Raw genomic sequence first — 57,671 nt, forward strand, 5'->3', positions numbered from 1 at the left:
TGGTAGGTACTTCTATTTTACAATGAAAACGGTGGTCTTTCTTTGTTTTATACTTCTATTTACTATACTAGGCACCACCCGATTTTTAGATTAAACCTATAAATAAAGTGGAAAAATTGAAAAAACTCACTTCTGTTCCACATAGCGTAAAGATGCTCTTGTATATAGAATTAATTACATCTTATTATAGATAACAAGAATAAAAATTAAAAAATTAACAATATTCAATATATATATTCTGTCATTAGTCAAAAGAAGGAGGGACCCCACCCGTGCATGATTTCCACACACATTTTATCCCAAACGAAGTATTGAACTGGCTTGAAGAGAATAAAAATGCAGTAAACGCAGAATGGATCAATAAAGATCCGAATAAAGAGGATTTCCTTTTTATCAATGGTAAATGGGGATTCGAGTTAAAGCAACCGTTTATCAATTATGACCTCTATATGGAGGAGCAGGAAAGCATCGGTGTGTCACATTCCATGATTTCTCCGATTCCGCAGCTATTTTTATATGATTTTCCAGTAGAAATCACAACGGAGATGTCTCGAGTGTATAATCACTCACTTGCTCAATTATCAAAGCAGACCCCGGATAAAATTTCTGCCGTAGGAACGGTTCCACTTGCACATCCGAATAAAGCGGCTGAGGTTTTACAGGAAGCGATGAATAACGGATTAAAAGGAGCCATTATTGGGCCTGGAATTGGTCAGCATATGCTATCGGATGATTTCTTTAAGCCATTTTTTGAGGAAGCGAATCGATTGAAGGCAATTCTTTTTATTCACCCATTATTGTGTGAGGACCCACGCCTTAAGAGAAGAATGATGCCGAACCTTGTGGGAGTTCCTTGGGAAACAACGGTTTGTGCCACGGATATTTTGTTAAGCGGAATGATTGATCAATATCCAAATGTAAAAATCTTATTTGCACACGGCGGAGGCTTCCTGCCTTATCAAATTGGCCGATTAGATAAAGGGTATGAGCAATGGAAGTTGGTATCCTCCAATCTACAAGCGCCGCCATCCGAATACCTGAAGCGCTTCTGGTATGACACGGTACTTTGGAATGAGGACAGCCTTGACAACCTGGTGAAAGCAGTTGGGGAGGACCGGGTCGTTGGCGGATCCGATTATCCATTTGATTTATGTGTCTGGCCGCCAAGGGAAATAAGTGAAAAAGGCGCTCAATCTTTACTTGAGTATGCCGTTAAATAGAAATGGAAATTAGCTGGATGGTGCCTGGCACCTCTAAAGGGAGGAAATAATAATGACAATCGAATTAAGCATGGTCGTACCGCACGTACCAAGTATTTGCCATGAGGAAAACGCTCCGGAGTTTCAGCATGGGATTGTGGATGGACTAAAACAGGTTGCAAAGCAAATTGCTGACATCAATCCGGATGTGGTTGTGTTAGTTTCATGCCACTGGCCGACTACCTTTGAGCACTATGTGGATTGTAATCCGGTTCATAAAGGAAGCCTGACTGCACAGGAAGCTGCCAATCTGATAAGCGATGTTCCATACAATTACAAGGGGGATGAAGAATTAGCCGACCAGCTCGTGCAGGCTGGTAGAGATGCCGGTATTCCTGTTGAGGGTGTGCATGATTTATCCTTTGAATGGGATTATGGTACCCTTGTACCTTTACGCTATTTAGTTCCAAATGGGGATATTCCTGTTATTAATCTATCGGTTACATTATGTGCCAGCCTTGAAGAAACCTATCAATGGGGTCAGGTAATTGCGAAGGTTTTAAAGGAGTCTGATAAAAAGGCTGTATTCGTATCGAGCGGCGCATTGGCTCATAATCTAGTTCGCGGCAGACACAATATGCCTACACTATCAGAGCATGCTCTTAATCATGAGTTTGTTAATTTAGTAATGAAAAAGGATTACGAAGCAGCGTACAAGATGCTTCCTCAATTTTCAAGTATGGCAAAGGTAGAATCAGGCGGCCGTCACTTGGCTATGCTATTTGCTTTCATCGACGAAGATTCAACGCCAGTGTATTATGCTGATGCGCAATCTTCTGGAAGCTGGAATCCGCTTATTACCTTTGAGCCGGCAAAGCTTGCGCAATCGAAGAATCATACAGAAGAAGAATATGTAAAGGAATAACGATTTATAAACCTGCGGAGATTTCATTTTTCAGTGCCTGTATTCCCTATCTCAAACAAGCACCCTCTAACGAATTACTCTCCGCAGTTACTTTTTATAATAGAAAAACAGCTGGTTGAGAGGTGGACTGCCGCTCAACCAGCTGTTTTTTATTTACAGGTATGAGTAATCATAGACGGAGAATATCCGGTTAAGATATACAGTGGCAGCTTAATAGGTAGATATAAACGGAGATTTTCCGATTATCCCCTTTAAATAAGGCAAAAAACAAAGATTTGGACCAAATAGCCGGAAAACCCTCCTTTATTTTTAAGAAAATAGGGGTATTTCCAAATCTAGCCGGAATTTTTCCGCTTATTTTTTCAAAATCAACATTCAGCTAAAGCGGGGCACACATTAACTAAAACAAAGCGGAGCCAATTTATTGAGCCCCGCCCTTCAATTTCTTCGACAAGCATTCAGCTGCCTTCACCACTAATTTGCTTAACGTCGGAGCATTATTGGCGTTAATTCTTGAGCTGGGTCCGGCAATGCTGACAGCAAACTCCACCTTCCCCGAAGGTGATTTGACTGGTGCCGCAATAGCTGAGACGCCTACGTTCATTTCATCCCTATTATACGTATAGCCCTGCTTTTTGATCAAAGCTAGACGCTCTTTAAATTTCATTGGATCCGTAATCGTAGCAGACTTTGGAGAGTATAATGGAAGCCCCTGTGTAATCACACGATCAATCTCTGCCTCAGACTGATAGGCGAGGATGACTTGTCCGGTACTTGTGCAGTGGGCCGGATGTTTTTTACCAACATGTGTACGTACATTTACATAGTTCGAGCATTCGAACATCTGCAGGTAGATGGATTTGTTGCCCTCTAGGATGGAAAGATGAACAGTTTCCCCGGTATCCTGGACTAATTTTTCCAGAATAGGAGGGGAGATGTCGCAGATGTCAAAGGATGTAATGACATAGTGCCCCAATTCCAATATGGATGAAGCTAAACGAAAGGTTTTCGTAAGCGGGTCCCTTACAATAAAGCCTTCATGCATTAACGTATTGGTGAGCCGATATACAGTACTGACCCCAACATTCAGTTCATCAGCTAAATCCGTTAAAATCCATTCCGGTTCATCCATTGTAAATAAATTTAATAGTTTGAGAGCATTTACCATAGAAGAAACAGAGCTCTTTTCATTGCTGACCATAAAACAGTCCCCTTCATATTAAAATGATTCCATGTAACCAAGCTTTGCAGAAATTTTCCTGCCGGTTTTGATCAGTTCCTGAACGCAATGTGGAATTGCATCGTCTCCAATTCGCTGTCCCGGAGCCGAGACGCTGACGGAAGCAATGACCTTTCCCGTATAATTCTTGATCGGCGCTGCTATAGAGACAACATCCTCGTACATTTCATTTTTACATACACAATATTCATCCCGTCTGATTTGTTCTAGCTGCTCTAACAAAACGGTAGGGTCCGTCACACTATTAGGCCCTCTTTTTGGCAGCCCTTCTTGAATAACCTTGTCTACGGTTTTCCTAGGCTGGAACGCCAATAGGAGTTTTCCGGGAGCTGAGCATGTCGGTGGACGATGGTGTCCAACATGCGAAAGCAAGCGAATCGTCTGTTTGGATTCTACCTTTAAAATATAAATGAGATGGGTGCCATCAAGCGTGGATACATGGGCATTTTCATTGACTTTATTGACTAAGCATTTTAACGGCTCGAATGCCTCCCTGTGGATTTCCAGCTGAGACATGATGACACCGGTTAATCCTAGGATTGATAACCCTACGGTATACTTTCTGCCGATTTTTCTCAGATAGCCCTCGCTTATTAGGTCATTGATTAAGCGGCTAACGGTGCTTTTCGGAAGCTCTAGTTCTCTTGAAATCTCCGTTATCCCCAATATGGGTTTTTCCTTAGAAAATAGCTTTAAAATTTGCAGTCCATTTTGAACAGATTGCAGAATCGATTTGTTATCGATAGACGTTGTCATGGTATCTACCTCGGAAAAATATTTTAAAATGTTCCGCATAGAAGTAAAAAAATCTACTATTTGGAATATTACTATTATACATTATAAACAATGTAAGCACTACCAGAATAAGTTAAAACCGTAAGAATAGTAGAAAGGAGATTGTTTTTTTAATAAAAGAAAAACGTTTTTAAAAAAAGTTCAAAAAATTTTCATTTTTCCACATAGAGGAATTCTGAAATTGCATACGGAACGTAAAGGTATTATTATAAAAATACAAAAATTATGAAAATATAGAAATATATAGGTTTTCTAAACAAATTGGAGGGGAAAAAATGCGTACTATTGTTGCACCAGATGTTGTCTCTGCAAGTAAATTTAACCGTTTTCATTTATTAGTATTTCTTTGGTGTTTTTATGCAATAGCTTTTGATGGGTTTGATATTGCGATGTATGGGGTTGGACTTCCGTGGATGATGGAGGAGTTGCATTTAACTCCGGTGCAAGCAGGAGCAGTTGGAAGTTATTCCTTATTCGGGATGATGTTAGGTGCGTTAATTTTAGCACCAGTTGCGGACAGATATGGACGTAAAAATGTTTTAGTCATTTGTATGCTATTATTCAGTATTTTTACCTTAGGAGCGGGGCTTGCACCTAATCTTACATGGTTTACCGTTATGCGTTTTATTGCAGCACTTGGAATGGGTGCATTAATGCCTAATGTTATCTCTTTAATGACAGAGTATACTCCTTTAAAAAGTCGTGCCATGATCGTAGCGGCTATGTATTGCGGATATTCAATCGGTGGAATTCTTGCTTCCTTGATCGGGATGTATATCGTTCCTGTAGTAGATGATTGGAGAGTGCTTTATTATATCGGGGCATTACCATTACTTACAACTCCATTCTTTATCAAGCAATTCCCAGAATCCATTTCCTATTATATGGCTAGAAAAAATAAAGCGAAAATTGCTGAAATTCTTAATAAGGTTCATCCAGAAGGAAATTATAGTGAAAAGGATGAGTTTCAATTTGCACCAATTGAAAAAAGTGCGAAGAAGTCACCTGTGGCCAAGCTATTTACAGAAAACCGTGCATTTAGCACGATTAGTATTTGGGTCGCTGTATTCTGTACCTTGATGATGGCTTACGGCTTAAATACATGGCTTCCAAAAATGATGCAGGAATTTGGATTTAGTATTACGTCAAGCTTATCTTTTAACTTAGTATTGTGTGTTGGTCAGATTCTTGGTTCCTTACTCGGTGGTTATTATGCTGGTAAAATAGGTCACCGTAAGGTTTTGGTTACGATGTTCTTTATTGGTGCCGTTACATTTATTGCGTTAAGCATGACAAGTAATGTTGTGGGTCTTTACATTCTAATTTGCTTAGGCGGCGCATGTACCGTTGGTGCGATGAACTTAGCAAACCCATATATCACTGAATATTACCCGCGTGACATTCGTGCAACAGGTATGGGTTATTCACAAGCGGCAGGCCGTATTGGTTCCATTCTTGCTCCAACGTTAATTGCCATGATTCTAGCAACAGGTATTTCACCAAATGCAGCATTTGCAATGTTTGCTGTACCAAGTATCATTGCCGCAATCGGATATATTCTAGTGCGAGAGAAATATGCTTCATTTGACAAAATGGCTCAGGATCCTCTCGACCAAGGAACAGCTCAAGTAAGAAATGTTTAGAAAAGGTTTAATATAATAGAAGACAGATAGATATGGTCAAGGGGACAGGCAACCCGACCTAGAAAATAAATAAGGAGAGTTCTGCAGAAATTTAACTTTCTTGCCGAACTCTCCTCTATTGTTTCCGGGACTAGATTCTGTCCCCGCGTTCCATCCTCTGAAACATATGAACCGACTTCATGTTTCATACGATTAGCTTCATTGCTTCCATAAACAACGCCTGGATGAACTTTTTCATGTTAATGCGGCTCTGGTTGCTTGCTTTATCGCTTTTGTCCTCTAACTCAAGCATTTTCTTCCGGACTTCTAAGAAGTCAAAAAAAGTGGAAGAATATGCTTCAAATTTTGGATTCGCATAATCCGTCAATCCTAATGAAGCAATATGAATAAGGGCCTGGTAAAGAGCACGGCGTACGCGCTGTTCAGAGGCCTTTATCTCTTTTTGGATTTCTACTTCCATCGCTTTTATGCCAAGCTTTTCAGCAGCGATACCTGCAAAGGTTTCCTTTAAAGACGGAAACTTGAAGGCAGAACCGAGTCTTTGCTTTTCATTTTGGAGGAATTCTAAAATCCTCAACAAATCCTCGCTTCCACTTTCTCCAATCATGCCCAAATCGGAAATTAAAGAACGCCCAGCTTCCATAATATCTTTTGTTTGGGAAGAGGACACAAATGGAGATTGCGGACGGCTTGTAAATATGTTCAATGATTTTTGAATGCCTCGAATGGATTGTTCCAACAGCATCCGCTCGTTTACCTTTTTTAATATGCCTGCAATCTCAAGGCGATTCAATGGTTTCGTAATGTAGTATTCCACCCCTAAACTATAGGCTTCGCCAATGAGATCCTTCGCTTCCACTTGCGAAATCATTACAAACCTTCCTTTAAAGCGATCGACAAGAGCCCGAACTGTTTCTATTCCATCCCTTATGGGCATAAGCAAATCAATTAAAACAACGTCTGCGTCTTTTATAGCCAACAGGCCATTATCAACTAACGATCCGTCCTCTGCTTCTCCCACCACGATTCCTAAATCTTCGTCTTCAATCATTTCTGTCAGCATTGCTCGAATAGCGGGATCATCATCTATAATGAAATAATTCATTTCGCTAACCCTTTCTCTATCAACGCATTTATCGGTAATTCGATTATAAATACGGTTTCTCTATCTTTATCCATATGTCTGATATGTCCTCCCCATTTTTCAACCGTTTGTTTCACGTACGATAAACCGATACCCGTCGAAGGATTTCCCGCCGCATCAAATTTTGTTGTAAAGCCTTCTTTAAAAATGACTTCCTTCAGCTTCGGGGCAATGCCGGGACCATTATCACTGACGCAAAACTCCACGAATTGTTCTTTCCGCTTCACCTGCAGAGATACGTAACCCTTTTCTTTAATGGCTTCCACGGCATTGGTTAACAAATTATTAATTAATGATAATACCATATATACATGGTAAGGAGGATGGTCTCCATCCACATGCAAAGAAAACGAAACATCTTTATGAAGGGACTCCGCATATCGTCTGTTAGATACGAACATGATGTTGCCGAGTTGTTCGATATTCATATAATCCTGCAGGCGTTCAGAAGACATAAGCTCCGACAGTCCCGCATAAATCCGTTGATTATCTTTTTTGATCTCATGCACAAGACCAGCAATCTGTAGGGCTGTTTGCGCATCGAGGCTGCTGTTTCCTGATTTTAATCGACGGTAAAAATCATAACTTATGCGCGTGATTTCTTCCGCATTTTGCATCGTTTTCTTTAACTGAACCGATTCTTCATACAAATTTGAAATAAAAAGCAGCATTTGTTCGTTCTGCCTGCGCTGCTCTACTTCAGCTAATTTTGTTTCTCTCAGCTTGAAAATAGTAAAAAAGCTGAGAACGAAGAAGCTTCGAATAAAGGCGATGACAATGAGCTGTTCAATGGAAAGCAAGGAGATGTCCTGATTTTCCAGTAAAAAACGGATGACCATTTCCGATATGCTTGCACAAAGCTCTGTCACTCCTCCCAAAAGCCCGATCATAAATGGCTGATCGTGCCGTTCGTTCAATTTTGTCCAATTAAATATGAATGCGTACACGACGTAATAAAAAAAGGCGGGAAAATGAAGATATATTGCTTCCTCAACAGATATGTCCCGTACCCCAACAGCTAACAAAAAACGAAAAGCAAACACACTCATCCCCGTTAAAATACCTGCAATATTCGGATGGATCCTTCTCTCCCACAGCAAAAACAAGAAAAAGACAGGCGTCCCTAAACTGACTCTGAATGTATCTCCAAATGGATAAAACTTTAATTCACCTGCAAGAGGCACCGCAATCATTATCAATAGTAAAATCCATATCTGCTTTTTCAATATGGTTCCTCCCCAGTCACACTATATAAAAACATAACACATTGTACTGAAATAGCTGAAAAGAAGAAAGAATTTTTTTAGATTTTTTAAAATAAGTAGTGGCACATCCATATTTAATAGTATGATACGAAATTCTATAAAAAGTTTTTTGTATGTTTCAGTATGTTTCAGTTGGTTTTAGTAGGGCAGATTGTAAACTACGAATATTCAGAACAATAAAAATTGTAAGGGGGAGTTTAAATGAAGAAGTTTGGATTAGCTACTCAAATTTTTGTTGCACTTGTACTAGGTATCGTTGTCGGCACTTTATTCCATGGTAATGAAACAGCCATGGCCATTATGGCCCCAATGGGTGATATTTTTATTCATTTAATTAAAATGATCGTCATCCCAATAGTTGTTGCAGCATTAATTGTCTCAATAGCAGGAGTTGGCGATATAAAAAAACTGGGGAAATTGGGTGGCAAGACCATTCTTTATTTTGAAATTGTTACCACATTTGCCATTGCCATTGGTTTACTTGCGGCAAACCTGTTCCATCCGGGTTCTGGTTTAGATACTAGTAATCTTGAGAAAAGTGATATTTCAAAATATGAAGAAACAACGAATGCGGCTGAAAGCCAGGGCTTTGCAGAAACGATTGTTCATATTGTTCCGAAAAACATATTTGAATCGATGGCCCAGGGTGACTTACTGCCGATTATTTTCTTCTCTGTATTATTCGGTCTAGGAGTTGCGGCAATAAGAGAAAAAGGAAAACCTGTCCTAAGCTTTTTTGAAGGTGTATTAGAAGCAATGTTTTGGGTGACAAACCAAGTGATGAAATTGGCTCCGTTTGGTGTATTTGCGCTGATTGGTGTAACCGTTGCCAAATTTGGTATCACAACATTAATTCCTTTGGGGAAATTAGTGATCGCTGTTTATGTAACAATGGTATTTTTTATAATCGTTATCCTTGGAATTATTGCGAAAATGTCTGGGACAAGCATATTTGTTCTCATAAAAGTATTAAAGGACGAACTAATATTAGCATTTACAACGGCAAGTTCAGAGGCTGTATTACCAAGGCTTATGGAAAAAATGGAGAAGTTTGGTTGTCCGAAATCCATTACATCTTTTGTTATTCCAACTGGCTATACGTTTAATTTAGATGGTTCATCGATTTATCAAGCACTCGCTTCACTTTTTGTAGCACAAATATATGGTATTGATCTATCCATTACACAACAGATTACATTATTACTAGTACTCATGCTAACGTCAAAAGGAATGGCAGGCGTTCCAGGTGCGTCATTTGTTGTCATTTTAACAACACTTGGTTCTATGGGGCTGCCGCTGGAAGGGGTTGCATTTATTGCCGGTATCGACCGCATTTTAGATATGGCACGAACAGTGGTTAATGTCTTGGGGAATTCATTGGCAGCGATTGTCATGTCAAAGTGGGAAGGTGAATTTGACCAAGAAAAGGCGAAGCATTACGTCCATTCCATTAAGCAATCGGACGTAGCATAAACTAGTTGGAAATTTAGGAGGAAACACTATGTCAGTAGTTACTATAAATCAAAACGTACGCATTGAAAAAGATTTCTTAGGCTCAAAAGAAGTACCAGGGGATGCATATTATGGTATCCAAACATTACGTGCGGTCGAAAACTTTCCTATTACAGGCTATCGTGTCCATGAAGACTTAATTAAAGCCTTAGCTATTGTGAAGAAAGCTGCGGCTTTGGCAAATATGGATACGAAACGTTTGTACGGTGGACTTGGTAAAGCGATCGTCCAGGCAGCAGACGAGGTAATCGGAGGCAAATGGCATAATCATTTTATCGTTGATCCAATCCAGGGCGGTGCAGGTACATCAATGAATATGAACATAAACGAGATCCTTGCTAACCGTGCTCTCGAGTTGATTGGAATAGAAAAGGGAGATTACGGTCAATTAAGTCCGAATACCCATGTGAACATGTCTCAATCCACAAACGATGTGTTCCCTACTGCGATTCACATCGCCGCCCTTAATTTACTGGAAAGATTGTTAAACACCATGCAATATATGCTTGATGTTTTTAAGAAAAAGGCCAAACAATTCGATCATGTGATTAAAATGGGACGGACACATCTTCAAGATGCTGTGCCGATTCGTCTTGGCCAGGAGTTTGAAGCATACAGCCGTGTATTGGAGCGTGATATTAAGCGTATCCAACAATCACGCCAGCATTTATATGAAGTAAATATGGGGGCAACAGCGGTTGGAACAGGATTAAATGCAGACCCTCATTACATTGAAAAGGTAGTCCAGCACTTGGCAGTTATTAGCGGTCTTCCACTTGTTGCTGCCGAGCACCTTGTCGATGCTACTCAAAATACCGATGCCTACACAGAAGTATCTGCAGCGTTAAAAGTATGTATGATGAACATGTCTAAAATAGCTAATGATCTACGGTTAATGGCTTCTGGTCCTCGTGCTGGACTTAGCGAAATCACATTACCTGCCCGCCAGCCAGGTTCATCCATCATGCCAGGAAAGGTAAATCCGGTCATGGCTGAGATGATTAACCAGGTAGCGTTTCAAGTAATCGGCAATGATCATACCATCTGCTTAGCTTCCGAAGCCGGCCAGTTGGAACTAAATGTAATGGAGCCCGTACTCGTCTTTAACTTGTTGCAGTCCATCAGTATAATGAACAATTCGTTCCAGGCTTTTACTGATTACTGCCTAGCAGGTATTGAAGCTAACGAAGAACGTTTAAAAGAATATGTGGAAAAAAGCGTAGGTATCATTACGGCTGTTAACCCGCATATTGGATATGAAGTAGCGGCACGGATCGCGTCGGAAGCTATTTTAAGAGGTAAATCAGTTCGTGAGCTATGCTTGCAATATGATGTATTAACAGATGAAGAACTTGATCTTATTTTAAATCCTTATGAAATGACAAATCCCGGTATTTCAGGGGCAGCTCTATTTGACTGATATTATAGTAGTTTTTAAGTTATTTTAGTGAAATTTGGAGGTATTCTATTATGGCTAACAAAAACATCATTCGGACTTTAATGGTGGACATTCCATCGGTTCCAGGGAGTCTTGGAAAATTGGCAACAGCAATTGGCCTATCGGGAGGAGATATAGGTGAGGTTGAAACCATACAGGTAGGTCCTAATTATACAACGCGTAATATCACGGTCCAAGTTGAACATGAAGAACAGCTATCGGAGTTGTTGGAGGCTATCCACAGGTTAGAAGGAGGTTTCCGAATCCATACGGTCTCAGACGAAGTCCTTCGTTCGCATGAAGGGGGAAAGATTCATATGAAAAGCAAAATGCCTATTGAATCTCTAGCAGACCTGAGACGAGTATATACACCAGGAGTAGCAGACGTTTGTCGTGTAATAGAGGAAGAACCAGAAAAGGCAGGAATCTATACAAGCATTGGTAATACAGTGGCTATTGTCACTGACGGGACAGCGATACTCGGTCTTGGAGACATTGGCCCTGTTGCTGGAATGCCGGTAATGGAGGGGAAATCAGCGCTCTTCGATCAATTAGCCGGTATTAATGGGGTTCCTATTCTTTTAAATACGAAAGATCCAGATCAAATCGTACAAACCGTAAAAAATATTTCCTTAGGATTTAGCGGAATTCTTTTGGAGGACATCGCTTCCCCACATTGCTTTGAAGTAGAAGAACGCTTGAAGAAGGAGTTAGACATTCCTGTTATGCACGACGATCAGCATGGAACAGCTGTTGTAACCTTGGCTGCAGTCATTTCTGCCTGCAAAAGTGCTGGGGTAGACCTAAGAAAAGCACGAGTGGGGCAAATTGGCCTTGGGGCGGCAGGACTGGCTATCTGTCGGATGATGATGACCTATGGAGTAAAGAATGTTATTGGAACGGACAAGTCCCTAGAAGCAAAAGCGCGTTTGGAGAATTATGGTGGTGATTCTGTAGACAGTATCGAAAAACTTATGGAATGTAGTGACATTGTTATTGCCACAACCGGTGTCCCAGGACTTATTAAAAAGGAATGGGTACGCCAAGGCCAAGTCGTTTTGGCTCTATCAAATCCAAAGCCAGAGATTGAACCGGAAGATGCCCAGCAGGCAGGGGCTGTTTACGCAGCAGATGGACGCTCTGTAAATAATGTCTTGGGATTTCCAGGGATATTCCGAGGGGTGTTGAATGCAGGATCTAACGAGATTACTCATTCAATGCTAGTCGCTGCAGCCGAGGCTATCGCAGCATGTACGAAAACGGGAGATTTGGTACCTCATCCACTTGATCCAAACGTTCATAAGATGGTGGCCAAAGCTGTTGAAAGTGCGAGTTACCTTTCGGATAGGGAAGTTAAGCAACAAAGGATATGTGTACAGAGAAAAATCCATAAAAAAATACCTGTATTCCAATAAAGAGATCTATTCACCATATCTTAGCTGTCTTATTTGGGGCGCTCACCGTAGAAAGGATCCACGGGGACGGGTCCCATGGTTCTGTTTTAAATTTAGATAGATAAAGAACAAACGTATTAATTAAAATCAAAAAGGAAAGCTTTGTTGAGATATTTATTCTCATAGAGTTTTCCTTTTTTTCTGTTAGCCAAGGACCCCGTCCCCGCGGCCTTTCAGTCCATCCAGAATATACAATAGACCATCTAACGCGCACAAAAATATTTGATAATTTGAAAAATATTATTGACTGAAAATAATTTCTATACGTATAATTAGGGACATAACCGAAATAGGACCTTATTTATTATGAATTATCGAAAGATTTAAAACAAAGGGGAGGTAAAAAGTAGTGGATAAATTATATCAACTTTTAGAGCAGGAATATGGGGAAATGGTTGACATCAGACGCCATCTTCATCAGCATCCTGAATTATCATTTGAGGAAGTGGAAACGCCTAAATATATTGCTGCGTTCCACGAGAAATTAGGACATGAAGTTCGAACAGGTGTGGGGGGCCGAGGGGTTGTTGCAACTCTTAGGGGAGGAAAGCCGGGTCCAACCGTTGCATTACGGGCCGATTTTGATGCATTGCCTATTCAAGAGGAAAATGATGTACCGTATAAGTCAAAAGTCGACGGCGTAATGCATGCCTGTGGTCACGATGGACATACCGCATCATTGCTTGGACTTGCAAAGGTACTGAACCAAATGCAAGAGGACCTGCAGGGAAACGTCGTGTTCATTCATCAGCATGCTGAAGAGCTGCCGCCTGGTGGGGCGATTGCCATGATCGAAGACGGATGTCTGGATGGAGTCGATGTGATTTTTGGAACACATCTATGGGCAACTTGTCCGCTAGGTGAAATTGGTTATCGGACGGGACCATTTATGGCAGCGCCTGACCGGTTTGATATTAAAATCCAGGGCTACGGCGGTCATGGTTCTCAACCAGAATTGACAAAGGACAGTATTGTCATCGCCGGCCAGTTAATCGGAAATCTGCAGCAAATTGTCAGCCGAAAGGTAAGCCCGCTTGATACAGCTGTCGTTTCGGTTTGTTCCATTGAAGCGAAGAATCCGTATAACATTATTGCCGATACTGTCTCGATGACAGGAACCGTTCGGACGTTTACAGAGGATGTTCGTACGTTTGTCGAAAAGGAAATTGACCGTGTAACAAAGGGGACATGCCTTGTTTCAGATGCGGACTATACGTATACCTATACAAGAGGATACCCTCCAACTGTTAATCATAAGGAAGAAACAGAGCTTTTAGCAGAAGTGGCTGGATTGGCTCCTGCTGTTGAATCGGTGAAGGAATATGCACCGCAAATGGGTGGAGAGGATTTTGCCTATTATTTACAGCATGTAAAAGGAACCTTCTTTTTCACTGGTGCCGAGAAGGCAGGCCGGGAGAGCTCTTATCCACATCATCATCCTAAATTTGATATTGATGAAAAAGCTCTATTAATCGCCGCGCAGGTGCTTGGTACTGCGACACTAGAATATATGAAGAAACATAGTTAAATAGAAGATTTCTATTATAAAAGGGGGCCAAAGGGATGGCTGAGAAACAATATTCATTATGGAAAGACTGGCGTTTACACCTCATTGTATTAGTTGTTGTAATCGCGACAGAATTAATTGGCTCCAAATCTATTTCTATTGGTGTCGGGGTTGTTACCTTTTTGCCAATGCTGTACGCCATTGTCATTGGATTAGGGTTGTACTTCACGCCTGTTGTAAAAGAAAAGCAATCGAAAAATGCAGAATCTCTCATTTTTTTAGCGGTAAGTCTATTAATGGCGAAGTTTGGTGTTACGATTGGTCCGTCGATTCAAACGTTAATCGAAGTGGGGCCGGCATTAGTACTCCAAGAAATCGGAAATCTTGGTACGATCTTTCTCGCACTGCCTGTAGCCATCGCTTTAGGTTTAAAACGTGAAAGTATCGGAATGACTCACTCTGTTGCTCGTGAACCGAACGTTGCCTTAATTATGGATAAGTTTGGTCTTAACTCTCCCGAAGGACGGGGCGTTATGTCGATTTACATTTTTGGTACCGTTTTTGGAGCGATCTTCATGGGATTGATTGCGGGGGTTTTAGCTAGTGTGACACCGCTCCACCCCCTATCATTTGCCATGGCCTCTGGAATAGGAAGTGGAAGTATGATGGCTTCAGCAAGTGGTTCCTTAATCGCCGGCTTTCCTGAGTTGGAAGCAGATATTCTTGCCTTAGCGGGCGCAAGTAATCTGATTTCGTCAGGGATCGGGCTGTATGTCAGTATCATTGTGGCTCTCCCATTAACAGAGAAACTTTATTCGATACTCATTAAGTTACGGGGAAGTAAAACAACATCCAATGTTCAGGCAGATGTGGAGGGTTAATCATGTTAAAAAATATACAAGAATGGATCATGGTCCTATTGATTGTCGGGGCTATTACTCTTATCGGTAACTGGGTCGGCTACAATGTGATGCCTGTTGAGGCAATTCCTGGTATAATTGTTCTGATTTTAATCTCATTAGCCGGTCTCATTCTCGGAAAAATCATTCCGTTTCAAATTCCTGCTGTTGCTTACATTTCTTTTATCGCCATTATTGTATCGATTCCTGGTTTCCCGGGATCAGAGTATGTAGTCAAGTGGACGACAAGCGTGAACATGCTTGCCATTTGTACTCCGATTCTAGCTTATGCGGGGATTGCCATCGGTCGTTCCTGGGCAGATTTTAGAAAATTAGGCTGGAGAAGTATTATCGTCGGCATGTGCGTGTTGATGGGAACGTATCTAGGTTCTGCGGTGATAGCTGAATTCGTCCTTCGTTGGCAAGGCATTATTTAAGAGAGTACTAGTATTGTAGGTGATTAATTGAGTATACGATTAGGACTTATTGGTGTTGAGGATAATCTGGAATGGATCCAATCAGTGGTAAAGGAGTATTCAGATTTTGAATGCATCCCCTTTCTTCATTTTTATGAAAAAGATGTCATTGATATCCTAGAAGCTCATTCTCATGACATGGACATGTGGTTATTTTCTGGGATTTTCCCCTATTCAGTTGCTGAAAAATGGGGAGGAGTCTCAAAACCTATGTTTTATGTTCCCTATACGGGTACCAGCTTATATAAATCGTTATATCGTATTTTGTACCACCATCATCTTGATATCAATCAACTAAGCTTTGATGCTTTAAAAAAATCTGAGTTAAAACAAATTTTTGCAGAATTAGATATTGATTTTCCCTCCTCCAATTTATATGAAGAGCCAAAATCGATAGAAGAAGTGGTTAAGTATCACGAACGGTTATGGAAAAAGGGTGAAACGCAAGCGGCCGTGACCTGTACATGGCAGGTGCAAAAGGAGCTCGAAAAAATGGGTGTTCCTGTGTATCGTGTAACGCACACAAAATCAGCCATTAAAGCCGTATTAGATAAAGCGTTAAAAACACAGGAAATGCTACGATTTAAAGATAGACAAATTGCTGTCCAAATCCTTGAGATGGATTTATTTTCATCGATGACGATTTCATCCTTTTCGTCTGATGAAATATACGATATGGAAATTAAAAATACGCAAAAACTGTTGAAATATGCGAAAAGAATACAAGGTTCGTTGAAAACCGTAAGCCCTGGATGCTATGTAATATTTACCACACACGGTGAACTAAGTGATATTACAGATAATTTTAGTGTGATACCAAATATAGCTGAAATTCAGGATATCACGAAAGGCAATATCACCTGTGGAATCGGTATTGGTCAGTCTGCCTACGATGCAGAAATGATGGCAAGAAACGCACTTTTACAGGCTAGAAAATTTGGAAAAGAGAACTGGATGGTCGCCTTTGATGACAAAACGTTTAAAGGCCCATTAGGAAAAAGTGAGAGCTTGACTTATTCTTATAACGATAAAGACATGCAAACTATAAGTGAAAAGACTTCCTTAAGCATTGCAACCATCAGTAAAATCGATTCCATTCTAACGAAAATGAATCGTTACGAAATTACCTGTCAAGAACTCGCGACACAGCTGCAAATCCTGCCAAGAAGCGCAAGGAGAATCGTCTCACAGCTTGAGAAAAGCGGGTATGCAGAAGAAATAGGCGAAGAAACCCCAAATCCCCGAGGCAGACCCCGAAAAGTCTATCGGGTATTGCTGAAAGGCCAGGGGGACGGGTCCCTTGGTTCTGAAATGAATAATTGAGGCCATAGTAAAAGACCAATCTGATGGAAGGATTGGTCTTTTACTATACAACGCCACGGTCATCAGATGAGGTCCCTGATTCCCTTTAGCCGAATGAACACAGCTTCATGGTCATTAGATGAGGTCCCTGATTCCCTTTAGCCGAATGAAAACAGCTTCACGGTCATCAGATGAGGTCCCTGATTCCCTTTAGCCGAATGAAAACAGCTTCACGGTCATCAGATGAGGTCCTTGATTCCCTTTAGCCGAATGAACACAGCTTCACGGTCATCAGATGAGGTCCCTGATTCCCTTTAGCCGAATGAACACAGCGCCACGGTCATCAGATGAGGTCCTTGATTCCCTTTAGCCGAATGAAAACAGCTTCACGGTCATCAGATGAGGTCCCTGATTCCCTTTAGCCGAATGAACACAGCTTCACGGTCATCAGATGGGAGCCTTGATTCCCTTTAGTCGATTGAAAACAGCGCCACGGTCATCAGATGGGAGCCTTGATTCCCTTTTGCCATTTGAATATAGCTTCACGGTCACCAAATGGGAGCCTTAGTTCCCTTTTGCCGTTTGATAGGCTACCTATAAAGCATTTTCAGCAGCCTATCACCCTTATCACAATTGATTTTGGACAGCACCAACGGATTTCGTACGAAGAAACTTTTTCAGCAATTCCGCCCCGTCGTCCCCGTGGCTCTTGCATAGTTCGGAAATACCAGGGAAAAATATTCATATTTATACATTTGTAATCGGTTTTTTACATTCTTTTATCCTTCTGATAGCAGCTGCTTAATATTCCGCTGATATTTTATAAATGAGTCTATAAAATAGAGTTGGGAGATGGAGAAATGATAGGGAAGAAATGGTTGCCGGCACTTAGTGCACTGGTCATTGCAGCTGGGATTACTACAGGTGGAGGAGCTGCATTTGCGAAGGAAAAGCATAAGGATATCTTAAATGTTTCGCATCGCGGTGCATCTGGACATGCTCCGGAGCATACGTTAGTTTCGTATGATATGGGCGAAAAAATGCATGGTGATTATATTGAAGTTGATTTACAAATGACAAAGGATGGTCAGTTGATCGCGATGCATGATGAGACGGTTGACCGGACGACGGATGGAACGGGTTATGTAAAAGACATGACTCTTGCAGACATCAAAGCATTAGACGCAGGCAGCTGGTTTAACGAAAAAAATCCAGCGTATGCAAATGAAGAATATGTTGGATTACAAGTACCTACTTTAGAAGAAGTGTTCCAAAAGTTTGGCAAAAACAATAGCTACTATATTGAAACGAAATCTCCTACTATTTATCCGGGAATGGAAAAGGAATTATTGCGCTTGGTGAACAAGTACAATATCAATAAGGACAAGCTCCTTGTCCAATCTTTTAGTGCTGACAGCTTAAAAATCATGCACGGGCTTGATCCATCTGTTAAACTTGTTCAATTAATGTCGTATGGATCTAATGCAACCATTACCGACGAACAAATAGCACAAATCAAAGCGTATGCAATGGGTATCGGGCCAAACCATACCTATCTAAATGAAGCGTATATCCAAAAGGTCGTAAACAATGGTCTTGAAATCCACCCATACACGGTGAACGATAAGGAACGAATGAGCCAATTGATTGAATGGGGTGTCACAGGAATGTTTACGAACTTCCCAGACCTGCTTCATGAGGTGAAAAAGGGAAAATAATTAGATTCGATAAAACAGTTGGTGCCTGCTTTTATGTCGAGGCATCAACTGTTTTTTTAGATGCGAAAAATTCTTTTGGCAATGGTGCCAAATGTGCTGCTATTAAGTATAGACAAGGGTCGCCGCTCCCCAGTTTCATTAAGCAAGGTTTGAGCCGCGGGACCGACCCTATGGCTCTCCTCAAGATCGTGAGTGAATGCGTTAAAGTAATTAATCCCTATCCAGATGGTAGATGAGCTGGACAACGCCGGAGGAGAAGGATCTGGTGTCCACTAACTTCAAATTTACTCTCTCTTGTATATCCGTAAACAGCGGTTTTCCTTCTCCTAAGATAACAGGGTGAACAGATAATCTAAATTCATCAACAAGTCCTAATTGAATAAAGGTGGTTATCAGGTTGGCCCCGCCGTATAACCAGATATCCTTACCAGGCATGTTCTTTAATTTATTGACCTCTTCTAGTAGCTGATCATTTATAAAAATCGCTTGATTGTCAGATCCATTTTGCGTCCTGGAAAATACATATTTTTGTTTACTTAGTACGGCTTCCCATAATTCTTTGTCAGTTTCAGAAGCATCTTTTTCTGGAGCATATTGCCCCCATAACTCATAGCTCTTTCTTCCATAAAAAATGGTATCAATTTGATTTAAGAACTGAATAAATTCCATGTCCGGATCCATTATGCACCAATCAATTTCTCCATTTTTCCCTTCAATAAAGCCATCTAACGTAACGGCTAAATCTAAAATGATTTTTCTTTGCTTTGCTTCGATAGGCATAGCTTTCCCTCCTTGTGGTTATGTATATCTTTTGCTTCAACTTTTTATATAGTAACAGCATTTGTATGATTACTATTATTATCCAGATTGATGTGTTATGTCTTGTTTAAAAGTAATTTGCTGTATTTTGCCTTCACTGATCGTCTGAAAATTGGTCTTATAGGTATCAAGTATTTGATCATGGTTGAAAAGAGGAAGCACGAGAACCGTCCCCCTGCTTCCTGGTTAGAAGGAGGAAGCGCGAGAACCGTCCCCCTGCTTCCTGGTTAGAAGGAGGAAGCGCGAGAACCGTCCCCCTGCTTTCTTGGTTAGCAAAAGGAAGCAGGAGAATGAACTGCACCCCTGGTTAGAAGAGAAGCAAGGGAACTAATAAAAGTGAAGCGTGAGAATCTATGTTCATTTATTTGCATTATATTGCGTTACATTTGGGTAATACTAATCATTACTTGTAAGTAAAAAAAGTAGTATGGAGTGGGAATTAAATGGAAAACAATCAACAGTTAGATCTAACTTCAGTAGAAATGGGTGCCTTGTGGAGTGCGTATTTTTCAGAAACGATTACAAAGTGTATGTTCCAGCACTTTTTGGAAAATGTCGAGGATCCTGAAATTGAATCTCTTCTCATGCATGGATTGAACATCTGTAATAAGCGCATTCCCAAATTGGAAGAGTTGTTTTTAAAGGAAAACTTCCCCATTCCTCAAGGATTTACAGATAAGGATGTAAACCCAAAAGCTCCCCGTCTTTTTTCTGATGCTTTCTATCTGTATTACATCTGGTTTATGAGTAGTATGGAGCTACAGGCTCACTCGTTATCACTGTCATTATGTGCTAGATCTGATGTGAATGATTATTACCGTGAAGTATTAAATGGCTCTGCAGATACCGATACAAAAACACGGGAAATAGCTCTACAAAAAGGATTATTCGTTCGTGCACCCCATATTCCGACTCCCGCAAAAATAGACTTTGTAACGAAAAAGAGTTTTTTAACAGGATGGTTTGGTGAGAGAAGACCAATCAATGCACTTGAAATCACTCATTTATTTAAAAATATTATGAATAATACATTAGGGGCTACATTAATGACAGGGTTCAGTCAAGTGGCTAAATCCAAGGACATAGGTCATCTTTTTATCAGGGGAAGGGATATTGCTGCTAAACATTCAACTATCTTTACCTCTGTTTTAAAAGAGGAGGGCCTGTCATCCTTTGAATCTGCGGACATCTATGCAACCGATTCAATAAATCCTCCGTTTTCTCAGAAATTAATGCTCTTTCACGTTACTTCTTTAAATGCGTTAGGCATGGCTAATTACGGATTAGCTATTTCGGCTAGTTCAAGAAAGGATATTGCGACTCATTACACTCGATTAATGGGAGAAATCGCTCTTTTTACAGAAGATGCAGCAAACCTTCTAATTGAAAACGGCTGGATGGAACAACCGCCACAAGCCGCAGATCGACTTTAGGAAGCATGAGATTCTCGTGCTTCTTTTTTTGCAAAAAAAGTGAGGGGGATATCCTTTTTCCACCTGTAGATTAGGTTATTTAGCCACTTTAAATGGAATATCAAAAAAGGTGATCAAGAAAATGATGATAAATATGGATATGATATAAGCTCGGACTGGTTTCACCTGATGAAGGGCAATGACGGAGAACATGACCAAATCAAATAAAAAGGAATAGCCAAATTTCCAACCGTTTTGATAGGAGATTCTATCAAATTTATCCAAAACCCATTCAGCAAAAATATAGATGCCAGACCAAATAAATATGTAGATCAGTCGTTTGACCCACGTTTTTGGAAAATGGGAAAGAAAGAGAAAAATACTAATCGGCATCGTAATTAAAGCATACGTAATGACAACCATCTGATGTCCGTAAAGAAAGTCAGGGTGGAATTTCCATAAGGTGTTTTCTTGTACCATATATTCATACAGCAAACCGCCGGTAGCTATAAAAAACATGCTTGCATGATAGTCTCTCCACTTACTCCAGTCTCCCCACTTTAGTGAAGCCAAAATAGTCAGAACAGTAATCGCAGTGTGCATTCATCACAATCCTTTCGAGCGTTTTAGAACAGAATCCTCTTTTGAAAAAATGATATTAGGGCATTAATCAGCTAAATAGTGAAGGTGAATGAACCTTAGTTAGTCAAATAATGGACCTTCGCCTCCATAACAAAAGGTGATTGCCTCATTCACAATCCCCCGTATAAGCAGACCCATCCTAAATTGCCTATAGTTCCTATTATTTTTCCCTATAGCGGGCAAACTATTCCTTTTTAGCCATGGTCCATCACGGCCGGACCAAGGGGGCGGATTCCTTGGTCTCGACCTGAATTTCAATAAAAAACAATCATAAAATGATAAAAGTTTATTGTAAATCGATAAAACGCATGCTAAAATCAAATCGTTACTAAAAAAGAGAGGTGCTTTTTATGAAACGTGGTTCAACATTATTCCTAAAGACAGCTGTTATCATTATTGGCATTCCTGTTCTTGTGTTGTGCCTATATTTTCTGCCGCAAATTGCGAAAGAAGCCATAGAACATGTTGAAAAGGGAGCAGTGGTATTACCATATGTAGTATTTGGGCTTTTATTTATCATGTATGTATCGGCGATTCCGTTTTACTATGCATTGTATCAAGCCTTGAAGCTTTTAAGCTATATTGACAAGAACCAAGCTTTCTCGGATTTATCAGTAAAAGCGTTAAAGAAAATTAGAAACTGTGCCATCACAATCAGCGGCCTGTATGTAGTGGGGCTGCCATTGGTCTTTGTGATAGCGGAGTGGGATGATGCGCCGGGTCTCGTATTAATCGGAATGGTCGTTGTTGGTGCTTCACTGGTGATTGCCGTCTTTGCTGCAGTTCTTCAAAGGCTTTTAAAGGAAGCGATAGATATAAAATCAGAAAATGATTTAACGGTCTGAGGTGAGCACAATGGCAATAATAATAAATATTGATGTGATGTTAGCGAAACGAAAAATGAGCGTCACAGAACTTTCTGAGAAGGTTGGAATCACAATGGCTAATCTTTCTATCTTGAAAAATGGAAAGGCAAAAGCAATTCGATTATCCACTTTAGAAGCCATTTGCAAGGCTTTAGACTGTCAACCTGGGGATATTTTAGAATACCAAAGTGACGACGAAACGTAATAATGAACAAAGAGGATGTTATAGAAATTATTTTTTATAAAAACAGGTTCGCCATTTGGAGGGATAAACATGGCCATGAAACTTCCTTTTTTTAATCCTAAAAAAACGAATGAACACCTCCAGTACATGGAGGAGCATACACCAGACCATATCGCCATTATTATGGACGGTAACGGACGCTGGGCCCAAAAGCGTGGCTTGCCAAGAGTTGCCGGCCACAAAGAAGGGGTGTCTGCTGTCGTAAAAATCACCAAAGCAGCAGTCAAATGTAAGGTAAAGGTTCTGACGCTATATACATTTTCCACGGAAAACTGGAAACGTCCAAAGTCCGAGGTAGACCTTATATTGAGGCTTCCCAAGGAGTTTCTGCAAATTTATCTGCCTGAACTGATATCCAATAACGTACGGATTGAGGCAATCGGTGATATGGAAAATCTTCCTGCCCATACACGGGAAGCGGTGCAGTATGCAATTGAACGAACTAAGAACAATGACGGTCTTCAGTTAAATTTTGCGCTCAACTATGGTGGCAGACACGAGATTTTAAAGGCCATGAAAGAGATGTTTACGGATCTAACTGATGGCAAAATGTCACTGGATGAACTAGATGAACAGCATTTTTCTAACTATTTGTATACTGCGGGCATCACAGAGCCTGACCTGCTCATTCGCACCGGCGGAGAAAAACGGTTGAGTAATTTCCTGCTTTGGCAGATGGCTTACACAGAGTTCTGGTTTACTGATGTGCTGTGGCCGGATTTTTCCGAGAAGGAATTCCTGCGTGCCTTGGAAGAATACCGGCAGCGAAAAAGAAGGTATGGCGGGTTATGAAACGGCAGAATGCTTCTGCCGTTTCCATTCTTATGGTGGTTTAAAAAAGCGATTTGAGTTTTTCTTTTACCTTGTGATTTTCAATAAGGTATTGGACCCCATATAATAAAAATGCTTTAGAAAAGAAATAAAGGAAAAACTGAAAGTTGCTGAATCTAACCAACGTATAGTACCTAAATTTTGTTGCTAAATATGTGAATGGATAGGCAAATAAAGCATTTATCACTCCGTTTAGTAAAATAAACCTTATAAATTTTCCATATGTCCACTTTAATATCCACATGGAGATAGCCAAGAATGGGCCGATTTGGAAGGGAACTTCCCCGAAAAGGAATGATTTAGGTTTATTATAGAAAACCCACCATCTTTGTTTTTTCCCAATCCATGCATGAACTATTTCAACGAGTAAAATGAAGATGGAGGCGGGAAGAAATCTTTTTATGTTTTTTGAGCCTAATAACGGCAGCGTTACCCATGAGAGTATGACTATAGCAGCATTAAACAATGTTTGAATCTTTATGTTCATAGCTTCATCATTCATTCCTTTCTCAGAAGCCCCTAATTCCCCTTTGATTGTTAGACTGTCCGATATTTCACAAGATATGTAGAATTTTATGTGAAGAAAGAGGCCGTCAGTCAAGCAACCGCCAAATCCTAAGTTACTTCCTATTTTTTGTGTTCCCCAGGTAAAATTAACCGTCATCATCCTCTTTTTAGAAGCAAGAGAACCGTCCCCGTGCTTCTTGTATTTGTTGATCGTTTGGAACATAATGAATGCAATTAGTTGAAGGAGTTTTTGAGCATGGATATTCAGCATCTTAAGTATTTTGTGGAAGTAGCTAGGCAAAAGAATTTTACAAGGGCATCTCAGGTTTTGCTTGTCTCGCAGCCGTCGATTAGTAAAATGATCAAAAGCCTGGAGGATGAATTAAAGGTCACATTATTAGATCGTTCGGAGAGAAAAATTGAACTCACTGATGCAGGGGCTATCGTTTATGATCAGGCGGTAAAAATACTGCAGGCATTCGAGGATGTGTATTCCTCTGTTAACGAGCTGACACAAGTAAAAAAAGGAACCGTAAAGTTGGGATTAATGCCAACAACTGGTGTCTTGCTTTTTCCTAATGTGCTTGCGGGGTTTAAGAAGGAATATCCACAAATTGATATCCAGATGGTTGAATACAATGCCAAGCAATTAAAGTATAAGGTAGAAGAAGGGGATATCGATTTAGGTATTACGGTTCTGCCGGTGAACACTGAGCTTTTTGAAACCATCCCTTTATTATCTGAAGAGCTAGTGGTCCTCGTTGACAGTGAGCATTGGCTGGTTAAAAGTGAGTCAGTGAGTTTGGCTGATTTAAAAAATGAATCCTTTATCCTCTTAACGGAGGATTTTGCGCTACATGATGTGGTTACACAAGCCTGTATGCAGTCTGGATTTGAACCGATTGTTGCATATAAAAGCTCACTGTGGGATTTAATCGGTGAAATGGTCGCAACAAAGCTAGGCATTTCGATCATTCCTCGGTCGATGGTGAGGTTTATCAATCAGGACGTTCATGCCATTTCCTTGTCCAATCCACATATCGAGTGGGAAATCGTGCTCGTGTATAAGAAGAATAAATATCTTTCTTTTGCAGCAAGGGAGTTCATGGAGTATATCCAGATGCATATTCTGTAACTTCATTCAGCAAATGTTTTTTGTACCGAAGCTTGCGGCAGGTACAGAAATCCTCCACTTTTAAAGTTAAGGTATGAATGTAAGTAAGCTCTCTAATTTATTGGGGGTTCAAACCCTTGCTGAATGAAGTTAAGCCTCCGGCGAGCCTTGCGATTTTTTACGGTAATTTATCGAGCGAGCTCGATAAAAATCCGGGCGTAAATTCGACGAGCGAATTTGATCTTTGTATAACTTTATCGCATAGTTTCTATAGTTTATATATATTTTACGAATCATAATCCCCTTAGTAGAATGATAAATAATTATTCAATATTTTTCGGAATGTTCATGAAACGATTGCTAATGGGGGCTATGATGATGGAAATAAAAGTAGAATTAACAGCAAATAAAAAAGAAAAACCGGCAAGTGATAAGCTAGGGTTTGGACAGTTTTTTACAGACCATATGTTTATTCTCGATTATATAGAAGACAAGGGCTGGCATGATCCGCGCATTATTCCGTATCAACCGATTTCCTTAGATCCAGCGGCAAAGGTTTTTCATTACGGTCAAACGGTATTTGAAGGATTGAAGGCGTATGTAACAGTCGATAATCGGGTGCTGTTGTTCCGTCCAGAAAGCAACTTCAAGCGATTAAATGTATCGAATGATCGGCTATGCATTCCTGCCATTAACGAGGAGCATGCGTTAGAAGCGCTAAAACAGTTGATTACAGTGGATCGTGAATGGATTCCAAGTGAACCTGGAACATCCTTATATATCCGTCCCTTTATCATCGCAACAGATCCATGTTTAGGTGTGGCTTCCTCGAAAAGCTACCAATTTATCATCATTATGTCTCCGGTAGGCTCGTACTACAAAGAAGGCATTAAACCAGTGAAAATTTTAGTAGAGCAGCATTATGTACGTGCGGTTGCAGGAGGAACGGGCGGTGCGAAAACAGGTGGTAACTACGCTGGCAGCCTAAAAGGACAGGAAATAGCGAGCAGGGATGGCTATTCTCAAACGTTATGGTTAGACGGGATTGAGAGACGTTACGTGGAAGAGGTAGGAAGTATGAATATCTTCTTCAAAATCAACGGAAGAGTTATAACACCTGAGTTAAACGGAAGCATTCTTCCGGGCATCACGCGTGATTCAATGATTCAAGTGTTACAATCAAAAAATATCCCAGTTGAAGAGCGCCGCATTTCCATTGATGAGATCCTGGAGGCCTATCATAATGGAACATTAGAAGAGGCATTTGGTACAGGCACAGCAGCTGTCATCTCGCCAATTGGTGAACTAAAATGGAAGGACGAAAAAATCGTCTTGAATAACGGTGAAATCGGAGAAGTCACACAAATGCTTTACGATACCTTAACAGGCATCCAAAACGGCTCACTAGAAGATTCGTTTGGCTGGACGATTAAACTATAAGAACCGGGGGATGGGTTCCGTGGTTCAATAAAATGTAGCGGGATAAAACGATACATTGAGATAAATTAAAAGGGAAAGCTTTGCAGAGAATCTACACTTCTGCAGAGCTTTCCTTTTTTATTTTCTGTGTGGACAGGATCTGCCCTCATGGTTCGTTAAGCTTTTTTTAAGGATAATATTTTAACATGAATCTAAAGAAATCTTAAAGTCACGAGATTTTCCCATTGGATATATGACGCTGAATTTGAATTCATTGGAGGGGTTTTTATGAAAAATGTTAGGATGGAAAGTAGAAAAGGGTTTGTTTTTAAAACGGTAAGAGGGTACATTGGAAAGATATCACCGAGGAAAACTGAAATAGGTACGCTTCACAGTATTACGGAGTTTAAAGACATAACTAAAGCTGAAATATTCGAAGAAGTAAAAGGGCCGAGAATAGAAAATGCTAAGGCAGAATTTCAGAGATATATAGACAAGGCTAACAATGTTTTAGCAAGTTTAGGGGAGGAGACATTAGAGCTGGAATTAGTCTCTTTGGAATCGTTAGGATGGTCCACTATTACTCCTCGAAAAACCTTGTTTTCCAAAGATGCTCCACGAATCAAATTGTAAGGTTGTCTACATTCACCAAAATCATGTAAGCCTACGAAGACACAAAGGGGCCGACGTGCCAACGACCCCAGATCATACAAGTGAAATTCGAACCGAGGGCCCCGTCCCCGTGGCTCACAATAATTGATTATTCGCTTGGAGGAAGAATTGGGCTTGTTGGTAGTTGTAGGTAACGATGGAGAAATCGAAGGGCTGACCGTTGGTTAAATGGAAAATACTTTCAACACAAAATTTTGGATCTCCCTTTTCCAAGCCTAGATACTCCGCTTCTTCTTCGTTCAGTTTATCTACATGCAGAAATAAGTCTGAAAAACCAATTTTTAAACCTAATCCCTCACTGATGTAATGAAAGATGGATTCTGAAACAATTTCCTTATTTAAATAAGGAATAATAGTTTTATTATAGTAAGACTCTTCGAAGCATAAAGTTTGTTCGTTTATATAACGAACTCTTTTTACATAATAGATATCATCATCAAGTCCAATATTTAAATTTTCAGCCGCCTTTTGTGTCGGCTTTTTTACAGCTAATTCAATTACTTTTGAAGTTGCTTGAAAATCCTCAAGATCCTTTTTAAACCCTTGATTAGAAAGAAGACTAATATATCCTTTTCTTTTATGTCTTCGAACAAAAATTCCGCTGCCTCTGACTTGAAAGACAACTCCTTTTCGTTCCAATAGATCTAAAGCTTTTGTAATCGTACTTTTGCTTACCTCAAATTGAGCCATTAATGATTCTAAAACTGGCAGTTTATTTCCCTGTTGTAGCTCATTTTCTTCTATATATTTTTCAAGCTCTGCTGCAATTTGCTGGTATTTTAACATATCGGAATCTCCACTTAGTCTATTTACTTTACTCAATATTAGAATTATAGCATAAACCACATAAAAATATTATATCAATACACTATTATTATTATGGTATTGAAAAATTATACCGGTACAATTATAATGTGAATGTAAAATCATTTTAGAAGATCTCACAATGGTTGAGCAGCTTGCTAATGATAGTTCGGAAGCCAATGCAAGCAGGTATTTAATTCAATTAGGGAGTTTTACAAATAGAATTCGAGGTTGAATTTTACCTGAAAAAACTCCTTTGATCATAACGAGTATTAAGCGGAATAAAACACAGAGAATAGTAAAGAAATATTAATGCTAAGGGGGAGACGAAAATGGCAAAATTACCAAAGGATTTTTTATGGGGTGGAGCTTTAGCTGCGCACCAATTTGAAGGTGGATGGAATCAAGGTGGAAAAGGACCAAGCGTGGTTGATGTTATGACCGCAGGTGCACACGGTGTGCCAAGAAAAATCACTGATAAGATTGAGCCGGATGAGTTTTATCCAAACCATGAAGCCATTGATTTTTATCATAAATATAAGGAAGATATCGCATTATTTGCTGAAATGGGATTGAAATGTTTAAGAACGTCAATCGGTTGGACTAGAATTTTTCCAAAAGGTGACGAAACGGAGCCGAATGAAGAAGGTTTACAATTCTATGATGATGTATTTGATGAATTGCTAAAGCATGGAATTGAACCGGTTATTACGTTATCACACTTTGAAATGCCGCTGCATTTGGCAAGAGAATATGGTGGATTTAGAAACAGAGAGGTAGTTGGCTTATTTGTAAAGTTTGCTGAGGTTTGCTTCAATCGCTATAAAGATAAAGTGAAATACTGGATGACTTTTAATGAAATCAATAACCAAATGGATGTGTGGAATCCTATATTCTTATGGACAAACTCTGGCGTTCTTGTAAAAGAAGGCGAAAATGCCAAAGAGGTGATGTATCAAACCGCACACCATGAATTACTTGCAAGTGCATTGGCGGTGGCTAAAGGAAAAGAAATCAATCCAGAGTTCCAAATTGGGGCCATGGTTTCACATGTGCCGATCTATCCTTATTCATGTAATCCGGAAGATGTGATGCTGGCAGAAAAAGAAATGAGGCAGCGTTACTTCTTCCCTGATGTACAGGTTCGCGGCTACTACCCAAGCTACACGCTAAAGGAATTCGAAAGAGAAGGGTACAATATTAAGTTCGAAGACGGCGATGATGAAATATTACAAAATGGTACGGTTGATTACCTTGGATTTAGCTATTATATGTCCACAGCAGTAAAAAGCGATGTGGAAAAAGATAATCGAGGGGATATCTTAACTGGCGGGCTGCCTAATGGGGTAGAAAATCCATATATTAAAGCAAGTGATTGGGGCTGGACGATTGATCCAACAGGCCTTCGCTATACATTAAATCGTTTTTATGATCGGTACCAAATCCCATTATTTATCGTAGAAAATGGATTCGGTGCCGTTGATAGGTTAGAAGAGGATGGTTCTATCCATGACCCGGAAAGAATCCAATATTTAAAATCACATATCGAAGCTTTAGAAAAAGCGGTGAACTACGATGGTGTCGATTTATTAGGCTATACGCCATGGGGGATTATTGATATTGTATCCTTCACTACAGGTGAAATGAAAAAACGCTATGGCATGATTTACGTTGATCGTGATAATGAAGGAAATGGATCCATGAAGCGCTATAAGAAGGATTCATTCGATTGGTATAAAAAAGTGATTGAAACGAATGGGGAAATGCTTTAAAAAGCGATGCGGTTAATGTGACTAGCTGAACTGCCCTAATAGGCTACCGAAGTAAGATTATTTACCCCTTTTCGGTAGCCTATCACCCTTATAGGCTACCGAAGTAAGATTATTTATCCCTTTTCAGTAGCCTATCACCTTTATAGGCTACCGAAGTAAGATTATTTACCCCTTTTCGGTAGCCTATCACCCTAATAGGCTACCGAAGTAAGATTATTTATCCCTTTTCAGTAGCCTATCACCCTTATAGGCTACCGGAGTAAGATCATTTTTCTATTTTCAGTAGCCTATCACCTTTATAGGCTACCGAAGCAAGGACATTTATCTATTTTCAGTAGCCTATCACCTTTATAGGCTACTGAAATAAGATTATTTATCCCTTTTCGGTAGTATATCATCCTTATAAGCTACCATAGTAAGTGTAATAACCTGTTTTCATTAGTATATCTCTCTTATCACAATTGTTTTCGGATAGTGCCAACGGATTTCGTACAATACCTGCCTAACATTGCTAACAAAGAACCGTCCCCGTGCATTACTTTGTGCTTAAATCAATATATTCCTGTTTTAATTGGTTGATAATTTCTGCTACAGTTTCTTCTTTTTTAATGGCGCCTACTCCATGTCCTGCTGACCAAATATCCTTCCATGCTTTTAGACCGTTAGTATTGGCTTTTGATAAGTTAAAAGATTCTTTTGTTGGTAATCGTGTTGGGTCAATCCCAACTCTTCGAAGGCTTGGAATGAGATAATTCGCATGGACGCCGCTGAAGACATCTGTCGAAATAATATCCTCAGCGTTCGATTCGATAAGGATTTTTCGATAGTCACGGCTGGCTAGGCTTTCTTTTGCTGCAAGGAATCTGGTACCCATATAGGTTAAGTCGGCACCTAGGATTTTTGCCGCTAACATATCTCTGCCTGATGAAATTCCCCCGGCAAGTATCGTGACCCCATTCCAGAACTCTTTTACCGCATGAATGAATGCGAATGGATTATAGGTTCCCGCATGTCCTCCAGCACCGTTGCAAACAAGAATTAATCCATCTGCTCCTCTTTCGGCGGCCTTTCTTGCATGAACAAGATTCACCACATCGGTGAATACAAGACCTCCGTATTCATGCACATGTTTGACGGCGTGGCTCGGGTTGCCTAGTGAAGTGATGACAATGGGCGGCTGGTATTTTTTTATCAAGTCTAGCTCTGTTTCTAATCTGGCATTTGTTCGGTGAACGATTAAGTTCACAGCCCAAGGAGCGATTTTTTTCGTTGGTTCCTGGGTCTTTGCTGCAGCCAGCCCATTTGTGATTCGCTCCATCCAGTACTCCAAATCCCCAATGGTACGGGCGTTTGCTAAAGGAAATGAACCGATCACTCCTGCTTTACAGCCTTCAATCACCATTTCAATACTTGAGACTAAAAACATCGGTGAAATGATGACCGGAAGCTCAAGCTGAGAGGTAATAGATAAAGGTAGTGCGTTTGACATGAAACCCTCACCCTTCTTGAAATACACGGATTAAAACATTCCATTATTATTTTTTTGCGTGCGATGAACGGAAATCTACAGTCAATTTGATTTTATGTTCGGAAAATCCTGTTTACTCCCATTGCTAAAAAAAGAGCAGTATTTACGTAAAAACGTTAAATACTGCTCTTTTTGAATTAATTTATATCTGAAAAAAGACCAAGGGACCCGTCCCTGTGGCTCACTTGAAATATATGTAATCCTGTGGTATTCTTATATAGATATGCATCAATTAAATATTTTTAAATATATTATCCCTATTTTAATTATATAACAAAATTGATGCAGGAGTCAACCCTTTTATAAAAATTTCTTTATAAGGAGTGTTTGCCTATGAACCCGGAGCTTCAGCGGGAGCAAGAACGAGTAGATCGAGTGATGGGGACCATTGTGGGGGAAATGAACCGATTGGAAGAGGAAGCGGCCAAACTTAAAGGAGAGGTGGTTCATATCCGCAGGCACTTCTGGGATGAAGTGAAGGTGAATTTGGATTCCTTTGATGACTACCTTGAGACCATTATTGGCTTGCGTCAGGAGGCACAGGCTCTGTCCGTAAGTCAAAGCACCCATAGACATGCATCCAAGCGGTTATCCACGCTGCGCCGAATGCAGGAGGTACCCTATTTTGGCCGCATTGATTTTATTGAAGAAGGGAACACGGCACAGGAAAAAATCTATATTGGAATCTCCTCGCTTACTGATAAAAGTGGTGAGGATTTCCTGATTTACGACTGGAGGGCTCCTGTCTCGAGTGTCTACTATGATTATCAGCCAGGTCCGGCGAAGTATGTAACACCAGGAGGCACCATCCATGGCCAATTGGAGAAAAAGTGGCAATATCTTATCCGCGGCGGCGTTCTTCAATCAATGTTCGATACAAGTCTCACCATTGGAGACGAGATACTGCAGCAGGTTCTGGGCAAAGGGACCGACAAGAAGATGCATAATATTGTTGCGACCATTCAACAGGAGCAAAACCGGATTATCCGTCATGACCATGGCAGGCTGCTCATTGTTCATGGTGCAGCAGGAAGCGGCAAGACATCGGCTGCCCTGCAGCGAATTGCTTATTTACTCTACAAATATCGAGATCGCTTGAATGCTGATCAAATTATTCTTTTTTCGCCTAATAGCATGTTCAGCCATTACGTGTCCAATGTGCTGCCGGAGCTTGGGGAAGAAAATATGCAGCAGGTCACCTTTCAGGAATACTTGGATCTTCGTCTGAGCAAGGAGTATCAGGTTGAAAATCCCTTTGAACAATTGGAGTATGTTTTAACGGCGGAAAATACTTCTTCTTACAGGTCAAGACTTGCGGGTATCCGTTTTAAAGCATCTGCCCGCTTTTTTGAGGCAATCGAGTCCTATAGACAGTCACTGGAAATATCAGGCATGTTATTTAAGGACTTCATCTTCAGAGGGAAAGCAATCATTACGGCACAACAAATAGCAGAAAGATTCTACAGCCATGACACTTCACTCCGTTTTCATAATAGACTTGAAAAATTAAAGGATTGGCTTATAAAAGAAATAAAGGAGTTTCAAAAGGTCGAAAGGAAAAAGCCGTGGGTACAGGAGGAAATTGAACTGCTTAGCAACGATGATTACCATAAGGCCCATCGCTACTTAGCTGAAAAACGGGGCTTTAAAAGAGAGGCGATAGCCGACTATGATATGGAGCCGGGAGCACTTGCCCGCTTGATCGTTCACCAAAAATTGAAGCCGCTGCGAAAACAAGTCCGAGAGATGGGTTTCATAGACTTGAAGGGGCTGTACAAGGGGCTTTTTGCTGATTCTGTAAAGATCAAGGCTTGGATGAAAGGGAAAACGTCAGATTCGCTATCGGCCATTTGTCAGACGACACTGGAAATGCTTGACGGAGATAAGCTATTTTACGAGGATGCTACACCGTTTTTACTTTTAAAAGAGCTGATTCAAGGCTTTCAAACGAACAGCGCGATCAAACATATCGTTGTGGATGAGGCACAGGATTATTCCCCCTTTCAATTTGAGTTCTTGAAACGCTTGTTTCCTGCGGCAAGGATGACTGTGCTCGGGGATTTTAATCAGGCAATATTTGCCCATGCCAGTGAAAATGCTGATTTCAACACACTTACCAGCCTTTATGGACCGGATGAAACGGAATTGATCAATATTACAAGAAGCTATCGATCAACCAAACCAATCATTGAATTTACACGAAGTCTTGTTCCGAATGGAGATAGCATTGTTCCTTTTGAACGTGACGGTGAGAAGCCTGTACTGAAGCAAGTAGCCGATTACGAGGAGCTGCACAGTTGCATTATTTCTAAAGTGGCAGAATGGAAAGGTCAGGGGCTTAATAGTATTGCGATTATATGTAAATCTGCTGAGGAAAGTCTACGTGCCTACGAATCCCTGTCCGGCATCGATGGACTGAAACTCTTAAAAAGCAGCTCGATTGAATATGAGCAGGGTGTTGTAGTTGTACCGTCGTACATGTCCAAAGGAATCGAATTTGATGCCGTCGTCATTTATGATGCATCAAAGCATGTATATGGAGATCAGAGCCTACTTAGGGTATTCTACACAGCCTGCACCAGAGCCATGCACTATCTGCAGCTATACAGCGTAGGTGAACCGAGTCCGTTTGTACAAAAGAGCCTTGGGGACGGGTCCTGTGGTTCAGTATTAGATGCATGAAAATAGATTGATAAAAAACGACAAGGAAAGCTCTGCTGAGATTCATATTCTACAGAGCTTTCCTTTCATCTTTTCTGCCGTGCCAAGGGACCGGTCCCCGTGGTCCACTTCCCACGGCCTCGCTTTAATGCAGAACGGTTTTGAATGAAGCAGCTTGTAGATCAAAGTGGTTTTCATTTTGAACATCAGGAAGGTCATCATTCTGTTTTATATAGCCTGGCTTTTGGATATGACCTTTTACCAAATCGAGATACATTAACCCTTTGGCGACATCTTGCTCAGTTAGACTCAAGATGTGACGGTTGCCATCGATTAGGGAGAATAGTTCAATTCGATCGGGTATAATCCCAAACGCTTTTTTTGAAAAAACGGCCAATAAATACTTATATAGGGTTACAATTCTTTCGTCGATATCAAGTAAATATTTCTTAACTATAAACCTATTATTAAACCATTCTCCTATATCAAACGTTAAAGATAGGTTTATATTGAGTTCTTTCACGTTAACTTGGAGTCTCTCGAATAGAAACAGTGGTGGTTCATCTTGTTGTTTGGATGTTAAAAATAAAAGCAAATGATCTGTTATTTTAGCAAGAGTAACATAGTACTGAACTTTACTCTCAAATAAACCGGGGTGAATGTATTCTCGATATTGATCTATTAGTTTTAACAAATTAAGTACATTTTGTTCTTTTAAGGGCAAACGATAATAGTCAAGGATGATTTTTTGAACAGAGAATTCAACCATCTGTCTCCAAGTACCCTCACCACTACTTTTTTTTCTTAAAATATATTGATGATAAAATTGATTAGGGCATCTTATGAAGGATTCTAAATGGTTATCGGTAAGGGTTTTGATTGAGATCAGATGGTTCTTCCTTTTCATTGAGGGTCCTCCTGTTAATTTAGATTTTTGATCCAGTTTCTTGTTGATTCAAATGTGCAACAAAGTCAATTCCAAGCTGTTTGCAACGCTCAAGGTCTTCCGGTGAAGGGCTTGTATCAACCTTCAATCCATTAAGAACGACTTTAGCTCCACGTTTTTGTAGTTTTGCTATTAATATATCTACTGCACCGGCGAAATCTTCATATACAGTATCACCGCTACCAAATACAACAGCTTTTTTTCCCGTTAGATCAATCTGATCCATTTCCTCATAAAAATCTAAAAACTCATCCGGTAAATCTCCTTCACCCCATGTATAGGAACCGAGCAAAATCCCGTCGTATTTCTCAAGTTCTGATGCAGATGGATTATCAAAGATATCATTTATTTCTAAATCATTTCCGGATTCTTGTATTCCCTCAGCAATAGCATTGGCCATTTCCTCAGTATTACCAGTCATTGAAGCATAAACCATAATCATTTTAGACATAATATTTCTCCTTTAATAACAATATTGTTTGTTAGGTTTGGAAACGGTGAGACATTGGAGTATTGATGCGATTGATAATCATTATCACTAATAATGATAATCGTTATCAATTATAATTGCAATAATAAATTCTGAAAATTCGGTTTTGTAATTATGATGCCACTAAAATGGTTAAGTTCTACAGAATGGGATAAAGTTTATTCTATATGCGTCAGAAAGCAAAAAAATGTTTAGTATATTCAATCATTAAACTACTCCTACTGATACTATCGCAGTGGGTGAACACGAAATATTCAAGGTGGATGATACAAAAAAAGGTCCATGGTCCACTGTTAAAATATCACTCTATTTTTATGTAAAGAAGAAATCGGTTTAATACCGATCTCTTCTTGGTCTTCGTTCGGGTGAGTCTAATAATGATGGCTGATTTTCAATGGCAAGGTTCTTATTTGACTTTCTTCTTCTCTTATCCCTTTTTATTAGCTTATCAAGCACTCCAACTGCCCTTAAAAGCTGTGATTCAGTTAGTTCCCCTTTAGCATATAAACTGCATAACATTCCATAGGCAATCGCTTTTGTATTAATATCGATATTTACAACAAGATCAACATCTGAGTTTCCACTGTGTCCAACCAGTGTATTTAGTTTATTTTCAATTGGTTTATCCAATTCTTTCCCTCTCCTTTTTTTAAAAGAGGGATACTAAATACTAGTATCCCTGGAACAAGTATTCTAATGAAACATCCTCTTAATAATCTTTCTTTCGCTTATTTTCTTTTTCTTTCTTTTTCTCTTTCTCTTCTTCCTGTTCTTGCTCTTGATCGGATTCAGACTTTGCACGTACTTTAGCTGTTGAATCGCTATCAACATTAATTTCTAAGTTAATGCTTGAGTTTCCACTTTTAGTTACACGAGAATTAGCAATGTTAGTGTTTTTATCTTTTAAATTAACATCTGTTTCATTTTCTGTTTCATTATCGATTCTTGTTTTAAACTCATTCTCAACGTCAGTGTTAACATCAGTCCATGAGCGTTTTTCATTGCCGAAAATATCTGGGTTTTTCCATACTTTACTCATTCATGAATTCCCCCCTTCCAATTTAATAATACAATTTATTCTTTTGCCGAATTTTTGTGAGGACAAGCGCACCTTTCAATGCATGTAAAAGATCGGTTTTCCAAAAATAAAATAGGGACTATGGGGGCCTGTCCCTGTGTTCCACTTTAATAGAAAGCGGAATTAATTGACAACGATAATCATTATCAACTAAACTTTTAATTAATACGAAGAGGAATAGAGGATGATATGATGTTTGTTCAGATGAGAAAAATGATTGTGGCAGAAGGAAATTCAGAAAAGGTAGTCGAACGTTTTGACGGAAAAGGGTTAATTGAGCAGCAGGAGGGTTTTATTGACGCGACCGTCATGGTAAAGAAGGTTCGTCGCGGTGATGAAGAGGTCGTTGTTATGATTAGATGGGAATCAGAAGAATATTGGAAGCAATGGGAAAAAAGTGAAGCACATATTGCGGGCCATAAAGCAAAACTTGGTAAACCAAAACCTGACTATATCATCAACTCAGAAGGTGGACTGTACGAGGTAAAAACAGTCAAAACGGCAGAAAAGTAACAAAAAGGTCCATGGGTACGGGTCCCGCGGCTCAGTTATAAAATTAGGATGAAAAGCTAAGAATTATTAAAAATGAATAAGGGGAGTTCTGTAGAAATTTAACTTTCAGACAGAACTCTCCTTTATTTTATTCCGAGGTGCCGTGGGACCTGTCCCGAGGTTCCACTTTATTCTTTAAACCGCTCGGGTGATATTGATCCTGCTTGTTTCTTAGGTTTTAGGTTATATGACCAGGATACTCGAGACTCATATTTTTGGGTGTGTTCCTTTTTCATTAGGTTCTGTAATCGATCTTTGTTCTTCTCAAGGGAATGCTCTAGGGAAAGCAGGCGATTGGTAGGGAATGACAGCCCCGATAGTATAATAGTTACAGTAGGATCAGATTCTGAGTTATAGGTCCCTTCGAATAATTGAAGAGGTTCGCCAATCCTTTCAAAGACAGATGGTACATTAATTAATCTTGACATATTCTCTGAACCTTCATAGATTAGCCCAGCACGAATAGGACTTGCTGACTCAATAGGACAAAATACAGAGTTCTCCAACGATTGGTGAATTTTGCTGCAAGTGTCAGACGCAGTCTTGGCGTCTGCGATTGGAGCTGAGGAGATGATGGTTACTCCTCTTGTATTGAGAATTCTCATAAGATCTGTCTCATCGAAGTTACCGTATACGGAACTCTTTTGTGTTACTTCAAGTACATAGTGTATGGCTTCTACGACCTGATAATTTGCTGAAACGTAGATTTGCTGTTTGCTTGATTGCGGGTTCATCTTTCGTATCTGATCGTTGTCTACCAGAAACACAGAGGAGATTCGTTCTATTTTGGAAAGCTCTTCGATACACTCAGCCGCATTGATTCGGTTCCCCGCTAGCACGTTTTGCTCTGGTACAATGGCAATCGCTCCAATGTTTATGCCTGGCAGTTGATCTAATAGAAGCTTAATTAACAGCGGGCTCATACCAGATCCAGTACCCCCGTCAGTTGAAAAAGCCACAAGTAATAGCTTAATGTTCCTAAAGGACTGCTTTACAAAGTTAATCAAATCTTGACTATTATCATTAACCGCTTTTATTCCGATTGATCGATCCTGTCCGGCGCCATCATAGCCAGGGACAAAATATTTCTTTTCCACCGCTGTGTTAGCTAATCCATCACGTTGGTTTGTGTTGATAAGGGCAGTTTGAAAGCCCATGTTTGATGCAATATCAGCTATGTTACCACCTGCTTGACCAACGCCTAAGATTCCTATTGATTTCATTCAATCGCCTCCCTATATGATAATACTCGCGTTTTATGAATTTAGAATGAAAAAGATTAAGGGGAATATTGGATTTTGGCTATCGATCCATAGTAAATGAACTTTAATAGACCAATAACTTTTTCAAACTACAATGGAAAAAAGAGATTCCTCAAGATATCGGGAAGGGCTATTTTTGATAATGACCTAAAGATGATTGGAACATTAACTTCTTCCGAAGCAAGGAATCGATTATGGATTAAAAATAAATTAGGCATGGAAACGTTAACCTCGGAGGTTCCAGAGGAAGGTGGAAATATTACCTTTGCTGGAAGAAAACTGAACAGCAAGGTAAAACCGATTTTAGATGGCGATAAAATCAAATTTGTCATTTCGCTTACTGGGAAAGGTGACATCAAGGAAAACAACACGAACTTAGATCTTAGAAATCAAAAGTATCTTAAGGAGGTTGAGCAAGCACTTAACAAAGATGTACAAAAAAACGTAACCAAGACAATTTCAAAAGTACAAGAAGAATTGAAAGTAGATATATTCGGATTAGGAGAAACGATCCATAGGAAATATCCAAAACGATGGAAAGAAATTAAAGATAATTGGGATGAGGATTTCACTAAAGCAGATATCGTGGTGAATGTGAATCTGAACGTTAAAGAAGTGGGAGTGACCGGCCCCCCGTTACAATTAAGAGAAAGTGTGATCAAGAAATGAAAATTTCAGCGCTGCAAATGTTTTGGATGATGGCTATATTTCAATATGGTATGACTCTTCTTTTAACACAATCGCCTGCCCTTGCTGCAGCCAAACAAGATGCATGGATATCAATGGCTCTTGCGGGAATCGCAGGCGTTTGCATTACGTTCATTTGCGGTAAAATCAGTCTGCTCTACTCGAATCAAACCTTTGTTGAATTCTGCCAAACGATTTTAGGAAAGTGGTTAGGCAAGCTCATTGTTATCTCATATTTAATCCAATTTATAATAACTATGGGTGTCATCCTGAGACAATCATCCGAAATTATCCATTTGACCCTGTTTAGAAAAACGCCCTTATTTATAATTATTATTCTAATGGTATATTTAATCGTTTATATAGTGTATAAGGGTGGAATTGAAGGAATCGGGAGATGCAGCGAAATATTGGGTCCACTCATTTTCCTTGTGACGATTGTTACCTTGCTGCTAAGTTTCAATTCAATTGATTGGAATCAAATACTTCCGGTCTACGCTGACTCTGGCTGGAGACAGATAGTTAAGGGCAGTTTAGCCCCTTTTTCTTTTTGGGCTGAAGGTATCTACATTATGATGCTTACCTACTTTAATAAGGAGCCAAAAAGAGGAGTGTCCTATGCCATTCGTGCAGTCGGACTTGTTTCATTCTTTATCACAATCATTACAATAGAAGTGATCATGGTTTTCGGTCCAGGTTTATCCTCTAGAATGTGGTACCCCTATTTCGAAATGATCAGATTCATTTCCATCATGGAATTTTTACAAAACATTGAAATTTTCGTTCTTGTCATTTGGTTTTTAAGTGTTTTTATCAAATTATCCACATATCTGTTTATTACTAGTTATGGCATTGCTGATTTTCTTCACCTTAAGAATCAGGGAAAGGTGGTTTGGATTACAGCTTTAGTTATCATCTCTATTTCCATGTATTTTCCCAATATCATTAGTGCTTCAATTGAATTTCCTGAAAAAATCTATATTCCTTATATTGTTCCGATTAACATGGTTGGTATCCCATTGATATTATTAACAGTAGGTACTATTCGCAAAAATAGGAGTAAAAGGGGAAATGGGGGGTAGGGCCGCGGGGACGGGTCCCGCAGCTCCGTTTTAACATTGGGATTTATAAAAATTAATAAGGAGAGTTCTATAGAGATTTTACTTTCTCACAGAACTCTCCTTTGTTTTATTAGGATAGGCCGAGGAACCCGTCCCCGTGGTTCTTTATTTAGAATGGAATCGCCCCTATCAGAATGGCTGTTATGGTCATGACAATTGTCGTTCCAAACGCCCATTTAAACAGAAACTTTTGATGTTCCCCAAAATCCACTCCCACTAATCCAATCAGGATAAATGTGGCAGGAACTAAAGGAGACAGTGGGAATCCTGTTGTTGAATGACCCAAAAGAGCTGCCCGTCCTATTTCCACTGGATCAATTCCAAAGCTAGATGCTGTTTCACTAAGAATTGGAAGAATTCCAAAGTAATAGGTATCAGGAGAAAAGACAAAGCCAAGAGGAAGACTAGTAAGCGCAACAACTAAAGGCATATGTGGTCCAAGCCAATCAGGAATAACGGAAACAATGGTTGCTGCCATGGAGTCCATCATTTTTGTTCCAGTAAATACGCCTATAAAAATTCCTGCTGCGAATACTAGAGTACAAATCGTGACAAAGCTGTTTGCATGACTCAAAATCTGCTCTTGTTGTTTAGCTGGATTTGGAAAGTTTACAAACAAGGCAATGGCAAAGGCAGTGGCAAACAAAATCTGAATCGGCAGTACTTCCATGACTAACATAACCATAAGAGCAAGAGTTAAAAGTAAGTTAAACCAAAATAGTTTAGAAGACTTATTATCGATATCAAGTGCTGCAGCTTGTTCTGCGAAAGCCGGAGTAGACTCCAGTTGAATAACGCCTAATCGCTCCCGTTCCTTTTTGCCAAGTATATAGGCTGAAAAAAGTGTCCATAAGAGCCCCGCAATCATAACTGGGATAAGAGGAATAAATAAATCATTAATTTCTACCTGAAGGCTGGCCGCCGCCCTTACCAAAGGTCCTCCCCACGGAATCATATTCATAACTCCTGCAGCTAATGCAACAACACATGCTAAAATCAGACGATTCATACCCAATCTTTGATAGAGCGGAAGCATCGCTGAAACGGAAATCATAAACGTTGATGATCCGTCTCCATCCAATCCTACTAATATGGTAATAACTGCAGTTGCCAAGACAACCTTTAATGGATCTCCTTTAACTAAACGAAGAATTCTTTTAATCATTGGATCAAATAAGCCAACATCAATCATCAGTCCAAAATATAAAATGGCAAAAACAATCATAATTGCCGTAGGAGCAACCTTTATCATACCATCAAACATCATCTGTCCCATGTCTGCGCTAAAACCGCCGATTAAGGCAAAAGCTACAGCAACAAAGACGAAAGCAACAATGACTGAAAAACGCTTAGAAATAACTAATAAAAGAAAAGTGGCTATCATACAAAAGCCCAAAAAAGACAACATTTTAACATTTCCCCCTTAAAAAACGAAACCATTTAAAACCTAAACATTTTTAAAAAAGTCCCTTATTCGTAATGAAGCAATTCTTTCTAAATAAAAAGTGCTCCTGTTAATTAAATGAATCAATAAAATATTCAGATAATTATAAAGAAAAATAATTCTCTTGTTTCCATCCAAACTATGTACCTTTGACAAACCCCGGATATGAAAAAATAATCAAAAAATAAAATATTTTCCATTATACCATTGAAAATATATATAGTAAAAAACTATTTTATAAGAATTTTTTATAAAAGGAAGGGGTCCGTCCCCGCTGTCAAAGCCTGAGGGACTCAGCCCTGTGGTCCAACTCTTCTGCGTTCCCTAATAATCTGGAATTTTTATAATAATAAATAACTATTACAAATGAATGGTTATCATTCCTTTTTATGGTTAACTATGGTTATATATGGTTATTTTTCCTATTATTCGACAAATTACAGACAGAAAACGACATAAATATCCGAATCCTGTTAAGGGAGAATGAGATTATTTGGTGACATGTATAAAAAGGACAACATTTAAAGTTTTTAACCCATAACGGAAGAATAGGAGATTTTTATCATTATGACGAAAGAATTATTTGAAAACGGGAACTTAGTATTACATAGAAAGGAAACTCATGGCAAAAGAGAATATACCAATATAGAACCGGTTTTCTCTTCAAGAATGGAAAAACGATTATATTATAAAAGCACAACTCTTTTTGATATACGGAATGTTTTAGATATTAAAGGATTCCTCAATGATATAAGTGATAATTGGAATACATATGTCTCACAAATAAACCGCTGGATTCAAAAAAATCCAGTAAAAAAACTAGTCGTGACCGGGATTTTTACGATTATTCTTGGTTTAAACACGATTTCAACGAATGCAGCATGGGTTCAGGAATATACATACCAGGTAAAAAACAGTGATACAATCGAAAATATCGCTAGGGATCATGGTGTAACCGTACAAGGAATATTGGATGCCAATGGAATAACTCCGAAAGATGGTCAAAAAATTCTTTTACCTAAAGTGCAAGACAAAGTGGTAACAGCTGGAATACTAAATGTCCGATCCCGTCCGAATACAGAAAGTAGTATTATTACAAAATATCAAAAAGGAGATATGGTTAAAGTTTCATTTGAGGAAAATGGTTGGGCTGGTATTCTGATCAAAGGAAGACTTTATTATGTTAGTTCTGATTATCTTACAAAAAAAGAAATGGGGAAATCTAACGCGTCTACTAGTTCAACTGTATACATAATTAAAAGTGGTGATACGTTTGCTAAAATTGGTAGAACATTTGGTTTAACTACCTCAGCTATTCAGGAGCTTAACCCAACAGTCGATCCAACAAAGCTGAAAATTGGTCAAAAAATTAATGTCCCTGTAACAACTTCTACTACTGTTGGTACAATTGAATCGCAAGAAAAAACCATGTATGTGACGGCGACTTCGTTGAGAGTAAGGGAATCAGCATCTACTAGCAGTTCAATAGTAGGGAAGCTAAAATTAAACGATGCTGTGTCCGTAAAAAACATAAAAAATGGGTGGGCCAAGATTGAATTCAAAAGCAAAACAGCATTTGTTAGTGAATCCTATTTAACGAATAATAAGCCAGTATCAACTAAAGATAGTAAAAATAATAGTCCATTAGAATATGTGATTAAAAGAGGAGATACTCTCACTAAAATTGGAAGAACGTTAGGGGTTTCCGCCTCGATTATACAAGAACTAAACCCAGCAGTCGAACCAACGAAACTGAAAGTTGGACAAGCTATTAAGATTCCTGAAGCAGTAGCAGCCTCTTTAAATCAAATAAATGTAGTAGCTCAAATAACTGGTCTAGAACCTGGAGCTTTTCATTTTATCACATCAGATGGAAAAACCCATGGTGCAGGGGCATCTGAAACTTTGATGAATGAAATATCTAAGCTGCAAGGGAAAACAGTAACCTTAACACTCCAAGCAAAAAGAGGCCAACAAATGCGATTAATCTCGTATAAATAAAGGAAGCATGGGGACGGTTCTGCTGCTTCCAATATGATAGGCAGGAACCGTCCGGAGCTGCTGAAATGCTCATTTTAAAGAATAAAGGAATCTGATTGCCTACAATATGCAGATAATCAGATTCCTTTATTTTTATATTGCAAAGTACCTTCCATTGACACAAATTTAACAGGTTTCCGTCAGCCTCGAACCGTCCCCATGTTTCTCTATGATTAAACACAAAGAAAGCTCAACTGAGATTCAAACCTCTCACAGAGCGTTCCTTGATTCATTTTTTTGTAGGGACAACGTGGCCCAGTGGTCCATTGGAAGCAAGAGAACCGTCCCCCTGCTTCTCGAAAAAACCCCATGCTTCTTAAGATATCTGTTCACGCAGTTTTGTTTGAACGCGTTGTTTTGTTTCTTTCTTTTGTAGCATTCTGACAAAGATGTTGTTCGAGAATAGTGCAACGATGATGAAGATCGTACCAAGTAGATCGTATATTGTTATTTCATTCCCTTGGAAAATGGAAATGGTAAGGGTTGTAACGGGAACAAAGTTAATAAACAGCAGTCCATTTAATGGTGATAGGATACTCACCCCGATGTTCCAGCCAAGCAGTGCAATGACGCCGGGAAACAGAATCATAAACAATAGATGCGGGCTTACTGCTTTGATGTCACTTTCTGATGGGACGGATAGGCTGCCAAAAAGCGTTGCGCCCGCAACAATAACAGCGGCTGTCACCGTTCCAAGTAAACAGCTTAACGTTGAATACCGCAGTGCGGACCAGCTGCTAAACTCACTGCCGCCCATCGTGTAAATTACCCATCCAATCACGGCAATTAAGATGAGCATGGATGGGATAAAATGATCCGTTGCACTTAGAAATGCTCGAATATCACCTTTTGTAATCACCAGCACTGCACCGACAAATGACAATAGGACACAAAGTAATGTGAAGAGATGGGGTCTTTTTTTAAAAAACATCCATACAATCACGATCGAAATCATTGGCATGAGTGACTCCATAATGGATGCCACCATCACACCCGGTTCACCTAATAAATTTTCTCCCCAGAAAATCAAAAGATTATAAACGGCAAACGCCATTGTACCGAAAAACCACAAGTGAAGGCCTTTTCCTTCTAATCGAAAAGCCTGCTTGCCTTCTTTCCACCAGAGTATCAATACTAAAATGACTGTAACAGATCCATAACGAATGATTGTAAAATAGAAGGGATCAATATATTTAAAAGCTTCATGTGCTACAGGAAACATGGCTCCCCACGATACTGCCGCAATAAAACATAGAATAGCTCCTAACCAAACACTATTTTTCAACCCTTTTCTACCTCCTTCACAAATTTGACATACTTATCTTCTGACTTTTTTGACATCTTGTAAAATGAATAAAAATGATGATTAGTATCATTTTTATTGATATTATGGTGGTAAATATGTAAATGGTAAAAGGGTGGGGGATTTGGAATTTAAGGACCTGGAAATTTTTCAAATAGTAGCGGAAAAGGGGACCATCACAGAAGCGGCAAAAGCGTTAAGCTATGTGCAATCAAACATTACATCGAGAATTCAGAAGCTCGAAACGGAGCTGAATACTCCTTTGTTTAACCGGCATCGCCGCGGGATGACATTGACGCCTGAGGGAAAAAAGCTATTATCCTATAGTGAGAAAATATTATCGTTAACAGATGAAATGAAAAAGGTCGTCCAGAATAAAGAGGAACCGTCTGGAAAATTAGAAATAGGAACAGTTGAAACGGTGATTCATTTGCCCAAAATATTATCCTCCTATATTAAGAAGTATAAGAATGTTGATTTATCACTCTTTACTGGCGTGACGGAAAAGCTAGAGGAAGAGGTATTACATCATAAGCTGGACGGCGCGTTTGTGACTGAAGCAGACTTTCACCCTGATCTTGTATCGCATGAGGTGTTTCAAGAAGAGCTTGTCCTCATCTCCGATCGGAATGCCACCACATTAGAAGAGTTGAATGGGCTGCCTGTTTTATGCTTTAGTAAAGGCTGTGGATACCGCGCACGTCTGAAGGCGTGGTATAAAGACCAAAACGTCACGCCACAAAAGATCATGGAATTCGGTACATTAGAAACCATCCTGCAAAGCGTTGCCATGGGACTTGGTATTACATTCGTTCCTAGGTCAGCCGTCGCCCATATGGAACAAAGCGGGCTTATCCAATGTCACACACTTCCAGACCAATACAGCAAAATCAAAACCGTCTTTATCAGAAGAGCCGACACCTTTCTAACCTCAACCATTGAAAAATTCATCGAAACAATCAAAGAGAACCACGGGGACGGGTCCCGCGGAATCGTTTGAGCGAAATTTGAGCTGCGGGCCCCGTCCCCGCAGTCTAGAATCGGGGCTAAACATGAACATAGATAACTATTTAGATCGTATTCATGCGATAAGGAAAGATGAGTTGAATCTTGTTTATTTGTCACATCTTCAAAAGCAGCATGTACTTAACGTTCACTTTGAGAATTTGGATATTATGAATAAAAAGCCTCTCTCTTTAAGTCCAGAGATTCTCTATAAAAAAATGGTCCTCGATCAGCATGGGGGCGTTTGTTATGAGCTAAACGGATTATTTTTTCATCTGCTAAAGGAGCTTGGTTTTAGCGCTTATCTAATGGCAGGTACTGTACATAAGGGAGATGGAAATTGGGCGCTTGAGAATGGACATCTGTTCATCATCGTTCCACTTGAAGACAATGAATATTTGGTGGACGTTGGGTTTGGCGGGAATTGCCCGCGGCTGCCTGTTCCAATAAGTGGAGAGGAAGTCATCGATAGTGATGGGAATTACCGTGTGAAAAGAGACGAAGCCCAACCATTCTTCTATTTGCAAAAAAAGACTGATGACGAGTGGGAAACACAATATCGTTTTGAGTCACCTTCAGATAAATGGAATTTAGATACGATTTATCCAGTATGTGTGCTGACTGAAACATCACCTGAATCTAAGTTTAATAAAATGTATTTCTTGTCCCGAGTAACGGAAGAAGGGCGTATCACGCTGGTAGGAAACACCTTAATCATTGTTAAAGGTAGAGAAAAAACAAAAGTAAAATTAGAAGAATATGAGATCGCTGAAAAGGTTCAACGCTACTTTCAATTGAAGCTTTAGCCGAGCTGGGGAAGAACCACAGGAACGGGTCCCGCGGTCTGAATTAAATAAAATTGTGCCACGGAACCCGTCCCCGTGGCGCTTTTTCATAGGCTACCGAAGCAAGAGCAATGAACTGATTACGGTCGCCTATCCCCCTTATAGGCGACCGAAGCAAGAGCAATGAACCGATTACGGTCGCCTATCCCCCTTATAGGCTACCGAAGCAAGAGCAATGAACCGATTACGGTCGCCTATCCCCCTTATAGGCTACCGAAGCAAGAGCAATGAACTGATTACGGTCGCCTATCCCCCTTGTAGGCTACCGAAGCAAGAGCAATGAACCGATTACGGTCGCCTATCCTCCTTATAGGCTACCGAAGCAAGTAGCTTATTATTCTCATCACAATTGATTTTGGACAGCACTAACGGATTTCGTGCAATACCTGTCTCATTTTGCAAAATGAGACACTTTTTCAGCAACTTCGAACTGTCTCCCCAGTTACTCTTAAAGCGATCGCTAGGGTCGAGGTCCCCCTAGTCCAATTCCATCTGCATATTGTGACGGGGTAACGGATGTGATTTTTTTAAATACCTTGCTAAAGTAATTTAAATCATTATACCCTACCAAAAAGGCAATATCAGTGATTGATATATTTCCTCTTCGTAAATATAATTTTGCTTCCTCTACTCTCTCTTGATTAATGAATTCGCTTATATTCATGCCTGTTTCTTCTTTAAATTTCCGTGAAAGATAGGAGGGGTTCACATGTATTTCCTTCGCTAGTATATTCAGTGATAGATTATTTCCTAAATTCAACTTAATATAATCTACTGCCTTTTTTACTATCGAACTATAATGTCCTGTGGCATATGTGTTTACCAGGTCACAATATTCATTTGCCATTAAGGTGATCAGCTTATTCAAATCCGGAATGTTCGTTGTTCTTTCAATCAATATCGCAAATCGTTCGGATATGTTATGAAGATAAACGGGATGGACACCCCCTCTTTCGGCCGCAATTCTAAATAACGTATTCAGCACGAAACTCATATTTTTAGAGGACCGAATGGGACTTTCAGGGATGCGATTAGAAAATTCAATAATTCCGGACATTGTATGGGTGAGATGATTGACCTCTGCTTTATCGCCTCTTGCTAAGGCATCCATTAGCTGATTTTGATTTTCATATCTCCGTTCGATTATATCCTTGTTTTCCTCAATGCTTACCTTTAGACGATCCTGGTTTAATAAGGGTACCGATGCTTCAGAGGAAATGAGCTGAGAGCTTATATAGTCATGGCCGCATAGATTCACAAGCAATTCTCCTAGGTGCTTGTATTCCACCTCACCTAAAACAGGCAGCGATTGATAAAATTGCTCCAAATGCTTACGCTCAGCTACAGGCAGGTTGTTTTTAGAAATAATATCCTTTATACGATCTGCAATGGAGATACTTGAAATGAAAGGACCTACAGCGAGGCTGCCAAGAAAGGATTGACCCTTCCAAATGCCGGAAGCCATATATTCAAGACCATATGTATTAATATAGTGGAAATAATAATTCGATGGCCTTTTACTAAGGATTTCATTAAAATACATCGACTCATTTTCCGGATAGGCTAACACGGAAGGAATCGGATGGTTGATCAATTGAAACAAGGCATTTCCATTAGGATCAATGACAATCGTATCCATTTTGGTCGTAGAGTTTAACATTTGCGCTATCTTACTTAATTCTTCATGCTTCCCTTTTTTCACGTACAAATTCCCCTTTCTTTTCCCATTTAAATGTATCTTTTAAAATGATAAAAAACAATATAATTGCTAATTGTGTAAAAAAAAAACGATTAAAATAGAAGGCGATTTATTATAATGAACGTAAATTAAAGCCCTTACAAAAGAGGCTTTGATAAAAAAAATTATCCTACAGGAATATTGGTTTATATATTCCTATGAAAGAGAACTATATAAAAGGATAAACATGCAGCACTAGTAGTAGAAGTATTTCACTTAACATGAACGGAGGAAATCATATGTTATATCCAATAGCTACAGAAAGTCGTGTCGTTGTAGATTTAAGTGGAATTTGGAAGTTTATGATTGATAAAGAAGTGGAACCGATTGAAGTATCACAACCGCTTCCAACCAATGAGGTAGTGGCTGTTCCTGCGTCATTTAATGACCAGACAGTGGTAAAAGAAGCCCGTGAGCACAGCGGTTATATTTGGTATGAAAAAGAATTTACGGTGGCTCAAATCCTACGTAATGAACGATTAGTCCTGCGTTTTGGATCTGCTACTCATGAAGCATGGGTGTATCTAAACGGCAAGGAAATCACTCACCATAAAGGCGGATTTACTCCTTTTGAAGTTGAAATAAATGAGTTTGTAGTAGATGGTCTCAACCGTCTAACTGTGAAAATAAGCAATTTATTAGATTACTCAACCCTGCCAGTTGGCAACTATAGTGAGGAGAAGGATGAGAATGGACGGATCATTCGTAAAGTAGATGAAAACTTTGATTTCTTTAACTATGCGGGGCTGCATCGTCCAGTCAAAATGTATACGACTCCACGCGATTACATTGAAGATATTGCGATCGTACCAAACGTTGATTTAGCAGCAAAAAAAGCGGATGTTCATTTTTCTGTTAAAGCAGCAGGAGCGTTTGATGAAGTGCGGATAACCATTTTAGATGAAGAGGGCAAGCAAGTGGCTCAAGCATCTGGAAATGATACGAGTGTGACAATTGAAAATGTTCAGCTCTGGCAGCCGCTGAATGCCTATCTTTATACAGCAAAGGTAGAAGGCGTCAAAGGCGGAGAAACGGTTGATGTTTATGAAGAGACATTTGGTATCCGCAAAATTGAAGTAGCAAGCGGTAAATTCCTAATCAACGGTGAACCATTCTATTTCAAAGGCTTTGGTAAGCATGAAGATACGTTTGTACAGGGCCGCGGCTTAAATGAAGCATACAATGTGCTTGATATTAATTTGATGAAAAAAATGGGTGCGAACTCCTTCCGTACGTCTCATTATCCATATTCAGAGGAAATGATGCGTTTATGTGATCGTGAAGGAATTGTCGTTATTGACGAAACACCGGCGGTTGGCTTATTCCACGGCTTTGGCTTTGATTTAAGCGGAAAAAATGCCCACTCCACTTGGAGCGTTCTCCAGACAACAGAAGCCCACGAGCAGGTGATTCGTGAATTAATTGATCGTGATAAAAATCATGCCTGTGTCGTGATGTGGTCGATTGCCAATGAGCCTGCTTCTCATATTGAGGGGGCACACGAGTATTTTGAACCATTATTCAATCTTGCTCGTCAGCTTGATCCACAACAGCGTCCGTGTACCTTTGTCAATATTCTGATGGCAACGCCAGATGCCGATAAATGTACAGATTTAGTGGATGTCATCGCGTTAAACCGCTATTATGGCTGGTATTTACAAACAGGTGATCTAAGTAAAGCGGAAGAAGAGACCCGCAAAGAGTTGTTAGAGTGGCAGGAGAAATATCCTGATAAACCAATTATGTATACGGAATATGGTGCGGATACGGTAGCTGGTTTCCACAGTGCATACGGCGAGCCATTCTCTGAAGAATATCAAGAGGACTACTATCGTATGAATAGCAAAGTCTTTGATGAGATCGCTAACTTTGTTGGGGAACAACTATGGAATTTTGCTGATTTCCAAACCAAATTTGGTATCCAGCGTGTACAAGGAAATAAAAAGGGTATTTTCACTCGCGAAAGAGAACCGAAAATGGTCGTCCGTTATTTAAGCGATCGTTGGAATAACATACCGGATTTTGGCTATAAAAAATAGTCGCCGATCTAACTTGATTTTGATTGGAAAATAAACGGAAGAATTCCGATTAAATAGGGAAATACCTATATTTCCCTAATAATAAAAGGAGTTTTTCCGTTTATCTTATCGAAACCTTTGGATTTTTCCTTATTTAGAGCCACTAATCGGAATATCTCCGCTTATATCTGCTAAAAAGCCCCACAAAATACATTTAGCCGGAAATTCTCCGTCTATGAATTTAAATATCTACACGAATGTCCAACAAAGAAGATATCAGGGCCAAAAATAAAAACGGTGAGGGCAATTCCCTCACCGTTTTTCAACTAAACCACCAGCTTAAGCAGCTCGTCGTCCTTCGCATGGACCTCTCCGTCCTTAACGAGAACCACCTCTTCATATTGATTCGTATTTGTAATAACGACAGGGGTTTTTACATCATAGCCTGCATCTTTAATCTTTTCAATGTCAAACTGAATAAGCAAATCACCCTTTTTAACATAATCCCATTGCTTCACAAGGGAGTGGAAAAATTCTCCTTTTAAATGAACGGTATTCAAACCGATATAAATCAAGATTTCCGCTCCAGCTGCTGAAGTCACACCAATAGCATGCTGTGTTGGAAAGATTGTGGTCACCACGCCATCAACAGGGGAAACGACTTCTCCCTTTGTAGGGACAATCGCGATTCCTTTCCCGACCGTTTCCGTAGAAAATAAAGGATCAGCTATCGTGCTTAATGAAACGATTTCTCCGCTTAATGGGCTTGAAATGGTTTCTCTCTTTACATTCCCAATTACAAAATCTTTGACTGTATTTTTAGCGACTGCATTATTTTTACTTTCATAGCCAAACACAATCGTTAGAATCATGGCGATGAATAAAGAGGTTAATGTACCAAGTAAGAAAAGTCCCATTGGTGTAAAAACAGGAATAGATAAGAAGCTTGGCAAAGCAAAGCCTGTACCTGCTACGCCGAGGGAGCCAATAATCGCCCCGCCAATTGCCCCGGCAATGGCAACATAAAGCATGGTTCGTTTGTAAGGGACAAGAATCCCATATGTGATGATCTCGGTTGTCCCTGCAAAAGCACTAGGAAGCAGACCAGATCCAGCAAGTGTTCTCAAGTTTTTATCCTTCGTTTTAAAGAAAACGCCAAGACCTAATCCGATTTGAGCAAAAGGAGCTGCAGCCGCCATGGGGATAATTGGATCCATGCCAGTCGCCGCAAGATTAGCAAGAGCAATTGGAATAACAGCCCAGTGGAGACCAACAATGGTAAGGAATGACCAGGCAGCTCCAATGATTGCTCCAGTTAACAGGCCACTCTTTGAGCTCAAGAATTGAACAACGATAGATAAGGCTTCGCCGACATACGTACCAAATGGTCCAAAAACGAGAATAGTTAAAGGCACAATAATTATTAATGAAATCATTGGATTAATAAACATTTGTAAATCTTTATAAATCACTTTTTTCAAAAGCTTATCTAACAGCGCGTAAATAGAAACCGCAATTAAGATTGGAAAAACAGTTGAGGAGTAGTTTGCCAGTATAACAGGAATTCCTAGGAAAGATACATCCTGTGCCCCTTTGGCAACTAAATCAGTAATATGAGGTTCCAACAGTGCTGCACCGATTGCTCCACCTACATATCCACTGGCCCCTAGCTTGTTCGCCATGGTGATTCCAAGGAATACTGGGAAAAAGTAAAAAATAGCATGTCCTGCCGCAGCAAGGATCATATAGGTTCCGCTTTCAGGATTGATCCAGCCTAATGTTTTTAATAGAGAAAGTAAGGCTGTAATTAAGGCAGAACCAGCAAGGACCCCTAGGATAGGAGCGAAACTTCCACTGACAGTACCTAATATTTTATTCATCATTGTTTCTTTTTGCTCTGCTGAATCGTTAGTCAATTTTGCTTCCATTTTGTGCTCTCCTTCTTGAAATTTTCTTGATAAAATAGAGAACGTTTTCTATTAGTATTTTCAACACTAAGAAAAACCACTCTTCTTTGCATACTAGTATACAAGCGTACCGTATTTTTTGTCTAGATATTGTTTATCACTTCACAAATGTTGTAAACCCTTTCAATTCATTTATCATGCGCTTTCATAATTACTATAAAAAATTTATTTTAGATTTAAGGCTAACTATAGCTAACAAGCAATTTTATTAATTAAATTTCGAACAAATTGTTAACGATTACATTTTTTTATTGCCAAACACTATTTATGCATGCTAGTATACTAGTATATCAAACAGGAGGTCGCGAACTCCTACTGCAACTCTAAGTTGAATAGGGAAGCCTTAGAAAGTTCTGGCATACTAGTATATAAGTTCCGTCTATCCTTTTTCTTTTTGAACTTTTCTTTTCTTATTAAAAATGTAATCGCTTTAACCAGTATTTCAATTAAAACTATAGGGGTGAAACGTAATGCGTAAATTTGGTATGAGAGACAAGCTAGGTTATTTATTTGGAGATTTTGGAAACGATTTCTTTTTTATTCTTGTAATGGCATTTTTAATGGTATTTTATACTGATGTTTTTCATCTTAATCCTGCAGCAGTCGGTGTGCTATTTATGGTTGCTCGTGTGTGGGATGCATTTGCTGATATGGCATGGGGCCGCTTCATTGATACAAGAAAAACAGGCAAACATGGTAAATTTAGACCTTGGATTTTAAGAATGTCTTTCCCGTTAGTCATCTCAGGTATTTTAATGTTTGTGTATATTCCTGGATTGTCTCATGGATTTTATCTTGCTTATGCTTACGTAACCTATATTCTTTGGGGAACATTATATAGTACAGTTAACATTCCTTATGGTTCAATGGCATCGGTTATCACAGCTGATCCAGTAGAACGTACTGCTTTATCTTCTTGGAGAACAATTGGAGCACAATTAGCTGGATTAATTATTAATGTTGTGGGACCAATCATTCTATTTGTAGACAACAAAGCGGTACCAAGTCGCTTTTTACTAGGAGCTATCATTTTCGGTATATTAGCGATTTCTTGTTACTTGGCTTGTTATAAATTATCTGTTGAACGTGTTGTTATTGATGAGACTGCGAAGGCACAAGCCAAAAAAGGCGGAACAATGAAAGGCTTAGTGAAAAACAAACCGCTTATGTGGTTCCTTATCAGTTCTTTAGCTTTCATGGTTGTCTTTATGTTAATCGGTACAGTTAACGTTTACTTATTTAAGGATTACTTCGGAAGCGCGAAAGCTTTAAGTATGGTTGGCCTTCTACAATCTGCAGCAGTATTTGTTGTGGCACCATTTATTCAAAAATTAGTTAAAAGGTTCGGTAAAAAGGAAGTTGCATCTGCAGGCTTATTAGTAGCTGCTGCTGTTTATGGCGTTTTATATTTGCTGCCAAACTTAAATGCAACACAATTTATCGCGATCCTAACTGTTGCGATGCTTGGTTACGGTACGTTCAATCTGGTGATTTGGGCATTCGTTACAGATGTTATTGATTACCACGAATATCTAACTGGTTTACGTGAAGATGGAACGGTCTATGCCATCTATTCAATGGCTCGTAAGCTTGGACAAGCGGTTGCTGGTGGTGTTGGTGGTGCAGCCATTGCAGCTGTAGGCTACAATTCTGAGCTTGCTTCACAAACAGCTGAAACGCTTAGCGGCATTCATATGCTTGGTACGCTAGTGCCGGCAGCAGTCCTTGGAGTAGTTTTCTTAATCATTGTATTCCTTTATCCGTTAAATAAAAAACGCACAGAACAGCTAGCAGCTGATTTAGCTGAAAAGAGAGAGCAAAAATCTGCTACACAGTCTGCTTAATGTAGCGTTATCCTAATAGATTTACAATAAGAAGATAGTTAATTTTTCGTTAACTATCTTTTTGTTTTCTATATTGTTCTATTTGTATACAAGCTGTTAACCATGATATGATGAAAAAGAAATGGTCTTAAATAGGGAGTGTAACATGATGATTACAGTATCGCCAAAGCTTCCTGGAGAAAATAATAAAGACTATGCATATCGAGTGATAAAAGATTCAATCATGTCTTTAGAATTAGAACCAGGACAGGCAATAAGTGAAATTGAATTGGCAGAAGCGTTACGTTTATCCCGTACACCAATTCGAGAAGTTCTAGGAAAATTACGGGAAGAACATTTAGTAGAAGTCATCCCGCAAGTGGGTACCTATATATCTAAAATTAAACCCCAACTCCTGAAGGAAGCCTCTTTTATGAGATATATTTTGGAAAAAGAGGTTTTAAAGCAAGCATGTGAATCTTTTCCAAAAACAGATATGTACGATTTAAAGAAAAATGTGGCCCTCCAAGAGGAATTAATTGGGGAAAAAGGAAAAGAACGTGAATTCCATGTGCTTGATAAGGAATTCCATCATATCATTTTTAGGGGTAACCAAAAGGAACATATTTGGGAAGCGATTATTCGAATAAGTACACATTATAACCGCATGAGACTATTATCAGAGATCCGTCATAGCTTTGATGAACCTGTTAAGCAGCATCAACAAATTGTGGAAATTCTTGAACAAAAGGATTGTGACCAGGTAGAAGATATCGTAAGAATGCATATTGTTGAACCAACCAAACTATGGACTGATTTATATAAAGCGGATAGTCCTTATATCAATTATTTCGAATATGTAGATGAAAAGCCAGTATTCTTATAGGATACTGGCTTTTTTTATTTGCATTGTTAAACTAAGCTATAGGTTTTCCGTTCAAGAACTTCGCGCACCATAGGGCGACCGCCCAGCCTCCTCGACACTTCAATCACCCGCCTTTAAAAAATCAACAATTTCTTGAACAGAGCTATTTTTAAAAAATAATCACTTGAAATCTATTTATTTGCATGCTAGTATACAAGTATGCAAGAGAGATTGAACCTAAATATGAAATAGTGCTTGGTGATTCACATAGTTAAAGAAATGATTGAAAGCACGATGATGTGAAATATCGAGTTCACAAATGAAATAGAAGAGGTGATGGTCATGTTGCAAAAACATGAAATTCTTACTGAAATGCATAAGGGTTATTTAGTAGCGGTGATCCGCGGAAAAAATAAAGAGGATGCAGTAGAAATCGCAAAGCAGACATTTCAAGGCGGAATTCGCTCACTAGAGATTACATTTTCAACACCTGGTGCAGAAGATGCGATTGCTGAATTAGTACAAACCGGTGATCCACAAATGATTGTTGGTGCTGGAACGGTTCTTGATGCTGAAACGGCTAGAATCGCGATTATGAAGGGTGCACGTTATGTTGTAAGCCCGCATTTCAGCAGTGACATCGCAACGGTATGTAATCGTTACGCGATTCCTTACTTACCTGGATGTGCTTCTGTAACAGAAATCATGCAGGCGTTAGAATCTGGGGCAGATGTGATTAAACTTTTCCCAGGAAGCTTGCTTGGACCAGGATTTATTAAAGATGTAAAAGGACCAATTCCGCATGTGGAGCTAATGCCATCTGGCGGAGTAAGTATAGATAATATTGATAAATGGGTAGCTAACGGTGCGTTCGCAGTAGGAATTGGAAGTGCCCTGACTAAAGGGGTTACGAATGGTGACTATAGCTCTGTACAACAAGTGGCCCGCCAATTCGTAGAAAAGCTCGCTTCTGTTAAGGCGGAATAAACCATGAAGAAGGTTGTAACATTAGGAGAAATTATGCTTCGATTATCCGCTCCAAACTATCAAAAAATTGTCCAAACACAATCCTTTGATGCAGTTTATGGAGGTGGGGAAGCAAATGTAGCCATTTCTTTAGCGAAATTTGGTCTTGATAGTTCCTTTGTTACGAAGGTACCTGATCATGCGATTGGTACGAGTGCGATCCAGCAATTAAATCGCTTTGGGGTGAAAACAGACCATGTCATCCGCGGAGGAGAACGACTGGGAATCTATTTCTTTGAAAAAGGCTTTTCGATTCGAGCTTCTAAGGTCTATTATGACCGAAAGCATTCATCCTTTGCGATGTCAAAACGGGAAGAATACGATTTTGATGCGATTTTTGCAGATGCCGATTGGTTTCATATCAGTGGAATCACGCCGGCATTAAGCGAAGAGCTATTTTACCTAACAAAAAAAGCGCTAGCTGCTGCAAAAGAAAAAGGATTAACAACGAGCTGTGATCTTAATTATCGAAGCGCCTTATGGTCTTTCGAGGATGCTCGGAAAAAGATGACGGAATTAATCAAGGATGTTGATGTCTGCATTGGAATCGAGCCATTACAGTTATTGGATTCGAATGGACAAGATATAAAAGAACAATTACCTGAAACACCTGATTTAGATGATTATAAAAAAATCATGTTTGAGATGCAAAGGCAATTTGGAACGAAATACATTGCCATGACAAAAAGGACTCATCTTTCTGTCAATCGCAATCGCTTGCAAGCATTCCTTTTTGATGGTCATGAGCTTTACCAATCAAGTGACGTCGAAGTCGATATCATTGATCGAGTAGGAACAGGCGATGCATTTTCCGCCGGAATGATTTATTCCTTAATTAATCAATATCAGCCTCAAGAAGCAGTTGAATTTGCGTTAGGGTGTTTCGCCCTGAAGCATACGATTGAAGGAGATGCCAACCTGGTTCCAATCTCGGATGTAGAAAAATTTATGCAACGATCCTTTGCAATTGACCGCTAATAAAGGTCTAAGGAGGGCTACCATTTGAGCACATTTATTCATGAAAACTTTCTATTAAACAATCCAACAGCCGTTGAGTTGTATCACACGGTTGCAAAGAACATGTCCATTTATGATTATCACTGTCATTTATCACCAAAAGATATTGCTGAGAATCGTAAATTTAACAATATAACAGAACTATGGCTTGAAGGCGACCATTACAAATGGAGAGCGATGAGAGCGCATGGGATTGATGAAAAATATATAACGGGTGATGCAGATCCTAAGGATAAATTTGCCGCATGGGCGAAGACCGTTCCTTATACACTTGGAAATGCTTTGTATCACTGGACACATATTGAGTTGAAAAAATACTTTGGGATTGAAGAGCTATTAAATGAAGATAGCTGGGAATCCATTTGGAACACCTGCAATGAATTATTACAGCAGGATAATTATTCAGTTCGTGAAATCATCAAGCGTTCCAACGTAAAAGTGATTGGTACAACTGATGATCCAACCGACGATCTTCAGTATCATGAACAAATTGCTAGTTTACCAGACTTTCATGTGAAAGTAGTTCCGTCATTTCGTCCTGATAAAGGGCTTGAAATAAATAAAGAGACATTTATCCCTTTTGTTGAAGCTCTTGAAAAAGCTGTAGATAAACCTCTTTCAAGCTATGAAGCGTAT

50 protein-coding genes (1 of these 50 running past the window's edge) are annotated in these 57,671 nt (G+C 39.5%); 32 read left to right on the forward strand and 18 right to left on the reverse strand.

Going from position 1 to position 57,671, the window contains the following annotated elements; translation table 11 throughout:
- Positions 1 to 272: 272 nt before the first annotated feature.
- Both ACHUFV_RS19225 and ACHUFV_RS19230 read left to right on the forward strand, forming a co-directional pair.
- Complete coding sequence (locus tag ACHUFV_RS19225; protein ID WP_394236922.1) at positions 273 to 1,220, forward strand: amidohydrolase family protein; 948 nt, start codon at positions 273 to 275, stop codon at positions 1,218 to 1,220.
- Positions 1,221 to 1,272: 52 nt separating this feature from the next.
- Complete coding sequence (locus tag ACHUFV_RS19230) at positions 1,273 to 2,124, forward strand: DODA-type extradiol aromatic ring-opening family dioxygenase (RefSeq protein ID WP_394236924.1); 852 nt, start codon at positions 1,273 to 1,275, stop codon at positions 2,122 to 2,124.
- A 421-nt stretch (positions 2,125 to 2,545) separates the two neighbouring features.
- On the opposite strand, the gene ACHUFV_RS19235 is transcribed toward ACHUFV_RS19230, so the two are convergent.
- Both ACHUFV_RS19235 and ACHUFV_RS19240 read right to left on the reverse strand, forming a co-directional pair.
- Positions 2,546 to 3,325 (reverse strand): IclR family transcriptional regulator, encoded by a 780-nt coding sequence (locus ACHUFV_RS19235; RefSeq protein WP_394236926.1) that lies wholly within the window; start codon positions 3,323 to 3,325, stop codon positions 2,546 to 2,548.
- 18 nt (positions 3,326 to 3,343) lie between these two features.
- Positions 3,344 to 4,159: an IclR family transcriptional regulator gene (locus ACHUFV_RS19240; RefSeq protein WP_394236927.1), complete on the reverse strand. Its 816-nt coding sequence runs from the start codon at positions 4,157 to 4,159 to the stop codon at positions 3,344 to 3,346.
- A 275-nt stretch (positions 4,160 to 4,434) separates the two neighbouring features.
- Between ACHUFV_RS19240 and ACHUFV_RS19245 the strand changes: the two genes are divergently transcribed.
- Positions 4,435 to 5,802 carry an MFS transporter gene (locus ACHUFV_RS19245; protein ID WP_394236929.1) on the forward strand — a complete coding sequence of 456 codons (1,368 nt, stop codon included), beginning with the start codon at positions 4,435 to 4,437 and terminating at the stop codon, positions 5,800 to 5,802.
- Positions 5,803 to 5,986: 184 nt separating this feature from the next.
- Here ACHUFV_RS19245 and ACHUFV_RS19250 read toward each other — a convergent pair whose 3' ends face one another.
- Together ACHUFV_RS19250 and ACHUFV_RS19255 are read right to left on the reverse strand one after the other, a co-directional pair.
- Positions 5,987 to 6,907: a response regulator gene (locus ACHUFV_RS19250; RefSeq protein WP_394236931.1), complete on the reverse strand. Its 921-nt coding sequence runs from the start codon at positions 6,905 to 6,907 to the stop codon at positions 5,987 to 5,989.
- On the reverse strand, positions 6,904 to 8,172 hold the full coding sequence (locus tag ACHUFV_RS19255) for a sensor histidine kinase (protein WP_394236933.1): 1,269 nt from the start codon (positions 8,170 to 8,172) through the stop codon (positions 6,904 to 6,906). Before ACHUFV_RS19255 ends, ACHUFV_RS19250 begins: the two co-directional genes overlap by 4 nt.
- Before the next feature lie 240 nt (positions 8,173 to 8,412).
- On the opposite strand from ACHUFV_RS19255, the gene ACHUFV_RS19260 reads away from it, so the two are divergent.
- The 8 genes from ACHUFV_RS19260 to ACHUFV_RS19295 all read left to right on the forward strand — a co-directional run bounded on the left by ACHUFV_RS19260 (position 8,413) and on the right by ACHUFV_RS19295 (position 18,517).
- Positions 8,413 to 9,684 (forward strand): cation:dicarboxylate symporter family transporter, encoded by a 1,272-nt coding sequence (locus ACHUFV_RS19260; RefSeq protein ID WP_394236935.1) that lies wholly within the window; start codon positions 8,413 to 8,415, stop codon positions 9,682 to 9,684.
- Positions 9,685 to 9,712: 28 nt separating this feature from the next.
- On the forward strand, positions 9,713 to 11,143 hold the full coding sequence (gene aspA, locus ACHUFV_RS19265) for an aspartate ammonia-lyase (protein ID WP_394236937.1): 1,431 nt from the start codon (positions 9,713 to 9,715) through the stop codon (positions 11,141 to 11,143).
- Between the two features lie 50 nt (positions 11,144 to 11,193).
- Positions 11,194 to 12,576, forward strand: a complete 1,383-nt coding sequence (locus ACHUFV_RS19270; RefSeq protein ID WP_394236939.1) for an NAD-dependent malic enzyme — start codon at positions 11,194 to 11,196, stop codon at positions 12,574 to 12,576.
- Positions 12,577 to 12,964: 388 nt separating this feature from the next.
- Positions 12,965 to 14,143, forward strand: a complete 1,179-nt coding sequence (locus tag ACHUFV_RS19275; RefSeq protein ID WP_394236940.1) for a M20 family metallopeptidase — start codon at positions 12,965 to 12,967, stop codon at positions 14,141 to 14,143.
- 35 nt (positions 14,144 to 14,178) lie between these two features.
- The gene (locus ACHUFV_RS19280; RefSeq protein WP_394236942.1) at positions 14,179 to 15,003 is read left to right on the forward strand and encodes a DUF3100 domain-containing protein; all 825 of its coding nucleotides are present in this window, start codon (positions 14,179 to 14,181) and stop codon (positions 15,001 to 15,003) included.
- A 2-nt stretch (positions 15,004 to 15,005) separates the two neighbouring features.
- On the forward strand, positions 15,006 to 15,458 hold the full coding sequence (locus tag ACHUFV_RS19285; RefSeq protein WP_394236944.1) for a hypothetical protein: 453 nt from the start codon (positions 15,006 to 15,008) through the stop codon (positions 15,456 to 15,458).
- Positions 15,459 to 15,485: 27 nt separating this feature from the next.
- Positions 15,486 to 16,820, forward strand: coding sequence for a helix-turn-helix domain-containing protein (locus ACHUFV_RS19290; protein WP_394236945.1), 1,335 nt, complete (start codon positions 15,486 to 15,488; stop codon positions 16,818 to 16,820).
- 839 nt (positions 16,821 to 17,659) lie between these two features.
- Positions 17,660 to 18,517, forward strand: coding sequence for a glycerophosphodiester phosphodiesterase (locus tag ACHUFV_RS19295; RefSeq protein WP_394236947.1), 858 nt, complete (start codon positions 17,660 to 17,662; stop codon positions 18,515 to 18,517).
- 210 nt (positions 18,518 to 18,727) lie between these two features.
- On the opposite strand, the gene ACHUFV_RS19300 is transcribed toward ACHUFV_RS19295, so the two are convergent.
- Positions 18,728 to 19,297: a dihydrofolate reductase family protein gene (locus tag ACHUFV_RS19300; protein WP_394236949.1), complete on the reverse strand. Its 570-nt coding sequence runs from the start codon at positions 19,295 to 19,297 to the stop codon at positions 18,728 to 18,730.
- Positions 19,298 to 19,779: 482 nt separating this feature from the next.
- Between ACHUFV_RS19300 and ACHUFV_RS19305 the strand changes: the two genes are divergently transcribed.
- Positions 19,780 to 20,769: a DUF3231 family protein gene (locus ACHUFV_RS19305; RefSeq protein ID WP_394236950.1), complete on the forward strand. Its 990-nt coding sequence runs from the start codon at positions 19,780 to 19,782 to the stop codon at positions 20,767 to 20,769.
- A 75-nt stretch (positions 20,770 to 20,844) separates the two neighbouring features.
- On the opposite strand, the gene ACHUFV_RS19310 is transcribed toward ACHUFV_RS19305, so the two are convergent.
- Positions 20,845 to 21,351: a CBO0543 family protein gene (locus ACHUFV_RS19310; protein ID WP_394236952.1), complete on the reverse strand. Its 507-nt coding sequence runs from the start codon at positions 21,349 to 21,351 to the stop codon at positions 20,845 to 20,847.
- A 389-nt stretch (positions 21,352 to 21,740) separates the two neighbouring features.
- On the opposite strand from ACHUFV_RS19310, the gene ACHUFV_RS19315 reads away from it, so the two are divergent.
- From ACHUFV_RS19315 to ACHUFV_RS19325, 3 genes are all read left to right on the forward strand, one after another.
- Positions 21,741 to 22,235 carry a DUF2975 domain-containing protein gene (locus tag ACHUFV_RS19315; RefSeq protein WP_394236954.1) on the forward strand — a complete coding sequence of 165 codons (495 nt, stop codon included), beginning with the start codon at positions 21,741 to 21,743 and terminating at the stop codon, positions 22,233 to 22,235.
- Positions 22,236 to 22,245: 10 nt separating this feature from the next.
- Positions 22,246 to 22,461, forward strand: coding sequence for a helix-turn-helix domain-containing protein (locus tag ACHUFV_RS19320; RefSeq protein ID WP_394236956.1), 216 nt, complete (start codon positions 22,246 to 22,248; stop codon positions 22,459 to 22,461).
- A 69-nt stretch (positions 22,462 to 22,530) separates the two neighbouring features.
- Complete coding sequence (locus ACHUFV_RS19325; RefSeq protein ID WP_394236958.1) at positions 22,531 to 23,292, forward strand: isoprenyl transferase; 762 nt, start codon at positions 22,531 to 22,533, stop codon at positions 23,290 to 23,292.
- A 40-nt stretch (positions 23,293 to 23,332) separates the two neighbouring features.
- Here the strand turns inward: ACHUFV_RS19325 and ACHUFV_RS19330 are convergent, their stop codons facing one another.
- On the reverse strand, positions 23,333 to 23,998 hold the full coding sequence (locus ACHUFV_RS19330) for a hypothetical protein (protein ID WP_394236959.1): 666 nt from the start codon (positions 23,996 to 23,998) through the stop codon (positions 23,333 to 23,335).
- A gap of 96 nt (positions 23,999 to 24,094) precedes the next feature.
- On the opposite strand from ACHUFV_RS19330, the gene ACHUFV_RS19335 reads away from it, so the two are divergent.
- From ACHUFV_RS19335 to ACHUFV_RS19345, 3 genes are all read left to right on the forward strand, one after another.
- Entirely contained in the window at positions 24,095 to 24,973 is an 879-nt protein-coding gene (locus ACHUFV_RS19335; RefSeq protein WP_394236961.1) for a LysR family transcriptional regulator, read from the forward strand.
- 354 nt (positions 24,974 to 25,327) lie between these two features.
- Positions 25,328 to 26,392, forward strand: coding sequence for a branched-chain amino acid aminotransferase (locus ACHUFV_RS19340; protein ID WP_394237275.1), 1,065 nt, complete (start codon positions 25,328 to 25,330; stop codon positions 26,390 to 26,392).
- A gap of 267 nt (positions 26,393 to 26,659) precedes the next feature.
- Positions 26,660 to 27,004 (forward strand): hypothetical protein, encoded by a 345-nt coding sequence (locus tag ACHUFV_RS19345; protein WP_394236963.1) that lies wholly within the window; start codon positions 26,660 to 26,662, stop codon positions 27,002 to 27,004.
- Between the two features lie 114 nt (positions 27,005 to 27,118).
- On the opposite strand, the gene ACHUFV_RS19350 is transcribed toward ACHUFV_RS19345, so the two are convergent.
- Positions 27,119 to 27,829, reverse strand: coding sequence for a GntR family transcriptional regulator (locus ACHUFV_RS19350; protein ID WP_394236964.1), 711 nt, complete (start codon positions 27,827 to 27,829; stop codon positions 27,119 to 27,121).
- Positions 27,830 to 28,179: 350 nt separating this feature from the next.
- Here ACHUFV_RS19350 and bglA point away from each other — a divergent pair, with 350 nt between their 5' ends.
- Complete coding sequence (bglA, locus tag ACHUFV_RS19355; RefSeq protein WP_394236966.1) at positions 28,180 to 29,619, forward strand: 6-phospho-beta-glucosidase BglA; 1,440 nt, start codon at positions 28,180 to 28,182, stop codon at positions 29,617 to 29,619.
- Between the two features lie 535 nt (positions 29,620 to 30,154).
- On the opposite strand, the gene ACHUFV_RS19360 is transcribed toward bglA, so the two are convergent.
- The gene (locus tag ACHUFV_RS19360) at positions 30,155 to 31,108 is read right to left on the reverse strand and encodes an NAD(P)H-dependent flavin oxidoreductase (RefSeq protein WP_394236968.1); all 954 of its coding nucleotides are present in this window, start codon (positions 31,106 to 31,108) and stop codon (positions 30,155 to 30,157) included.
- Between the two features lie 372 nt (positions 31,109 to 31,480).
- On the opposite strand from ACHUFV_RS19360, the gene helD reads away from it, so the two are divergent.
- Positions 31,481 to 33,829 (forward strand): RNA polymerase recycling motor HelD, encoded by a 2,349-nt coding sequence (helD, locus tag ACHUFV_RS19365; RefSeq protein WP_394236970.1) that lies wholly within the window; start codon positions 31,481 to 31,483, stop codon positions 33,827 to 33,829.
- Between the two features lie 124 nt (positions 33,830 to 33,953).
- Here helD and ACHUFV_RS19370 read toward each other — a convergent pair whose 3' ends face one another.
- From ACHUFV_RS19370 to ACHUFV_RS19385, 4 genes are all read right to left on the reverse strand, one after another.
- A complete protein-coding gene (locus tag ACHUFV_RS19370) occupies positions 33,954 to 34,715 on the reverse strand; it encodes a hypothetical protein (RefSeq protein ID WP_394236972.1) in 762 nt (253 codons plus the stop codon).
- A 19-nt stretch (positions 34,716 to 34,734) separates the two neighbouring features.
- A complete protein-coding gene (locus ACHUFV_RS19375; protein WP_394236974.1) occupies positions 34,735 to 35,205 on the reverse strand; it encodes a flavodoxin in 471 nt (156 codons plus the stop codon).
- Between the two features lie 372 nt (positions 35,206 to 35,577).
- Positions 35,578 to 35,874: a hypothetical protein gene (locus ACHUFV_RS19380; RefSeq protein WP_394236975.1), complete on the reverse strand. Its 297-nt coding sequence runs from the start codon at positions 35,872 to 35,874 to the stop codon at positions 35,578 to 35,580.
- 79 nt (positions 35,875 to 35,953) lie between these two features.
- Positions 35,954 to 36,283, reverse strand: coding sequence for a hypothetical protein (locus ACHUFV_RS19385; protein ID WP_394236977.1), 330 nt, complete (start codon positions 36,281 to 36,283; stop codon positions 35,954 to 35,956).
- A gap of 231 nt (positions 36,284 to 36,514) precedes the next feature.
- On the opposite strand from ACHUFV_RS19385, the gene ACHUFV_RS19390 reads away from it, so the two are divergent.
- Entirely contained in the window at positions 36,515 to 36,835 is a 321-nt protein-coding gene (locus ACHUFV_RS19390) for an antibiotic biosynthesis monooxygenase (RefSeq protein ID WP_394236979.1), read from the forward strand.
- Positions 36,836 to 37,002: 167 nt separating this feature from the next.
- Here ACHUFV_RS19390 and ACHUFV_RS19395 read toward each other — a convergent pair whose 3' ends face one another.
- A complete protein-coding gene (locus ACHUFV_RS19395; protein ID WP_394236981.1) occupies positions 37,003 to 38,097 on the reverse strand; it encodes an FtsZ/tubulin family protein in 1,095 nt (364 codons plus the stop codon).
- A gap of 96 nt (positions 38,098 to 38,193) precedes the next feature.
- Here ACHUFV_RS19395 and ACHUFV_RS19400 point away from each other — a divergent pair, with 96 nt between their 5' ends.
- Both ACHUFV_RS19400 and ACHUFV_RS19405 read left to right on the forward strand, forming a co-directional pair.
- Entirely contained in the window at positions 38,194 to 38,805 is a 612-nt protein-coding gene (locus tag ACHUFV_RS19400) for a Ger(x)C family spore germination C-terminal domain-containing protein (RefSeq protein WP_394236983.1), read from the forward strand.
- Positions 38,802 to 39,905 (forward strand): GerAB/ArcD/ProY family transporter, encoded by a 1,104-nt coding sequence (locus ACHUFV_RS19405; protein ID WP_394236985.1) that lies wholly within the window; start codon positions 38,802 to 38,804, stop codon positions 39,903 to 39,905. Before ACHUFV_RS19400 ends, ACHUFV_RS19405 begins: the two co-directional genes overlap by 4 nt.
- 148 nt (positions 39,906 to 40,053) lie before the next feature.
- Here the strand turns inward: ACHUFV_RS19405 and ACHUFV_RS19410 are convergent, their stop codons facing one another.
- Positions 40,054 to 41,352 (reverse strand): CitMHS family transporter, encoded by a 1,299-nt coding sequence (locus ACHUFV_RS19410; protein ID WP_394236986.1) that lies wholly within the window; start codon positions 41,350 to 41,352, stop codon positions 40,054 to 40,056.
- Positions 41,353 to 41,955: 603 nt separating this feature from the next.
- Here ACHUFV_RS19410 and ACHUFV_RS19415 point away from each other — a divergent pair.
- Positions 41,956 to 43,389 (forward strand): LysM peptidoglycan-binding domain-containing protein, encoded by a 1,434-nt coding sequence (locus ACHUFV_RS19415; RefSeq protein WP_394236988.1) that lies wholly within the window; start codon positions 41,956 to 41,958, stop codon positions 43,387 to 43,389.
- Between the two features lie 355 nt (positions 43,390 to 43,744).
- On the opposite strand, the gene ACHUFV_RS19420 is transcribed toward ACHUFV_RS19415, so the two are convergent.
- Positions 43,745 to 44,713 carry a DMT family transporter gene (locus tag ACHUFV_RS19420; protein ID WP_394236990.1) on the reverse strand — a complete coding sequence of 323 codons (969 nt, stop codon included), beginning with the start codon at positions 44,711 to 44,713 and terminating at the stop codon, positions 43,745 to 43,747.
- A gap of 142 nt (positions 44,714 to 44,855) precedes the next feature.
- Between ACHUFV_RS19420 and ACHUFV_RS19425 the strand changes: the two genes are divergently transcribed.
- Both ACHUFV_RS19425 and ACHUFV_RS19430 read left to right on the forward strand, forming a co-directional pair.
- Positions 44,856 to 45,731, forward strand: a complete 876-nt coding sequence (locus ACHUFV_RS19425; RefSeq protein ID WP_394236992.1) for a LysR family transcriptional regulator — start codon at positions 44,856 to 44,858, stop codon at positions 45,729 to 45,731.
- A 52-nt stretch (positions 45,732 to 45,783) separates the two neighbouring features.
- Positions 45,784 to 46,542: an arylamine N-acetyltransferase family protein gene (locus ACHUFV_RS19430; RefSeq protein WP_394236993.1), complete on the forward strand. Its 759-nt coding sequence runs from the start codon at positions 45,784 to 45,786 to the stop codon at positions 46,540 to 46,542.
- Between the two features lie 499 nt (positions 46,543 to 47,041).
- On the opposite strand, the gene ACHUFV_RS19435 is transcribed toward ACHUFV_RS19430, so the two are convergent.
- Positions 47,042 to 48,283, reverse strand: a complete 1,242-nt coding sequence (locus ACHUFV_RS19435) for a helix-turn-helix transcriptional regulator (RefSeq protein WP_394236995.1) — start codon at positions 48,281 to 48,283, stop codon at positions 47,042 to 47,044.
- 275 nt (positions 48,284 to 48,558) lie between these two features.
- On the opposite strand from ACHUFV_RS19435, the gene uidA reads away from it, so the two are divergent.
- Positions 48,559 to 50,358 (forward strand): beta-glucuronidase, encoded by a 1,800-nt coding sequence (uidA, locus tag ACHUFV_RS19440; RefSeq protein WP_394236997.1) that lies wholly within the window; start codon positions 48,559 to 48,561, stop codon positions 50,356 to 50,358.
- Between the two features lie 305 nt (positions 50,359 to 50,663).
- Here the strand turns inward: uidA and ACHUFV_RS19445 are convergent, their stop codons facing one another.
- A complete protein-coding gene (locus ACHUFV_RS19445; RefSeq protein WP_394236999.1) occupies positions 50,664 to 52,265 on the reverse strand; it encodes a glucose PTS transporter subunit IIA in 1,602 nt (533 codons plus the stop codon).
- Between the two features lie 509 nt (positions 52,266 to 52,774).
- Here ACHUFV_RS19445 and ACHUFV_RS19450 point away from each other — a divergent pair.
- The 5 genes from ACHUFV_RS19450 to uxaC form a co-directional block, all read left to right on the forward strand.
- Complete coding sequence (locus ACHUFV_RS19450; protein WP_394237001.1) at positions 52,775 to 54,148, forward strand: MFS transporter; 1,374 nt, start codon at positions 52,775 to 52,777, stop codon at positions 54,146 to 54,148.
- Between the two features lie 148 nt (positions 54,149 to 54,296).
- Positions 54,297 to 55,013 (forward strand): GntR family transcriptional regulator, encoded by a 717-nt coding sequence (locus tag ACHUFV_RS19455; protein WP_394237003.1) that lies wholly within the window; start codon positions 54,297 to 54,299, stop codon positions 55,011 to 55,013.
- A 324-nt stretch (positions 55,014 to 55,337) separates the two neighbouring features.
- Positions 55,338 to 55,979 carry a bifunctional 2-keto-4-hydroxyglutarate aldolase/2-keto-3-deoxy-6-phosphogluconate aldolase gene (locus tag ACHUFV_RS19460; protein ID WP_394237276.1) on the forward strand — a complete coding sequence of 214 codons (642 nt, stop codon included), beginning with the start codon at positions 55,338 to 55,340 and terminating at the stop codon, positions 55,977 to 55,979.
- Positions 55,980 to 55,982: 3 nt separating this feature from the next.
- Positions 55,983 to 56,996, forward strand: coding sequence for a PfkB family carbohydrate kinase (locus ACHUFV_RS19465; RefSeq protein WP_394237005.1), 1,014 nt, complete (start codon positions 55,983 to 55,985; stop codon positions 56,994 to 56,996).
- Positions 56,997 to 57,020: 24 nt separating this feature from the next.
- Positions 57,021 to 57,671: the 5' portion of a glucuronate isomerase gene (gene uxaC / locus ACHUFV_RS19470; RefSeq protein WP_394237007.1), read on the forward strand. Its footprint extends 768 nt past the window's final position; the window shows 651 of its 1,419 coding nt (coding positions 1-651); the start codon lies at positions 57,021 to 57,023; the stop codon falls past the right edge of the window.

Origin of the sequence: Niallia oryzisoli, from assembly GCF_043641075.1 — a bacterium.
GTDB classification, from domain to species: Bacteria; Bacillota; Bacilli; order Bacillales; family Cytobacillaceae; genus Bacillus_BD; species Bacillus_BD oryzisoli_A.

Excerpts from the sequence above, each read along its gene's own strand:
- ACHUFV_RS19230 (WP_394236924.1), top strand. The coding sequence starts at position 1,273 with ATGACAATCGAATTAAGCATGGTCGTACCGCACGTACCAAGTATTTGC.
- ACHUFV_RS19235 (WP_394236926.1), bottom strand. The coding sequence starts at position 3,325 with ATGGTCAGCAATGAAAAGAGCTCTGTTTCTTCTATGGTAAATGCTCTC.
- ACHUFV_RS19240 (WP_394236927.1), bottom strand. The coding sequence starts at position 4,159 with ATGCGGAACATTTTAAAATATTTTTCCGAGGTAGATACCATGACAACG.
- ACHUFV_RS19245 (WP_394236929.1), top strand. The coding sequence starts at position 4,435 with ATGCGTACTATTGTTGCACCAGATGTTGTCTCTGCAAGTAAATTTAAC.
- ACHUFV_RS19250 (WP_394236931.1), bottom strand. The coding sequence starts at position 6,907 with ATGAATTATTTCATTATAGATGATGATCCCGCTATTCGAGCAATGCTG.
- ACHUFV_RS19260 (WP_394236935.1), top strand. The coding sequence starts at position 8,413 with ATGAAGAAGTTTGGATTAGCTACTCAAATTTTTGTTGCACTTGTACTA.
- aspA (WP_394236937.1), top strand. The coding sequence starts at position 9,713 with ATGTCAGTAGTTACTATAAATCAAAACGTACGCATTGAAAAAGATTTC.
- ACHUFV_RS19270 (WP_394236939.1), top strand. The coding sequence starts at position 11,194 with ATGGCTAACAAAAACATCATTCGGACTTTAATGGTGGACATTCCATCG.
- ACHUFV_RS19280 (WP_394236942.1), top strand. The coding sequence starts at position 14,179 with ATGGCTGAGAAACAATATTCATTATGGAAAGACTGGCGTTTACACCTC.
- ACHUFV_RS19285 (WP_394236944.1), top strand. The coding sequence starts at position 15,006 with ATGTTAAAAAATATACAAGAATGGATCATGGTCCTATTGATTGTCGGG.
- ACHUFV_RS19295 (WP_394236947.1), top strand. The coding sequence starts at position 17,660 with ATGATAGGGAAGAAATGGTTGCCGGCACTTAGTGCACTGGTCATTGCA.
- ACHUFV_RS19300 (WP_394236949.1), bottom strand. The coding sequence starts at position 19,297 with ATGCCTATCGAAGCAAAGCAAAGAAAAATCATTTTAGATTTAGCCGTT.
- ACHUFV_RS19305 (WP_394236950.1), top strand. The coding sequence starts at position 19,780 with ATGGAAAACAATCAACAGTTAGATCTAACTTCAGTAGAAATGGGTGCC.
- ACHUFV_RS19310 (WP_394236952.1), bottom strand. The coding sequence starts at position 21,351 with ATGCACACTGCGATTACTGTTCTGACTATTTTGGCTTCACTAAAGTGG.
- ACHUFV_RS19315 (WP_394236954.1), top strand. The coding sequence starts at position 21,741 with ATGAAACGTGGTTCAACATTATTCCTAAAGACAGCTGTTATCATTATT.
- ACHUFV_RS19320 (WP_394236956.1), top strand. The coding sequence starts at position 22,246 with ATGGCAATAATAATAAATATTGATGTGATGTTAGCGAAACGAAAAATG.
- ACHUFV_RS19325 (WP_394236958.1), top strand. The coding sequence starts at position 22,531 with ATGGCCATGAAACTTCCTTTTTTTAATCCTAAAAAAACGAATGAACAC.
- ACHUFV_RS19330 (WP_394236959.1), bottom strand. The coding sequence starts at position 23,998 with ATGATGACGGTTAATTTTACCTGGGGAACACAAAAAATAGGAAGTAAC.
- ACHUFV_RS19335 (WP_394236961.1), top strand. The coding sequence starts at position 24,095 with ATGGATATTCAGCATCTTAAGTATTTTGTGGAAGTAGCTAGGCAAAAG.
- ACHUFV_RS19340 (WP_394237275.1), top strand. The coding sequence starts at position 25,328 with ATGATGGAAATAAAAGTAGAATTAACAGCAAATAAAAAAGAAAAACCG.
- ACHUFV_RS19345 (WP_394236963.1), top strand. The coding sequence starts at position 26,660 with ATGAAAAATGTTAGGATGGAAAGTAGAAAAGGGTTTGTTTTTAAAACG.
- ACHUFV_RS19350 (WP_394236964.1), bottom strand. The coding sequence starts at position 27,829 with ATGTTAAAATACCAGCAAATTGCAGCAGAGCTTGAAAAATATATAGAA.
- bglA (WP_394236966.1), top strand. The coding sequence starts at position 28,180 with ATGGCAAAATTACCAAAGGATTTTTTATGGGGTGGAGCTTTAGCTGCG.
- ACHUFV_RS19360 (WP_394236968.1), bottom strand. The coding sequence starts at position 31,108 with ATGTCAAACGCACTACCTTTATCTATTACCTCTCAGCTTGAGCTTCCG.
- helD (WP_394236970.1), top strand. The coding sequence starts at position 31,481 with ATGAACCCGGAGCTTCAGCGGGAGCAAGAACGAGTAGATCGAGTGATG.
- ACHUFV_RS19370 (WP_394236972.1), bottom strand. The coding sequence starts at position 34,715 with ATGAAAAGGAAGAACCATCTGATCTCAATCAAAACCCTTACCGATAAC.
- ACHUFV_RS19375 (WP_394236974.1), bottom strand. The coding sequence starts at position 35,205 with ATGTCTAAAATGATTATGGTTTATGCTTCAATGACTGGTAATACTGAG.
- ACHUFV_RS19385 (WP_394236977.1), bottom strand. The coding sequence starts at position 36,283 with ATGAGTAAAGTATGGAAAAACCCAGATATTTTCGGCAATGAAAAACGC.
- ACHUFV_RS19390 (WP_394236979.1), top strand. The coding sequence starts at position 36,515 with ATGTTTGTTCAGATGAGAAAAATGATTGTGGCAGAAGGAAATTCAGAA.
- ACHUFV_RS19395 (WP_394236981.1), bottom strand. The coding sequence starts at position 38,097 with ATGAAATCAATAGGAATCTTAGGCGTTGGTCAAGCAGGTGGTAACATA.
- ACHUFV_RS19400 (WP_394236983.1), top strand. The coding sequence starts at position 38,194 with ATGAACTTTAATAGACCAATAACTTTTTCAAACTACAATGGAAAAAAG.
- ACHUFV_RS19405 (WP_394236985.1), top strand. The coding sequence starts at position 38,802 with ATGAAAATTTCAGCGCTGCAAATGTTTTGGATGATGGCTATATTTCAA.
- ACHUFV_RS19410 (WP_394236986.1), bottom strand. The coding sequence starts at position 41,352 with ATGTTGTCTTTTTTGGGCTTTTGTATGATAGCCACTTTTCTTTTATTA.
- ACHUFV_RS19415 (WP_394236988.1), top strand. The coding sequence starts at position 41,956 with ATGACGAAAGAATTATTTGAAAACGGGAACTTAGTATTACATAGAAAG.
- ACHUFV_RS19430 (WP_394236993.1), top strand. The coding sequence starts at position 45,784 with ATGAACATAGATAACTATTTAGATCGTATTCATGCGATAAGGAAAGAT.
- uidA (WP_394236997.1), top strand. The coding sequence starts at position 48,559 with ATGTTATATCCAATAGCTACAGAAAGTCGTGTCGTTGTAGATTTAAGT.
- ACHUFV_RS19445 (WP_394236999.1), bottom strand. The coding sequence starts at position 52,265 with ATGGAAGCAAAATTGACTAACGATTCAGCAGAGCAAAAAGAAACAATG.
- ACHUFV_RS19450 (WP_394237001.1), top strand. The coding sequence starts at position 52,775 with ATGCGTAAATTTGGTATGAGAGACAAGCTAGGTTATTTATTTGGAGAT.
- ACHUFV_RS19455 (WP_394237003.1), top strand. The coding sequence starts at position 54,297 with ATGATTACAGTATCGCCAAAGCTTCCTGGAGAAAATAATAAAGACTAT.
- ACHUFV_RS19465 (WP_394237005.1), top strand. The coding sequence starts at position 55,983 with ATGAAGAAGGTTGTAACATTAGGAGAAATTATGCTTCGATTATCCGCT.